Annotated in this window: 55 protein-coding genes and 1 riboswitch (1 of these 56 cut by a window edge); of the genes, 27 read left to right on the forward strand and 28 right to left on the reverse strand. The window is 68.6% G+C overall.

Going from position 1 to position 55,843, the window contains the following annotated elements; translation table 11 throughout:
• Window positions 1-34: 34 nt before the first annotated feature.
• The 3 genes from LRG07_RS09610 to LRG07_RS09620 all read right to left on the reverse strand — a co-directional run bounded on the left by LRG07_RS09610 (window position 35) and on the right by LRG07_RS09620 (window position 4,776).
• On the reverse strand, window positions 35-2,842 hold the full coding sequence (locus tag LRG07_RS09610; protein ID WP_238642242.1) for an EAL domain-containing protein: 2,808 nt from the start codon (window positions 2,840-2,842) through the stop codon (window positions 35-37).
• A 312-nt stretch (window positions 2,843-3,154) separates the two neighbouring features.
• The gene (locus LRG07_RS09615) at window positions 3,155-4,069 is read right to left on the reverse strand and encodes a homocysteine S-methyltransferase family protein (protein WP_238642243.1); all 915 of its coding nucleotides are present in this window, start codon (window positions 4,067-4,069) and stop codon (window positions 3,155-3,157) included.
• Window positions 4,069-4,776 (reverse strand): hypothetical protein, encoded by a 708-nt coding sequence (locus tag LRG07_RS09620; RefSeq protein WP_238642244.1) that lies wholly within the window; start codon window positions 4,774-4,776, stop codon window positions 4,069-4,071. Before LRG07_RS09620 ends, LRG07_RS09615 begins: the two co-directional genes overlap by 1 nt.
• Window positions 4,777-4,910: 134 nt before the next feature.
• Between LRG07_RS09620 and LRG07_RS09625 the strand changes: the two genes are divergently transcribed.
• Window positions 4,911-5,735, forward strand: coding sequence for an alpha/beta hydrolase (locus tag LRG07_RS09625; RefSeq protein ID WP_238642245.1), 825 nt, complete (start codon window positions 4,911-4,913; stop codon window positions 5,733-5,735).
• A 140-nt stretch (window positions 5,736-5,875) separates the two neighbouring features.
• Window positions 5,876-6,640, forward strand: a complete 765-nt coding sequence (locus LRG07_RS09630; RefSeq protein ID WP_238642246.1) for an SDR family NAD(P)-dependent oxidoreductase — start codon at window positions 5,876-5,878, stop codon at window positions 6,638-6,640.
• 41 nt (window positions 6,641-6,681) lie between these two features.
• Here LRG07_RS09630 and LRG07_RS09635 read toward each other — a convergent pair whose 3' ends face one another.
• A complete protein-coding gene (locus tag LRG07_RS09635; protein WP_238642247.1) occupies window positions 6,682-7,341 on the reverse strand; it encodes a cytochrome b/b6 domain-containing protein in 660 nt (219 codons plus the stop codon).
• Window positions 7,342-7,560: 219 nt separating this feature from the next.
• Here LRG07_RS09635 and LRG07_RS09640 point away from each other — a divergent pair, with 219 nt between their 5' ends.
• Window positions 7,561-8,019, forward strand: coding sequence for a cytochrome c (locus LRG07_RS09640; RefSeq protein ID WP_201170356.1), 459 nt, complete (start codon window positions 7,561-7,563; stop codon window positions 8,017-8,019).
• 162 nt (window positions 8,020-8,181) lie between these two features.
• On the opposite strand, the gene LRG07_RS09645 is transcribed toward LRG07_RS09640, so the two are convergent.
• Together LRG07_RS09645 and LRG07_RS09650 are read right to left on the reverse strand one after the other, a co-directional pair.
• Window positions 8,182-8,577 carry a DUF2141 domain-containing protein gene (locus LRG07_RS09645; protein ID WP_201242374.1) on the reverse strand — a complete coding sequence of 132 codons (396 nt, stop codon included), beginning with the start codon at window positions 8,575-8,577 and terminating at the stop codon, window positions 8,182-8,184.
• 98 nt (window positions 8,578-8,675) lie between these two features.
• Window positions 8,676-9,641, reverse strand: coding sequence for an NAD-dependent epimerase/dehydratase family protein (locus tag LRG07_RS09650; RefSeq protein WP_201170362.1), 966 nt, complete (start codon window positions 9,639-9,641; stop codon window positions 8,676-8,678).
• A 91-nt stretch (window positions 9,642-9,732) separates the two neighbouring features.
• On the opposite strand from LRG07_RS09650, the gene LRG07_RS09655 reads away from it, so the two are divergent.
• The 5 genes from LRG07_RS09655 (at window position 9,733) to LRG07_RS09675 (ending at window position 14,320) form a co-directional block, all read left to right on the forward strand.
• Window positions 9,733-10,053, forward strand: a complete 321-nt coding sequence (locus tag LRG07_RS09655) for a c-type cytochrome (RefSeq protein ID WP_201170364.1) — start codon at window positions 9,733-9,735, stop codon at window positions 10,051-10,053.
• Window positions 10,054-10,064: 11 nt separating this feature from the next.
• Window positions 10,065-11,369: an NAD(P)/FAD-dependent oxidoreductase gene (locus tag LRG07_RS09660; protein WP_201241915.1), complete on the forward strand. Its 1,305-nt coding sequence runs from the start codon at window positions 10,065-10,067 to the stop codon at window positions 11,367-11,369.
• A gap of 85 nt (window positions 11,370-11,454) precedes the next feature.
• Window positions 11,455-13,542, forward strand: a complete 2,088-nt coding sequence (locus tag LRG07_RS09665) for an AsmA family protein (RefSeq protein ID WP_238642248.1) — start codon at window positions 11,455-11,457, stop codon at window positions 13,540-13,542.
• A gap of 14 nt (window positions 13,543-13,556) precedes the next feature.
• Window positions 13,557-13,949, forward strand: a complete 393-nt coding sequence (pyp, locus tag LRG07_RS09670) for a photoactive yellow protein (protein ID WP_201241917.1) — start codon at window positions 13,557-13,559, stop codon at window positions 13,947-13,949.
• 125 nt (window positions 13,950-14,074) lie between these two features.
• Window positions 14,075-14,320, forward strand: coding sequence for a hypothetical protein (locus LRG07_RS09675; protein ID WP_201170372.1), 246 nt, complete (start codon window positions 14,075-14,077; stop codon window positions 14,318-14,320).
• Between the two features lie 48 nt (window positions 14,321-14,368).
• Here LRG07_RS09675 and LRG07_RS09680 read toward each other — a convergent pair whose 3' ends face one another.
• Together LRG07_RS09680 and LRG07_RS09685 are read right to left on the reverse strand one after the other, a co-directional pair.
• Entirely contained in the window at window positions 14,369-14,854 is a 486-nt protein-coding gene (locus tag LRG07_RS09680) for a thioredoxin fold domain-containing protein (protein WP_238636467.1), read from the reverse strand.
• Window positions 14,855-14,930: 76 nt separating this feature from the next.
• Window positions 14,931-15,314 carry a sel1 repeat family protein gene (locus LRG07_RS09685; protein WP_201241918.1) on the reverse strand — a complete coding sequence of 128 codons (384 nt, stop codon included), beginning with the start codon at window positions 15,312-15,314 and terminating at the stop codon, window positions 14,931-14,933.
• A 177-nt stretch (window positions 15,315-15,491) separates the two neighbouring features.
• Between LRG07_RS09685 and LRG07_RS09690 the strand changes: the two genes are divergently transcribed.
• Genes LRG07_RS09690 through LRG07_RS09700 form a run of 3 tightly spaced genes read left to right on the forward strand, consistent with a single transcriptional unit; the run spans window position 15,492 to window position 21,045 of the window.
• A complete protein-coding gene (locus tag LRG07_RS09690; RefSeq protein ID WP_238642249.1) occupies window positions 15,492-18,191 on the forward strand; it encodes a PAS domain-containing protein in 2,700 nt (899 codons plus the stop codon).
• Window positions 18,188-19,675: a HAMP domain-containing sensor histidine kinase gene (locus LRG07_RS09695; RefSeq protein ID WP_238633938.1), complete on the forward strand. Its 1,488-nt coding sequence runs from the start codon at window positions 18,188-18,190 to the stop codon at window positions 19,673-19,675. The genes LRG07_RS09690 and LRG07_RS09695 overlap by 4 nt, the downstream gene beginning before the upstream one ends.
• Window positions 19,672-21,045, forward strand: coding sequence for a sigma 54-interacting transcriptional regulator (locus LRG07_RS09700; RefSeq protein WP_238642250.1), 1,374 nt, complete (start codon window positions 19,672-19,674; stop codon window positions 21,043-21,045). Before LRG07_RS09695 ends, LRG07_RS09700 begins: the two co-directional genes overlap by 4 nt.
• Here LRG07_RS09700 and LRG07_RS09705 read toward each other — a convergent pair.
• The 14 genes from LRG07_RS09705 to LRG07_RS09770 are packed head-to-tail and all read right to left on the reverse strand — an operon-like array spanning window position 21,042 to window position 35,864.
• Window positions 21,042-22,223 (reverse strand): NAD(P)/FAD-dependent oxidoreductase, encoded by a 1,182-nt coding sequence (locus LRG07_RS09705; RefSeq protein ID WP_201241922.1) that lies wholly within the window; start codon window positions 22,221-22,223, stop codon window positions 21,042-21,044. The two genes, LRG07_RS09700 and LRG07_RS09705, sit on opposite strands and share 4 nt — an antisense overlap.
• A gap of 5 nt (window positions 22,224-22,228) precedes the next feature.
• Window positions 22,229-24,622: a helicase-related protein gene (locus LRG07_RS09710; protein ID WP_238642251.1), complete on the reverse strand. Its 2,394-nt coding sequence runs from the start codon at window positions 24,620-24,622 to the stop codon at window positions 22,229-22,231.
• Window positions 24,623-24,637: 15 nt separating this feature from the next.
• On the reverse strand, window positions 24,638-26,092 hold the full coding sequence (gene cysG / locus LRG07_RS09715; RefSeq protein ID WP_238642252.1) for a siroheme synthase CysG: 1,455 nt from the start codon (window positions 26,090-26,092) through the stop codon (window positions 24,638-24,640).
• 4 nt (window positions 26,093-26,096) lie between these two features.
• Window positions 26,097-27,410, reverse strand: coding sequence for a precorrin-3B C(17)-methyltransferase (gene cobJ / locus LRG07_RS09720; RefSeq protein ID WP_201170393.1), 1,314 nt, complete (start codon window positions 27,408-27,410; stop codon window positions 26,097-26,099).
• On the reverse strand, window positions 27,407-27,805 hold the full coding sequence (locus tag LRG07_RS09725) for a cobalamin biosynthesis protein (RefSeq protein WP_201170394.1): 399 nt from the start codon (window positions 27,803-27,805) through the stop codon (window positions 27,407-27,409). Before LRG07_RS09725 ends, cobJ begins: the two co-directional genes overlap by 4 nt.
• Window positions 27,805-28,545 (reverse strand): cobalamin biosynthesis central domain-containing protein, encoded by a 741-nt coding sequence (locus LRG07_RS09730; RefSeq protein WP_238642253.1) that lies wholly within the window; start codon window positions 28,543-28,545, stop codon window positions 27,805-27,807. Before LRG07_RS09730 ends, LRG07_RS09725 begins: the two co-directional genes overlap by 1 nt.
• Window positions 28,542-29,294: a precorrin-2 C(20)-methyltransferase gene (gene cobI, locus LRG07_RS09735; RefSeq protein WP_201241925.1), complete on the reverse strand. Its 753-nt coding sequence runs from the start codon at window positions 29,292-29,294 to the stop codon at window positions 28,542-28,544. The genes LRG07_RS09730 and cobI overlap by 4 nt, the downstream gene beginning before the upstream one ends.
• Complete coding sequence (gene cbiE, locus LRG07_RS09740) at window positions 29,291-30,589, reverse strand: precorrin-6y C5,15-methyltransferase (decarboxylating) subunit CbiE (protein WP_201170397.1); 1,299 nt, start codon at window positions 30,587-30,589, stop codon at window positions 29,291-29,293. The genes cobI and cbiE overlap by 4 nt, the downstream gene beginning before the upstream one ends.
• Entirely contained in the window at window positions 30,586-31,254 is a 669-nt protein-coding gene (locus tag LRG07_RS09745) for a precorrin-8X methylmutase (protein ID WP_238634890.1), read from the reverse strand. The genes cbiE and LRG07_RS09745 overlap by 4 nt, the downstream gene beginning before the upstream one ends.
• A 10-nt stretch (window positions 31,255-31,264) precedes the next feature.
• A complete protein-coding gene (locus LRG07_RS09750; RefSeq protein ID WP_238642254.1) occupies window positions 31,265-32,089 on the reverse strand; it encodes a sirohydrochlorin chelatase in 825 nt (274 codons plus the stop codon).
• 12 nt (window positions 32,090-32,101) lie between these two features.
• Window positions 32,102-32,881 (reverse strand): precorrin-4 C(11)-methyltransferase, encoded by a 780-nt coding sequence (cobM, locus tag LRG07_RS09755; RefSeq protein WP_201170400.1) that lies wholly within the window; start codon window positions 32,879-32,881, stop codon window positions 32,102-32,104.
• Window positions 32,871-33,668, reverse strand: a complete 798-nt coding sequence (locus LRG07_RS09760) for an ABC transporter ATP-binding protein (protein WP_201170402.1) — start codon at window positions 33,666-33,668, stop codon at window positions 32,871-32,873. The genes cobM and LRG07_RS09760 overlap by 11 nt, the downstream gene beginning before the upstream one ends.
• Window positions 33,665-34,756: an iron ABC transporter permease gene (locus LRG07_RS09765; RefSeq protein ID WP_238642255.1), complete on the reverse strand. Its 1,092-nt coding sequence runs from the start codon at window positions 34,754-34,756 to the stop codon at window positions 33,665-33,667. Before LRG07_RS09765 ends, LRG07_RS09760 begins: the two co-directional genes overlap by 4 nt.
• A complete protein-coding gene (locus tag LRG07_RS09770; RefSeq protein WP_238642256.1) occupies window positions 34,749-35,864 on the reverse strand; it encodes an ABC transporter substrate-binding protein in 1,116 nt (371 codons plus the stop codon). Before LRG07_RS09770 ends, LRG07_RS09765 begins: the two co-directional genes overlap by 8 nt.
• Window positions 35,865-36,005: 141 nt before the next feature.
• Window positions 36,006-36,179: riboswitch (cobalamin riboswitch) on the reverse strand.
• Between the two features lie 239 nt (window positions 36,180-36,418).
• Here LRG07_RS09770 and LRG07_RS09775 point away from each other — a divergent pair.
• Complete coding sequence (locus tag LRG07_RS09775; RefSeq protein ID WP_201241929.1) at window positions 36,419-37,594, forward strand: HD-GYP domain-containing protein; 1,176 nt, start codon at window positions 36,419-36,421, stop codon at window positions 37,592-37,594.
• A 1-nt stretch (window position 37,595) separates the two neighbouring features.
• Here LRG07_RS09775 and LRG07_RS09780 read toward each other — a convergent pair whose 3' ends face one another.
• Window positions 37,596-38,153: a trans-aconitate 2-methyltransferase gene (locus LRG07_RS09780; protein ID WP_201241930.1), complete on the reverse strand. Its 558-nt coding sequence runs from the start codon at window positions 38,151-38,153 to the stop codon at window positions 37,596-37,598.
• Window positions 38,154-38,270: 117 nt separating this feature from the next.
• On the opposite strand from LRG07_RS09780, the gene LRG07_RS09785 reads away from it, so the two are divergent.
• The 3 genes from LRG07_RS09785 to LRG07_RS09795 are packed head-to-tail and all read left to right on the forward strand — an operon-like array spanning window position 38,271 to window position 41,512.
• Window positions 38,271-39,440, forward strand: coding sequence for an HD-GYP domain-containing protein (locus tag LRG07_RS09785; RefSeq protein WP_238642257.1), 1,170 nt, complete (start codon window positions 38,271-38,273; stop codon window positions 39,438-39,440).
• A gap of 40 nt (window positions 39,441-39,480) precedes the next feature.
• Window positions 39,481-40,716, forward strand: a complete 1,236-nt coding sequence (locus tag LRG07_RS09790; protein WP_238642258.1) for a diguanylate cyclase — start codon at window positions 39,481-39,483, stop codon at window positions 40,714-40,716.
• A gap of 58 nt (window positions 40,717-40,774) precedes the next feature.
• Window positions 40,775-41,512: a glutamine amidotransferase gene (locus tag LRG07_RS09795; protein WP_201241932.1), complete on the forward strand. Its 738-nt coding sequence runs from the start codon at window positions 40,775-40,777 to the stop codon at window positions 41,510-41,512.
• A 24-nt stretch (window positions 41,513-41,536) separates the two neighbouring features.
• On the opposite strand, the gene apbC is transcribed toward LRG07_RS09795, so the two are convergent.
• Genes apbC through LRG07_RS09810 form a run of 3 tightly spaced genes read right to left on the reverse strand, consistent with a single transcriptional unit; the run spans window position 41,537 to window position 44,899 of the window.
• Window positions 41,537-42,634 (reverse strand): iron-sulfur cluster carrier protein ApbC, encoded by a 1,098-nt coding sequence (apbC, locus tag LRG07_RS09800; RefSeq protein WP_201241933.1) that lies wholly within the window; start codon window positions 42,632-42,634, stop codon window positions 41,537-41,539.
• The gene (locus LRG07_RS09805; RefSeq protein WP_201241934.1) at window positions 42,631-43,095 is read right to left on the reverse strand and encodes a molybdenum cofactor biosynthesis protein MoaE; all 465 of its coding nucleotides are present in this window, start codon (window positions 43,093-43,095) and stop codon (window positions 42,631-42,633) included. Before LRG07_RS09805 ends, apbC begins: the two co-directional genes overlap by 4 nt.
• Before the next feature lie 25 nt (window positions 43,096-43,120).
• Window positions 43,121-44,899: an ABC transporter transmembrane domain-containing protein gene (locus LRG07_RS09810; RefSeq protein ID WP_370641531.1), complete on the reverse strand. Its 1,779-nt coding sequence runs from the start codon at window positions 44,897-44,899 to the stop codon at window positions 43,121-43,123.
• A gap of 178 nt (window positions 44,900-45,077) precedes the next feature.
• Between LRG07_RS09810 and LRG07_RS09815 the strand changes: the two genes are divergently transcribed.
• From LRG07_RS09815 to ccmI, 10 genes are all read left to right on the forward strand, one after another.
• Complete coding sequence (locus LRG07_RS09815; RefSeq protein ID WP_201241936.1) at window positions 45,078-45,419, forward strand: high-potential iron-sulfur protein; 342 nt, start codon at window positions 45,078-45,080, stop codon at window positions 45,417-45,419.
• 127 nt (window positions 45,420-45,546) lie between these two features.
• Window positions 45,547-46,227, forward strand: a complete 681-nt coding sequence (gene ccmA / locus LRG07_RS09820) for a cytochrome c biogenesis heme-transporting ATPase CcmA (protein WP_238633923.1) — start codon at window positions 45,547-45,549, stop codon at window positions 46,225-46,227.
• Window positions 46,228-46,236: 9 nt separating this feature from the next.
• The gene (gene ccmB / locus LRG07_RS09825; RefSeq protein ID WP_201170415.1) at window positions 46,237-46,905 is read left to right on the forward strand and encodes a heme exporter protein CcmB; all 669 of its coding nucleotides are present in this window, start codon (window positions 46,237-46,239) and stop codon (window positions 46,903-46,905) included.
• Between the two features lie 95 nt (window positions 46,906-47,000).
• A complete protein-coding gene (locus LRG07_RS09830) occupies window positions 47,001-47,825 on the forward strand; it encodes a heme ABC transporter permease (protein WP_201241938.1) in 825 nt (274 codons plus the stop codon).
• Window positions 47,825-48,013, forward strand: coding sequence for a heme exporter protein CcmD (gene ccmD / locus LRG07_RS09835; protein WP_201170419.1), 189 nt, complete (start codon window positions 47,825-47,827; stop codon window positions 48,011-48,013). Before LRG07_RS09830 ends, ccmD begins: the two co-directional genes overlap by 1 nt.
• A 3-nt stretch (window positions 48,014-48,016) precedes the next feature.
• Entirely contained in the window at window positions 48,017-48,466 is a 450-nt protein-coding gene (ccmE, locus tag LRG07_RS09840) for a cytochrome c maturation protein CcmE (protein WP_238642260.1), read from the forward strand.
• 2 nt (window positions 48,467-48,468) lie between these two features.
• Window positions 48,469-50,496, forward strand: a complete 2,028-nt coding sequence (locus tag LRG07_RS09845; protein WP_238642261.1) for a heme lyase CcmF/NrfE family subunit — start codon at window positions 48,469-48,471, stop codon at window positions 50,494-50,496.
• Entirely contained in the window at window positions 50,493-51,026 is a 534-nt protein-coding gene (locus LRG07_RS09850; protein WP_201170425.1) for a DsbE family thiol:disulfide interchange protein, read from the forward strand. The genes LRG07_RS09845 and LRG07_RS09850 overlap by 4 nt, the downstream gene beginning before the upstream one ends.
• Window positions 51,023-51,553 carry a cytochrome c-type biogenesis protein gene (locus tag LRG07_RS09855; RefSeq protein WP_201170428.1) on the forward strand — a complete coding sequence of 177 codons (531 nt, stop codon included), beginning with the start codon at window positions 51,023-51,025 and terminating at the stop codon, window positions 51,551-51,553. Before LRG07_RS09850 ends, LRG07_RS09855 begins: the two co-directional genes overlap by 4 nt.
• Before the next feature lie 15 nt (window positions 51,554-51,568).
• Complete coding sequence (gene ccmI / locus LRG07_RS09860; RefSeq protein ID WP_238642262.1) at window positions 51,569-52,465, forward strand: c-type cytochrome biogenesis protein CcmI; 897 nt, start codon at window positions 51,569-51,571, stop codon at window positions 52,463-52,465.
• A gap of 77 nt (window positions 52,466-52,542) precedes the next feature.
• On the opposite strand, the gene LRG07_RS09865 is transcribed toward ccmI, so the two are convergent.
• Window positions 52,543-52,995, reverse strand: coding sequence for a hypothetical protein (locus LRG07_RS09865; RefSeq protein WP_201241941.1), 453 nt, complete (start codon window positions 52,993-52,995; stop codon window positions 52,543-52,545).
• Window positions 52,996-53,150: 155 nt separating this feature from the next.
• Here LRG07_RS09865 and LRG07_RS09870 point away from each other — a divergent pair, with 155 nt between their 5' ends.
• A complete protein-coding gene (locus LRG07_RS09870; RefSeq protein ID WP_238642263.1) occupies window positions 53,151-54,752 on the forward strand; it encodes an ammonia-forming cytochrome c nitrite reductase subunit c552 in 1,602 nt (533 codons plus the stop codon).
• A gap of 21 nt (window positions 54,753-54,773) precedes the next feature.
• On the forward strand, window positions 54,774-55,229 hold the full coding sequence (locus tag LRG07_RS09875; protein WP_238642264.1) for a NapC/NirT family cytochrome c: 456 nt from the start codon (window positions 54,774-54,776) through the stop codon (window positions 55,227-55,229).
• A gap of 52 nt (window positions 55,230-55,281) precedes the next feature.
• Here the strand turns inward: LRG07_RS09875 and LRG07_RS09880 are convergent, their stop codons facing one another.
• Window positions 55,282-55,843 carry the end of a S9 family peptidase gene (locus LRG07_RS09880; protein WP_238636483.1) on the reverse strand. 1,529 nt of this gene lie beyond the right edge of the window, so the window shows 562 of its 2,091 coding nt (coding positions 1,530-2,091); its start codon lies beyond the right edge, outside the window; the stop codon is at window positions 55,282-55,284.

Raw genomic sequence — 55,843 nt, forward strand, 5'->3', positions numbered from 1 at the left:
TCGTTGCCGGACTCAACCAGTGCCTGCCATTGACTTATTTATTCAGTTTGCTAATGCCCGTTAGTAGGGGTGCCACGTGCTGCGGTAACAAAGGAGGACTGAAGAAGTAGCCTTGACCTTCGAGGCACCCGTTATCGACCAGGAAGTCCCGCTGCACCCGGTTCTCGATGCCCTCGGCGATCACTTGCTTGTCCAGGTTTTCACCCATCGCGATGATAGCGCGGATGATAGCGGCATCCTCGGGATGGTGAGCCGGGTTCGCCTCCATCTCGGCTATGAAGGAACGGTCGATCTTGATCGCATGGACAGGTAGGCGCTTGAGATAATTTAGGGATGAGTAGGCGGTCCCGAAGTCATCGATAGCGATCCGCAGGCCCAACTCACTGAGTTCAGACAGTTTGTGCGCCGTCTCGGCTACGTGGTGCATGGCAGCGCTTTCGGTAATCTCCAGCTCGAGGTCGCCAGCATCCACACCGGTTTCGTGGAGCACCGTGCGGATCCGTGAAATGACTGCCGGGTCTCGCAGTTCGCACGCCGAGAGATTGACGGCGACCGGTACGGTCGGGACACCCTGATCTTTCCAGGTGCGGATTTGGATGCAGGTCTGTCGCAAGATCTCGGGGCCCAGAGACAAGATGAACCCCGTTTCCTCCGCCCGCGGTATGAAACGATCTGGCGCGAGCTGTCCCCGGATCGGATGCTGCCAGCGCACCAAGGCTTCGAGGCTGAGCACGGCTCCCGTTGAGAGGTTGACGCGTGGTTGATAGATGACGTGGAACTGCCCCTCGTCCAGCGCGACGCGCATTGCCTGATCCAGTTCCATGCGCTCTTGTAGCGCGGCATCCATCTCCGGGGTATAAAACTGATAGCACCGTCTTCCTTCGGCCTTGGCTCGGTACATGGCGGTATCAGCGTGTCGAACTAGTTCCTCGGCTGCGTCGCTGTCTTCCGGAGACATGGCGATGCCCATGCTCACCGTCACTCGAACCTCTTTGCCGTCAAGCCACACCGGCTCGCCGATGGCCGCCTGGATCCGCTCGATTACCGCGATAACGCTCTCCTCATGATCGAGACGCGGCAAAAGCAGGACGAACTCATCTCCGCCGAAACGCGCGATGGTGTCTTGCGCCCGGAGTATGCCCCGTACCCTTCTGGAGATTTCGACCAGCAGCTCGTCACCAAGTGTGTGACCGAGCGAATCGTTCACGACCTTGAAATCGTCCAGATCGATGAACACAACCGCGAGGACACCTTGCTCCCTCTGTGATTGCGCCACGGCCTGGCTGATCCGGTCCAACAGGAGGTTGCGATTGGGGAGGCCTGTCAGCGGGTCGTGAAAAGCGAGATACTCCAGGCGCTCCATCAAGGCGCGCTTGTCGGTGATGTCCTCCGCCAGTTTGATGTAGTGGGTGATTTCACCCGAGGCATCGCGCACCGGTGCAATCCTGGCTCGCTCTAGGTAAGACCCGCCGGAACGCTTGCGATTCGTTAACTCGCCTTCCCAGATGCCCGTGGTGCGGATCGCCTGCCAGATTTCGCCGTGTTTCTGAAACTCTTCTTGCTCATGGCTCAGAAACCCGGTCGCTTGCCCCACGATCTCGTCTCGAGAGAACCCGGTTACGTCGCAGAAAGTCTGATTGACGTAATCGATCACGCCCTCGGTATCAGAGATAACGACCAGGCCGGGGCTCTGCTCAACGGCGTAGGCCAGCCACTCGTTGCGTTCCTCCGCGCGTTTACGCTCGGTGATATCCAAGCTAGACCCAAGGATCTTCTCGAGTCGGCCATGCGCGCCGTACACGGCGGTGGCCTGGTAGAGGATCCAGCGCCAGCTACCGTCCCGGTGGCGCGCCCGCACCTCGGCGCGGGCGCGTCCGTGCGGCTGCTCGGTGCACGCCTGAAACAAACTCTCCGCTGCACCCTGTTCTTCGTGGTGAATGCGCGACAGCCATGCCTCCAGGGCATCGCTCAGTTCGTGGTCCTGATAGCCGAGCTGCGCCTTGAACTCAGGGGAGAAAAAGACCGTTCTAGACGGTCGCCACTCAAAGAGGCCGAGGTTGCCGCCCTGAACGGCTTCCCAGAGCCGCTCGCGGTCCCGGCTTCGCGCCGTGATATCGACATCCATGCAGTAGAGGCGCAGGTCATCCTCCGTAACGCGAACCATTACATGGCAGGAGAAGACGGTTACCGGATGGCCGTGCCGATGGCGCAGCACCAGGATCTCCGAGGAGGGCAGACTCGCGCCCTCACGCAGCTCCTGCATGCGCCGGATAAACGAGTCGCGCGCCTCTGGGGGGATAATAAGGTCTGCTAGGTTGCCCCCCATAGCCTCCTCGGCTGTATAGCCATAGAGCCGTTCACTGGCACGGTTCCAGTGAACCACTGTGCCGTCGAGCTGATACCCCTGGATCGCGATATCCGGTACGGTATCCAGGACATGCGCCAGCGCGATCTCATTACGGCGGAGGGACTCCTCGGTCTCTCTCCGGGCGGTCACATCGTGGTTAATCGCGCAGTACCCCCGGTACGAACCGGAATCGTCCCAGACCTCTCGGCGTGCCTGCTCAATACAGCGAACTTCCCCCGATCGGGTGAGGATGCGGAAATGTAAAGTTGTTGCAGCAGTATCGTTGTTGGTCTGGCAATGCTCACCGTGGTGGGCGCGGTCGTCGGGGTGGATTAGGCGCTCCAAAAGGTTAGGATCATCCAACAGTTCTTGCGCCGAGTAACCGGTAACCGACTGACAGGCCGACGAGACGTAGAGGAGTCGTCCGTCCTGCCCCACCCAGTAGACCCATTCGGGTAAGGAATCCGCCAGAAGCCGTTCACGTTCCTCACGCAACCGCTCGGGGGCATCCCGGTACCTGGCTGGCGATCTTCGACGCTGCTTCATGGGCTAGCCGCTCGGCAGGGGCTATCTGAGGAGAGCAAATGAGCCGCGGTGGTTCTTTGAACTTGGACCAGGGTTGGAGAAGAAGTCAAGGAGCCCGCTGGGGGTAAGCTGCGCCGGTCCGGGATGTTCTTGCGGCACTGTGCATCGGGCTGCGACAGGCGGTCGCCGCGGCACGTCCGGCACCCCTCAAGGCTCGATCGTCCCTGATCGAGCGCCCCGCGGCCATCAAGGCCCGCGGTCTTTGAAACGGGTAACCGGCCGCTAGGCCGATACCAACTCGTACCCGGCGGCGGCCAGCTCCTTGCTTAGGGTCTCGATGTGGGCCGGGCCCACCTCGCAGCAGCCACCGACGATGCTCGCACCCTGTCGCACCCAGCCCAGCGCATGCTCGGCATAGGCGGCGGGGTCGAGGTCCTTGCGGGCCTCCAGCACATCGACCGTACCCCCCGGCTGCAGTGCCTCGACGGAGGTGAAGGCGTTGGCGTAGGCGCCGAACGGCACGCCAAACTCCGCGATCTCGCTCATGGCCGTGGTGACTGCCTCGGGCACCGCGCAGTTGATCAGCACGCCCTGCGCGCCCACGGCCACCACTTCACGAGCCGCTTCGGCAAGAGACTCGCCGGAGCGCAGGCGTGTGCCATCCCCGTCGTCCACCGTGAACGCCGTCCAGACCGGCAGATTGCTCTCTACCCCGGCGATCGTGGCGGCACGGGCCTCTCGGGTAAGGGACATGGTTTCGCAGAGGAAAAGATCGACCCCCTCGGCCTGGGCATCGACCATCTGGCGGTAGTCGGCGTGACAGGTGGCGTCGTCCGGCGCTACGTCGGGGCGATAGCTCGCCACCAGCGGTGGCAGGCAACCGGCGATGCGCACATCCTGACCCGTTTCCTCACGGGCCGTGCGGGCGGCGTTTAGTGCCGCCTCGTGCAGGGGATGGAACAGATCGGGGTCCCCGTCACGGGCCAGACGGCGCGGGGTGGCACTATAGGTGTTGGCGGTGATCACCCGGGCGCCGGCCTTGATGAAGTCGCGGTGGGCGGCGACCACCAGCTCCGGCTCTTCCAGCATCACCTGGGCGGACCACAGCGGTGACGCCGGGCGGCTGCTGCGCCGGCGCAGCTCCTGCCCCATGCCACCATCCAGTACCACGACCCGATTGCCTTGAGCATTCACCATTAAAGTATCCCCTTGTTTCCGCGAAAGCAGTCGACCCCGGCGGGGCCCGCTCGCCCCGAGGGTGACCGCCTCACCTTACGCACAAGGGGCAGGCCCCGAAAATAGCGCCGCACCCCGAAGCCGACGAAATTGGAGCCGCCGCGGACCCCGTCGAACAGGCCGAAGACGCCGGAGCGGTGGTGGATGCGCACGAATCCACTCCAGGCCCGCCCCGGGGGCTTGCCCTCCAACTCCAGCAGCAGGTAGTTGAGCAATCGGGTGGAGGCTTTCTCGTCGTCCTTATCCCCACGGGGCTCGATGGGGGGCTCCTCGGTCGCCCAGGACAGCCCCTCGCCGAAGGCCGCCCGGGTATCCAGCCAGCGATCCCAGGGGAAGCGGGTCCAGCGCGCGACCAGCACGCCGTTGATCTCCCCATGGCGCTGCAGACCGGTGTGCCGGACCAGCTGCCCCTCCACCTCCAGGTCCAGGCCGCCGCGGCGGGCGAAGCGGGTGCCGTAGGCCACGCTCAGCAGATAGCTCTCCTGCCGGCTGGCGGAGGCCCGGCTGATGATATGAACCAGCCGGTTCTGGGCGCTCTGGCCGACGTAGAGCGCCACATAGGACCGGCTGTCACCGGCTCCCGCCGGCTCTGCCCGCTCCATGGCCCCAGACGACGGGCCCGCCAGGACCAGGATCAGGGTGACAAGAGCGAGCCGGCCTCCCCTCATAACGATCACACCTTTGCGCCCGCACGAATCCCCAGCCCCCAATGTAGCCCAGCGCCCCCCCGCCCTCGCCGCGGCGCGGCACGAGCCGTTACCCTGTCCGCCATGAACCGCCAGCCTGCCTCACGGAGATCCGGATGCGCTTGCTGCTGAGCCTCGCTGCGGCGGCCGGCCTGATCTACATCGGTTTCGGCGCGCTGCTTTTCTTCGGGCAGGAGCGGATGGTCCACCTGCCGCAGATCCCTTCCCGCGAGCTGCAATCCGCCCCGGCGGACCGCGGCTGGGACTATCAGGATCTGGCCATCCCGAGCACCGACGGGGTCACCCTGCACGGCTGGCGCATCCCGGCTGATAGCCCCCGCGGGGTGGTGGTGTTCTTCCACGGCAACGCCGGAAACATCTCCCACCGCCTGGACACGATCGCGATCCTCCGCGATCTGGGGCTGGATGTGATCATCTTCGACTACCGCGGGTACGGGCAAAGCGAAGGCAGCGCCCACGAGGCGGGGCTGCACGAGGATGCCCGTGCGGTGGCCCGCTGGGTGCGCGAGGAACTGGGCGTGCCCAGCGAGCGGATGGTCTTCCATGGCCGCTCGCTGGGCGGTGCCCTGGCGGCCAGCGCGGCGCGCCACACCAGCCCGGCGGCGCTGATCCTGGAATCGAGCTTCACATCGGCCGAGGCGGTGGCCCGCGACCTCTATCCGTTCTACCCCGCCCGCTGGCTAACGCGGCTCGAATACGCCACTGCTGACTATCTCGCCGAGACCCGGGCGCCGGTGCTGATCGTTCACAGCCGTGACGACGAGATCATCCCCTACCACCACGCCCGCTCCCTGCGCGAGGCCGCCCCGGGCGAGGCGCAGCTGCTCACCATCCGCGGTGACCACAACACCGGTTTTCTCACCAGCGGCCGGGCGTATCGCGACGGGCTGCGGCAGTTCCTGGACCAGCACCTGCCGTGACCCGGCCAGGGCGAGGTGCGATCCGCACCCGAGCTGGCCCGCATCAGCACCACCGGGCGGGCCACGTAGAGCGCCAGCATCGAGAGGACTAGAATGATCAGCGAGTAGGCGCCGCCGAATCTGAACGAGGGGAACGAACCATGAAGGGAGTAGACGGCAAGGTCATCGTCATCACCGGGGCCGCTGGGGGCATCGGCGAGGCCACGGCACGCCACCTCCACGCCCAGGGGGCGCGCCTGTTGCTCACCGACCGGGAGCTCGACGGTGTGCAGCGGCTGGCCGAGGAGTTGGGTGAAGGCACCGCCGCCACGGCGGTGGACGTCTCCAGCCAGGCCGACAACGAGGCCATGATCCGCGAGGCCGAGTCGCAATTCGGGGCTGTGCACGGGGTCTTTCTCAACGCCGGCATCGAGGGTCGGGCCGGTCCGCTGGAAGCGGCGGACGACAGCGTCTGGGAGCAGGTGCTGGCGGTCAACGTGCACGGCGTCCGCTACGGCATCCAGGCCGCCCTGCCCGCTCTGCGCCGCGCCGGTGGCGGCAGCCTCCTGATCACCTCGAGTGTCGCTGGCGTGCGTGGCGTCGCCGGGCTGAGCCCCTACGTCAGCAGCAAGCACGCGGTCATGGGCCTGATGCGCACCGCCGCGGCTGAGCTCGGCGCCGAGGGGATCCGGGTCAACTGCGTGAACCCGGGCCCGGTGGACAACCGGATGATGCGCTCGATCGAGGATCAGGTCAGCCCCGGGCACGGCGACGAGGTCAAGCAGGGCTTCACGGCGCGCATCCCGCTCGGGCGCTACGTCAACAACGACGAGGTCGCGTCCGTGGCGGCCTTCCTGCTCTCTGATGCGGCCTCGGGGATCACCGGCTCCAACTACATGGTCGACGGCGGGATGACCGCCCAGTGACCGGCCAAGCGTGGGCCGCCCACCCGGGTGGCCCGCGTGTCTTACGGTGCCGTGGCCAGGAGCAGCCACACCACGCCCACCGCCACCGCGGCGGCGACGGCGGCACGGTAGAGCGGCGCAATCCAGGGCGGTGCGAAACCGTTGCGCTTGTAGCCGCTGATCATGGCCATGAGCAGCCGCTCGCCACGCACCCAGCGATACACCGCGATGGCCACCACGTGGAGGGTGATCAGGATCAGCAGCAGGTCGAAGGTGCGGCTGTGCAGGCGAGTCATGGTGCGCTCCATGTCGGAGCCGATCCAACCGGTCAGCGGTCCGCTACGCAGGATATCGTCGGTGGCGAATAGCCCCGATACCGCCTGCACCAGCACCAACGCCAGAAGGGCAACCACCGCCCAACCACCGAGTGGGTTGTGGCCGCGACTCGGGGTGCGGTCGCGCCACCAGTCCCGGAGGTAGCGGGCAATGGTGCGTGGACCCGCCAGAAAGTCGCCGAATCGCGCCGTCTCGCTGCCGAACCACCCCCATAGCAGCCGGAACAGGATCAGGGTGATGACCGCATAACCGCTCCACTGATGGAGATCCCAGCCCGACAGCCCCTGCTCCGCGCTGTACCACGAGAGCCCGAGGGCAACCACCAGGGCCCAGTGGAAGAGCCGTGTGGGTAAGTCCCAGACCAGAACCCGCTGTTCTCCGCTCATCATCCCCCTTCCATGCACGCGGGCGATCCTTGTGCGTACCGCTGACCCGCTGCTCGCACGGTATCCAGCCTAGCTCCTCACCCGGTGCCTGTCAGGCCCCTTGGGTGCTCCCGCGTTTGATCCAGCCCCAACCACCGACTAGGCTTGAGCAAGTGCTGCCAAGCAACGGATCCATCGGGGTCCACTTCCCCGGACCCGACTAGCGCGAAAGGAGGTGCCATGATGCGCAGACTGCTCTCCACCACCCTGGCCATCACGACCGGATGCCTGTTGGCGACCGGCGCAGTGGCACAATCCGACGAGGATCAGATCGATTACCGGCAGGCCGTGTTCACCCTGGTCGGCGCCAACTTCGGCCCGATGGGCGACATGGCTCAGGGTGAGATCGACTATGACGCCGAGCAGTTCGCCCGCAATGCGGCCCGCGTTGCGGACCTTAGCCGCATGGCCAAGGAGGGTTTTGAGGGCGGCCCTCACGATGGTGACACCGATGCCAAGCCGGCTATCTGGGATGAGTGGGACCGCTTCTCCGAGGGCATGACCCATTTCGAGACCGCCGCCCAGGAGCTTGCCGAGGCCACCGAAGGGGGGGATCGCGAGCTGGCGGATGTTCAGGATCGCTTCATGCAGGTCGCTGAATCCTGCCAGAGCTGCCACGACAACTACCGCGACAACTGATCCCCGGATGATCGATTAGGGGCGCCGCTCCGGGCGCCCCAACCCTTGGCAACCAGGACGGACCCGATCCGCGCACCACGCTCCGGATCGGACGATGCTCCGCGACGAGATCCCATTCCCCCGGGGCCGGTAAACGGCCCGGGCATACGCCGCCCGCCGGCGCTAACGCAGATCCAAGGTGATGCGGGTCCCGCCCTCTTCCACCGTAAACGCGGCATCCTCGAAGTCGGGCGGTCCCATGCGGCCCATGGCGCCGCGGCTAAAACCGGCGGGTTCTCTCGGCACACCCAGGAAGTTGGTGGTCAGATCGCCACTGCCGTCCAGGTCCTGGAAGGCGGCCACGGCGTACTGACCGGGGGTCAGATCGGAGATCGTCAGCGTCACCGCGTCGCCCTCCACCGGACGGGTCTTGCGCGCGCGCGCCCGGTCCGCATCGGGGAAGGCCTCCGCGTCGTCGAAGAGTGCGACGTAGACACTGCCCTGGTCGGCCTTCGGCAACAGGATCTCCACCTCCAGCGTCACGGCCCGCGCCGCGACACCAACGGTCAGACCGAGCATGAGCGCCACCACCCGGACCCCGAGCCTCCCCGCCCCTGGACACAGCCCCGCTTTCCCCGAACGGGGCGTCAACTGCCGCACCCTCACGTTCGTCCTCCTTAGCCGATCGTGTCCGCCAGCGCGCCGCCGCCATCGCGGTACGGTGCCAGCAGGCGGTCGATTAGTTCCAGCAGCTGGCGCCTCTCGGCCAGCGGCTCGCGGGTACCCGGCACCAGGTACGGTGAGACGCTCCGACGATCGAAGTAGAACCCTCCGGATTCCGGTGCGCTCGAGGCCTCAGCCCCACTGGGCCCGCCGGCCCTTGCCGCCAGCCACACCAAGGTGTCCGCCCCCTGCTCGGGACTGCGCAACCGGCCGCGGGTCCAGCGCCAGAACCCCGGGATCGCCTCACGCACCCCGGCGGTATCCACCCAGCCAGGATGCATGGCGCAGCAGTCCACATCGCGGAACAGCGGCATGCGGGCCATCTGCGCATTGACGATCGTCTGTGCGCGCTTGACGTTGGCGTAGGTGGCGACCTTGTCGTAGCGTTCGTTTTCAAAGATATGGCGCAGGTGCAGGCGCTGCAGGTACATCCCCCCGGAACTCATCCAGATCACGCGGGCGCCCTCGCGCAGCCTGCCGGAGCTGGCCAGGTTGTGGACGAGCAGGTAGTGCCCGAAGAGCTGCGAGGCCATCTGCAGCTCAACGCCGTCGGCATTGCGCGTGAACTGCTCCGGCATCCCTCCGGCGTTGAGGGCCACAAAGTCAAGCGGCGGAAGGGTCTCCCCCGCGCGTGCCACGGCCGCCCAGTCCCCCGTATCCAGCGTGCGGTAATCCGGGTCCCCGGTCCCTGCCCCGCGCCCGCAACTCAGCACTCGATGGCCCATGCCGCGCAGGCGCTCAACGGCTGCAGCGCCGATGCCACGACTGCCGCCGGTAATCAGGCCGGTCAGTGCCTCCTGCGGGCCTTCCCGCAGGCGGTCCCGGAACCCCGGCCAGGTGCGCGCGTGGCGCTCGAAGCCGCTACGGTCGAATGAGAAGTAGATGGATGCATCGAGTAGCCACTCGTGGGGTTTTCTCATGGGCAGACCGTTCCGTGCGGCGAAGGGTGTGGCGTATACTCCGCAGCTTAATCGCGCCGCGCTCGACATCAAAGGGAGGAGACTTCGAGCGATGCCCGTCAGGAAACCACCCCTTCGCACCATCCTGATCGCCCTGTGCGGGGCCCTCCTTGTCACCCCCGTCCAGGCCGACGACGACCCGCTCACCCGCGGTGAGCTCATCGCCCAGAGCTGCTTTGCCTGCCACGGCCCCGATGGCCAGGGTGCCGATACCATGCCGCCGATCGCCGGCTGGGACGAGGAGCTGATGGTGGAATATCTGGAAGACTTCCAGAAAGGCAAGCGCAACCCCACCGTGATGGACCGTCACGCAACCGGTTACACCGCGGACGAGATCCGCGAGCTTGCCGCCTACCTGAGTGAACTCGACTGAGGCCCTGGATCATGAGCCGATCATACTCCCGACGCGATTTCCTGCGCCTGGGTGCCACCGGTGGCACCATAGCCGCACTGGGGCTGGCCGGCTTCCCCACCCTGAGCCTGGCCCGCAGCCAGCTCGATGCCCGCATCGCCGTGGTCGGGGGCGGTTCCGCCGGTGCCACCGTGGCCCGGTACCTCAAGGAGCACGCACCCAACCTGCGGATCACTCTGATCGAGCCCAACGAGACCTACTACACCTGCTACGCTGGCAACTGGTACCTCGGCGGTTTCCGGGATCTGGACACGCTGGGCCACGGCTACGACAACCTGCGTGAACGCCATGGCATCGAAGTGATCCATGACCGCGCTGAAGAGCTGGACCTGGCCGGCAGGCGCGTCATGACCCGCAACCATACCCCCATCCAGTACGACCGCTTGGTGGTCGCCCCAGGTATCGACTTCGACTGGGACCGGGTCGAGGGCCTCGACCGAGAAGGTACCGAGCAAATCCCACACGCCTGGCAGGGCGGCCGCCCGTTCCGGATCCTGCGCGAGCAGCTCGAGGCTATGGACGACGGTGGCACCGTCATCGTCTGCCCGCCTGAGTCGCCGTACCGTTGCCCGCCCGGGCCTTACGAGCGCATGGCGCTGATCGCCCACTACCTCAAGTCCCATAAACCGCGGGCGAAAGTGCTGGGACTCGATCCGAAGGACAGCTTCTCGAAGCAGACCCTGTTCAAGCAGGGCTGGGAGGAGCTCTACGGCGACATGATCGAGTGGGTTCCCGCGTCCGCCGGCGGCGCCCCCGAACGGCTCTCGGTGGCAGACCGCAGAGTCTTCACCGACGGGGGGGACCAGATGCACCAGGGTGATGTCATCAACTTTATCCCGCCTCAGCAGGCCGGCGCCATCGCCCATCGGGCCGGCCTGGTCGACGACACCGGCTGGTGCCCGGTGGATCAGGAGACCTTCCGGTCGAAGCGGCACGAAGACGTCTACATCATCGGGGATGCGGCGATCGCAGGCGACATGCCCAAGTCAGCCCACAGCGCCAACAACCAGGGTAAACTGGTGGCCGCAACCATCGTCGGCGAACTCACTGGAGAGCCAAGCCCGGGGTTCCCCACGGTCAACACCTGTTACAGCCTGGTCGCACCCGATTGGGCGTTCACCATCGCGGCGGTCTTCGAGCACCGCGACGGACGAATCCGCGAGGTGGAGGGCTCCGGGGGGCTCAGCCCAGAGGACGAGGGCAAGGAGTTTCGTCAGGTCGAGGCCATTTACGCACCCGGCTGGTACGAATCAATCACCCGGGACATGTTCGGGTAGGGCGCTTCTGCCCGGTTGGCGATCGGGGATACGGCCGCGCTAGAGTGGGTCGCATCACCGGATGCCGGAAAGGACCCGTTCAACCATGCTGCGCCTTCTCAAGTGGCTCCTGCTGGGCCTCCTCGCCCTGATCCTGACCCTGGGCGTCGCCATTGCCGTGGCGGCGCTGGTTATCGACCCGAACGAATACCGCGATGACCTTGCCGCCCTCGCCGAGCGCGAGCTGGGCCGGGAGTTCGAGATCGAGGGCGAGATCGAGTGGTCGTTCTTCCCCTGGCTCGGTATCGAGGTCGGACGCATCACGATGGCCGACGCCGACGGCTACCACGACGAGCCGTTCGTTGAGTTCGACCGGCTCGCCGCCGCCATGAAGGTCTGGCCGCTGCTGCGCGGCGAACTGCACACGCGGGCCGTCGAGATCGAGCGTCCGGTTGTGCGGTTGATGCGTGACGAGGATGGCCAAGACAACTGGACGGACCTGGCAGAGCGATTCGCCGCGGCGGAGTCCGACGCCGGGCAGCAGCCCGCCGGAGCCGATGCCCCGGCGGATGCTGACGCGACCGAGCCCCCTCCGGCCGACCTTGAGGCCCTGGCGGGGATGGTCATCGGCGGAGTTCGTCTCAACGAGGGGGCCGTCTACTGGGAGGACCGCAGCGATGACCGGCGGATCCGGCTGGATCCCGTCAACCTGGAGATCGACACCCTGCGCTTGGACGAACCCGTGGGGATCCGGGCCGACGCCCTGGTCGGTGACGAGGAATACCTCGAGTTCACCAGTGAGGCCCGGCTGCGCCAAGCCGATGCCGGCCCGGAGCTGACGGCCAGCTGGTCGCTGAGCCCCCTCGATCCCAAGGGCCTGCTCGAGGCGCTCGGCGAGGAGCCGCCGGAGACCGAGGATCCCGGGGTGCTGCGCAGCTTTAGCGGCTCCGGGGAGATCGACGCCACGGCAGAGCGCATCGATCTGACCGGGCTCGCCGTCGAGCTGGATGACAGCCGGGTCGAGGGCGAGGCGGCCATCGAGCCCGCGCATCCGACCATCGAGCTGGCGCTGCAGCTCGACCACATCGATCTTGACCGCTACCTGCCGCCCGAAACAGCTGAGGGCGAGCCAAGCGGCCATGGCAACGGCGGGAACACGGACAGCGACGACGGTCCGCAAGAGGGGCTGGGGGATCTGCGCGAAGTGGCCCTGGACTTCCCGCTGGAGCCACTGCGCCCGCTGGTCGTCGAGGGCCGCATCGGCATCGACGAACTCCATGCCGCCGACCTGACGGTCAGCGACTTCGAGGCCCGGCTCACCGGCAGCGAGGGCGAGTTGGGTGCCGAATCCCTGCGCGCCCGCCTTTACGAAGGCGAGCTGGCCGGTCACGCCTGGCTGGATGCCCGCGGCGACGTACCCGCTTTCAACGTGGCCACCTCCCTCGAAGGCGTGGCCTTTGCGCCCCTACTGGAGGATCTGCTGGATCGTGACTGGCTCCACGGGCGCGGCCATTTCCATTTCGAGGGCAGTGGCGGGGGCGCGCACCTGCACGGGCTGATCGAGGATTTCGAGGGGTCGGGCCGGATCGCCGCCGAGGACGGCAACCTGCTCGGGCTGAACATCCCCCACAAGATCCGCGAGGCGGCGGCCCAGCTGCGCCGTGAGGAACCGCCGGAGGCCCCCGGCCATGACGAGCGGACGGACTTCTCGGACCTGACCGCGAGCTTCACCCTGGAAGACGGCATCGCGCACAACGAGGACCTGCTGCTCGAGTCGCCCGTGCTCCAGGCCACCGGCGAAGGGTCGGCAAACATCCTTGCCGAGGAGATCGACTACCGCGTGCGGGCAACCCTGCCCGACGGCCTGAACGAGGAGGATGCCCCGCTGCTGCACCGCCTGGCCGGGGCCACAATCCCCCTGGAGATCACCGGTTTTCTGTTTGAGCCGGACATCCGGCTCGACCTCGCCGAAGCCTTGGGTGAGGAGCGCCTGGAGCGTCTCGGTGCCGCACGCGAAGAGATCGAGGAGCGGGTGGACGAGGAGCGCGAACGCCTGGAACGGGAGGCCGAGCAGGAGCAGGAGCGTCTCGAACAGGAGGCGCGGGAGCAGCGCGAACGCCTCGAGCAGGAGGCGGAAGAGCAGCGCGACGAGGCGGAACGGCGCCTCCGCGACGAGGTGGAGAGCTTCTTCTAAGGAGGGATCATCGGATGGGCACACTCCTGTTCGGTCGCGCAGACTTGGAGAACCGGCTGGCGGCCATGACGCCGGAGGAGATCGACGAGCTTCCCTTCGGCGTCATCCAGATCGACGACAACGGATGCATCCTCCTCTACAACGCCACCGAGGGGACCATCACCGGTCGGGATCCGGCGGAGATGATCGGTCGCGATTTCTTCAACGAGGTCGCCCCATGCGGTCATACGGAGACCTTCTACGGTCGTTTCCGGGAGGGCGTCCGGAGCGGCGATCTCAACGAGATCTTCGACTACACCTTCGACTACCGGATGGCGCCGACGAAGGTCCGGGTGCACATGAAACGGGCCCTGAGCGGGGACAGCTACTGGATCTTCGTCAAGCGGATCAGTGCCCCGGCCGCCTGATGGAAGGGGCCCGTCGGCCGCCTGCACCCCCGGATCCCGCTGGCGTGGCGCGCAGCCGGGTGGCTCGGGGATAATGGGGACCCGCCCAAGCCCACCGGGCGCATGCCCAAGCCAGAGGGAGCCGCATGAGCGAAGACACCCCCAGACTCAACACCGACCTTGCCAGACAGGTTCAGGCCCTGGGCCTGGAGGCCGTCGACGCCCAGGACGACGAGCCAATGGCCACGGTGGAGGCCCTCATGCTCGGGACGCTTTCCTTCGCCCGCAACTACATGAGCGGTGCGGACCTGGCCGACTATCTCCGCTTCGTCGCCGAGCACGTCGAGCGGGCCGACGACGACCTGGAAGACGAACCGGGCGAAGAACCGTGATCGCACCGGCCCCCGGGCGGTAGGTAGCCCCGGGGCCGACCTCGCGACCTATTCGGCGGCCATGCGCTCGAGGGCATCGAGGGCCTGCTGCTCGCCCCCGACAAAGAACCGCACCTCGCCATCGGTGTCCCGGTAGAAGACCGTGGGTACGCTACGCACGCCCAGCTCTTGGGCCAGACGCATGTTGGCCTGGACGGCGTCGTAGCCGTCCACATCCTTCTCGTCCTCGATCATCGCCGCTGCATCTGCCTGCGCGCCCGAGCCGAGGAACCCGACCGGTACCCAGCGCCACTCCACGCTGGGCGTGGCATCGTTATCCACGGCGTTCTTCAGGTTGGTGCAGGCCGGGCAGTGCGGATCCTTGAAGGCGTAGACGCGGAAGTCGCTCTCGCCCTGCGCGATGTAGTGGCTATCGGCAAGGCGATCGAAGACGTCCGCCCGGGCGGACTCCCCCGGCGTGCCGTCAGAGCAGCCCACCATCAAAACCGCACCGCCCACGAGTCCCAAAACCGCCTGACGCATTACTCGACTCATCGATCACTCCCTCATCCATCCACCTGCGTAATGAGCCACCCGGGCGCGCCGCTGCGGCGCGCCCGGGCACCCCGCCTCAGTGCTCCACCCCGGGCAGCACGGCGTTGAGCAGGTGCGCCGCGCGCTCGTGGCCGGCCTCGGCCGCCTGCTCCCAAAGCTCGGCGGTGCGTTCCATGTCCGGCTCCGTCGTATGCCCCTCCAGGTACATCCAGCCTAGCTGAACCTTGGCCTCGGCATCTCCGGCGTCAGCCAGATCCCGGAAGGCCTCGTAGGCACCTTCCAGCTTCCCCTGCTCGTGGAGTTCGAAGGCCTCGTTCAGGGCCTGATCCGCTTCGCTCAGCTCCTCGTCCTGGCCGGACGCCGCTCCCGGCTCCGTGGCCTGGGCACCGCCGACCCAGCCGGTGACCGCCAGCACGAGCACCACAGCGAGCCAGTACGGTCTGTTGCGTTGTGGCCGCATGGATCTCCTCCGAAACGTCATCTGGGTCGGCGCAGCGTAACGCAGGATCGCCCCGCTGTCGCACCGCGACGATGCGCTCGGCCACGGAAAGGTGCATTCGCTCTATCATTGACCGGTTAACATCGATCGATAGCCATTGATCCTCGCAACCCGGCAAGGAAACCCCGCGCGGCAAACATGGTGAACCTCCCCCCGCAGCGCATTCTCCGAGCCCTCGGCGAGGGTGTAATGGGCGTCGACCGCCAGGGACGCTTCACCTTTCTCAACCCGGCCGCCCTGCGACTGCTCGGGTTCCGAGACGAAGCCAGCGTGATTGGCGAATCGGCCCATGCGCTGACCCACCACAGCCACCCCGATGGGCGCCCTTACCCGGAAGAGCATTGCCCCATCTACCGGGTCATCGAGACTGGCGAGGCCCTCGAGGCCTGGCAGGACCTGTTCTGGCGTAGCGACGGTACCGGCCTTCCCGTCCAGGTCTACGCCAGCCCGCTGGCAGCCGACGACGGCGAGATCACCGGTGCGGTGGTCTCCTTCCAGGATCGCAGCCACCAGCAGGCCCTGGAGCGGGAGCTGCGCGAGCAAAAACGGGCCCTCGAGCGCGAGCGGCAGCTGTTTATCGGCGGACCGACTGTCGTCTTCCAGTGGCGCATCACCGCTCAATGGCCGGTGGAGTACGTCTCGCCCAACGTTCAGCAGGTCCTCGGCCATTCACCCGAGGCCTTGCTCAGCGGCACCGTGCGCTATGGCGATCTGATCCACCCGGACGACTTCCGGCGCGTCGCCGAGGAGGTCGCCCACCACCGCGATCTCGGCTCGCGCCATTTCGAGCACCGCCCCTACCGCGTGCGCCACGCCGATGGCAGCTACCGCTGGGTTTACGACTCGACGGTGATCGACCGACGCCACAATGGGCCCGACTACCACTACGGCTACCTGGTGGATATCACCCGCGAGAAGGAGATTGAGCGGGCCCTCGCCGAGAAAGAGCAGCGCTACCGAATGGCGCAGAGCGCCGCCCGCTTCGGCATCTGGGAGTGGGATATCAGCACCGACCGGGTGCACTGGGACGACGACGCCTGGAGTCTGCTCGGCTACCCGCCGGAGCAGCGCATGGACATGGACTACGCCACCCTCCGCGAGCACATCCACCCGGACGATCGCGAGGCCGCGGAGAACGCCATTTACCAGCATCTGATCGCCCGCGACGACGGCAGCTACTCGCTGGAGCTGCGCCTGCGCCGGGCCGACGGCGACTGGCACTGGATCCACGCCCGGGGCCAGGTCGTGGCGCGGGATGCCGAGGGATTCCCCCGGCAGGTGCTGGGCATCCACACGGACATCAGTGAACTCAAGGCAGCCGAGCAGTCACCCCGTGATCAACGCTACCGACGGTTCCTGGAGGACTTCATCGGGATTGCCTACCAGAGGCGACTCGGTGAACCGGCCCCGGTCCTGCTGCGCGGCATGGTCGCTGAGATCACCGGCTACAACCAGGCGGATTTCATGGGCGGCCACTGCGACTGGACCTCCTTGATCCACCCCGAGGACCGCGAGCGGGTCCGGCAGCGGATCAGGGTGCTGATTGCCGAGGGCGGCACCTCGGACCTGAACTACCGCATCGTACACCGCGATGGCTCGGTGCGCTGGGTGCGCGATATCGGCCGTCTGGTGCGACTCAACAGCCAGGAAGACTGGGTCCTGCAGGGCGCGATCTACGACATCACCGAACAGAAGGAGGCGGAACGCGCCCGGGATACCTTCCTGGCTGCGGTCAGCCACGATCTGCGCACCCCCCTGAACACCATCGCCGGCTTCTGCGGGCTGCTGGCCGATACGCCACTCACCCCCCGGCAGGAGGAGTACCTCGGCTACTGCCGGAACGCGGCGGGGCAGCTGGAAGGGCTAATCGACACGCTGTTGGAGCTGTCCCGGCTGCACGCTGGCGGGCTGCGGCTTCAACCTCGGACGCTACGGCTGCGCCAATTCCTCCATGAGCAGCTAGCCCCCCTGGAGCATCAGGCCCGAAACCAAGGGCTCACCCTGCACTGGCACCCGGATGAGCGCCTCCCGGGGATCGTCCGCGGCGATCCGACCCGGCTGGCTCAGGTCCTGAATAACCTCGTGGGCAACGCCATCAAGTTCACCGAGCGCGGGTCGGTGGCGGTCTACGTGACTCCCGAAGGCGACGAGCGCATCAGTTTCCGCGTCAGCGATACCGGCCCCGGGATCCCGGAAGCCCTCCGGGCCTCCGTCTTCGAGCCATTCGCCCGCGGTGACCCAGCGCTGCACCGCGCCCCGGGGAGCGGGCTGGGGCTGGCTATCTGCAAGGAACTCGTTGCCCTGATGGGTGGTCGGATCGAGGTAACGAGCACTGAGGGATGCGGCACCACCTTCTCCTTCACCGTGTCGCTACCCACCTGCGAGGCAACGGATGCACCGACGGAGGCCGACACCGGCGTTCACGCGCCGCGGCGTCCGATCCCGGGCGACACACCACCGCAGGCCGTGGTGGCCGAAGACGAGCCAACCAGCGCCCTATTGCTCAGCAAGCTGTTGCAGCGCGCCGGCTGGGAGGTCACCACGGTCTCTGACGGCGAGGAGGCGATAGCCGCGTGGCAGCAGGCACAACCGGACCTGATGATCCTGGACATGCAGATGTCACACACCAACGGCGACCGGGCCGCAACGCGGATTCGGGAACTCGAACGGAGGCATCGGGTTCCGTATACGCCCATTGTGATACTCACCGCCCACGCCCTGGACGACGTCCGCGAGCGCGCCCTGCAGGCCGGGTGTGACCGCTACCTGACCAAGCCGGTGGCGACGGACGCCCTGCACGCCGTCCTGGACTGGGCCCGGGGTCAGAGTTCGGGATGAGGCTGCGCCCGGTCCGCCCCGCCCGGTTTCGCAACCCGTTCGGCCCTACCAAATCCCTGCTCCGGCTGCTTTTGACCGGCTTCGCGGTAGTGACGGCGCCGCTGATCCTGGCTCTGGCCATCGCCGCATGGTCCGTGGATCGGCTCGCCAGCGACAGTCAGATCGCCATCTATGAAGCCGTCGGCGTCACCGAGAACAGTGCCCACATGGCGCGTGTCGCCATGGATATCGAACGCGCTGCCCGCCGTTATGCCACCCACAACGACCCCGCCGCCCTTCAGGAGTATCGCCACTGGCGCCGCGAGCTGGCCGCAGCCGGCGCCCCGCCCGGTGCCTTCGGACCCGAGGAGGCCACCTGGCTTCACCAGGGGTTGCGGGTCGTAGAGTCCACCCTGGTGACCACGCTGCACCTGCTCGGGCCGGACCGGCCTGAGGCCACCGCCCAGGTGCCGGCACTGAGTCTGGCCCTGCACCGTTCGGTGGCCAGCATCTCCGCAGCCGGCTACCGACGGATCGACGAGGAGGTGGACCAGGTTCAGGCCTTCTCCGATCGGGCCCGCCAGATCTTCGTCTGGCATCTGCTTGCGGCGGTACCGATCACGCTGGCCTTCACCTTCTACTTTGCCGGACGCATCCACCGGCCTATCAAGGCCCTCGGTGACAACATCCGCCGGCTCGGGACGGCGGATTTCGAGCGCCCGGTGGCGGTCCGCGGCCCACAGGACCTGGAAAACCTGGGCCGCGAGCTGGATGACCTGCGCCGGCAACTGGCCGAGCTGCGCAACCAGCGCCAGCGGCTGCTGCGCCACTTCTCCCACGAGCTTAAGACGCCGCTGGCCGCCGTGCTCGAGGGGGCCGAACTCCTCCGCGATCCCACGTTCAACGGCGACCCGACACGACGCGAGGAGATCGCCGGGATCGTCCGCGAGAACGGCCACGAGCTGCGCCGCCAGATCGACAATCTTCTGCGCTTCGCGCGCCACGGCGAGGCCCTTGCCCGCCCGGCCCACTTCAACCGCCTGGACCTGGCCGCGCTGGTCCGCGAAGTCGTCGAGCGCCACGAGCTCACGGCCCGGCGCCGCGGCATCGAGATCCGGACCGACCTGGAACCCGCCGAGATCGAGGCCGATCGTGAACTCATGGCGACCGTGATCGATAACCTCCTCTCCAATGCCCTGCGCTATTCGCCGGAGAACCAGCCCATCGACCTGCTCCTGCGCGGCGACGACCAAGGGGTCACGCTCGAGGTACAGGATCGCGGGCAAGGCATCCCCGAGCACGAGCAATCGCTGATCTTCGAGCCGTTCCGCCAGGGCGAGACCCGGGGCAGCGGCTCGGTCAAGGGCAGCGGGCTGGGGCTGTCCCTGGTCCGCGAATGCCTGAATGCCCACGACGGCACCATCCAGGCGCTGGCACGTCCCGACGGGCCCGGCGCGAACATGCGCGTCTGGCTGCCCAGAGATGCGAAGGAGGCAACGGTATGACGCAACGCCCTCGGATCCTAGTGGTCGACGACGACCCGAGCCTGTGCCGGCTGATGGAGATGCGTCTGGAGGCCTCGGGCTACATGCCCACCACCTGTGAGAGCGGCGAGCGAGCCCTGGCCGAACTGGAACGCCAACCGGCGGACGCCGTGATCACCGACCTGCGCATGGAAGGCATGGACGGGCTGGCGCTATTCGATGCGGTCCGCGAGCGCTGGCCGGCCCTGCCGGTGATCATCCTCACCGCCCACGGCTCCATCCAGGATGCCGTCGAGGCGACTCGCCGCGGCGTCCACGAGTTCCTCACCAAGCCCTTCGACCCGCCCGACCTTCTTGAGCAGTTGGAGAAGGCCCTGTCAGCACGCGGCGGCCAGACCTCCGACACCGCCCGCGAGGCGGGACGGCGTCACGGCCTGGTGACCCGCAGCCCGCGCATGGAGGAAGTCCTTGAGCGCGCCTTGCTGGTCGCCGACTCCGACGCCAACGTCCTGATCCAGGGCGCCAGTGGCTCGGGCAAGGAACTCGTCGCCCGCGCCGTGCACGCCCACAGTCCCCGCGCCGAGGGGCCGTTCGTGCCGGTCAACTGTGGGGCCATCCCGGAGACGCTGCTCGAGTCCGAGCTCTTCGGGCACGTCCGTGGCGCTTTTACCGGCGCCGACCGGGATCGTGCTGGGCTGTTCCGCGATGCCGACGGCGGCACCCTGTTCCTCGATGAAATCGGCGACATGCCCGCGCAGCTGCAGGTCAAACTCCTGCGTGCCCTCCAGGAGCAGGTCATCCGCCCGGTGGGCGGACGCGACCCGATCCCGATCAACGTGCGCGTGCTCTCCGCTACCCACCGAGACCTGGAGGCCGCCCGTGCCGACGGCTCGTTTCGCGAGGACCTCTACTTCCGCCTGGCCGTCGTCACCCTGGCCCTGCCCGCGCTGACCGAGCGGCGCGAGGACATCCCCCTGCTCGCCCGCCACTTCCTGACCGAGGCCACCCGCCGCCACGGTCGTCCCGTCGAGGACCTCTCGCCGGAGGCCATCGAGGTGCTGGTCCAGGCCGACTGGCCAGGCAACGTGCGCCAGCTGCAGAATGTCATCGAGCAGTGCGTGGCCCTGAGCACCAGCGAGATCCTCCCCGAGCGCCTGATCCGCCAAGCCCTCAACCAAGATCAGGAACCGGCCATTCCCACCCTGGCCGAGGCCCGCGAGGCGTTCGAGCGTGACTACCTGATCCGGCTGCTCAAGCTCACTGAGGGGAACGTCAGTCAGGCCGCCCGGATCGCCGGGCGCAACCGCACCGAGTTCTACCGCCTGCTCGGTCGCCACCACCTCCAGGTGGCCGACTTCAAGGGCACCGGCGAGCCCCGCCACGACGTCTAGACGGCCTGGCCGGCTGCCACGCCGGAGGACCACGCCCACTGGAAGTTGTGGCCGCCCAGCTGCCCGGTCACATCGACGACCTCGCCGATGAAGTGAAGCCCGGGCACCTGACGGGCCGCCAGGGTGCGCGAAGAGAGCGCGTCGGTGTCGACGCCGCCGGCGGTCACCTCGGCCTTGGCGTAGCCGGCCGTACCGGCCGGGGTCAATCGCCAATCCTCAAGCCGCCGCGCCACCTCATCCAGGGCCTGATTGCTGTAGCCCTGCAACGGTCCCGACCAGCCCTCGAGTTCGCACAACGCCCGCGCCAAGCGTCGTGGCAGGTGGCGCTCCAAGCAACGATGCAGGGCCCGCCGGCCGCGTCCGCTGCGCACCCGGGCCAGCTCCTCGCGCAGGGCCGTATCCGGTAGCCAGTCCACGCTCAAGGGGGCCTCTGGCTGCCAGTAGCTGGAAACCTGCAGCGCGGCGGGTCCGCTCAACCCGTGGTGGGTGATGAGCAGGTCATCCCTGAACTCAGCCCCAGCACAGCGCATACGGACGGGCAGGCTGATCCCCGCCAGAGATCCGATCGGCCGGTGGAGGTAGTCCGGCAGGGTCAGCGGCACCAGCGCCGGGCGCGTCGGCTGCACCGGCAGGCCGAACTGCCGGGCGATGGCGTATCCCAGGCCGCTGGCGCCCATCCGGGGAATCGACAGGCCACCAGTGGCCACCACCAATGCCTCGGCGTGCACCGTACCGGTCGGGGTTGCCACGGCGAAGCCCGCCGCCGTCGAGCCGACGCTACGAACCCCCGTCGCCATGCGCAGCTCCACCCCCGCCCGCGCGCACTCATCGAGCAATAGGTCGAGGATCGGGCGGGCCGAGTCACGGCAAAACAGTCGCCCCGGCTCACGCTCCTCATAGGCAACGCGGTGGCGCTCCACCAACTCCAGGAAGGCGGCCGGCGGGTAGCGCCGCAGCGCCGAGATGCAGAAACGCGGGTTGGCCGACAAGAAGTGCTCCGGCCCGCTATCAAGGTGGGTGAAGTTGCAACGCCCGCCCCCCGACATGAGGATCTTGCGTCCCGGTTTGCGAGCGTGATCGAGCACCACCACCCGCCGGCCCCTCCCGGCGGCGGTGGCGGCACACATCAGCCCGGCGGCACCGGCACCGATCACGATCACATCGGTCTGTTCCGTCATCACTCCTACCGAATGTCGACGACCCGACTGGCCCGCTGGAAGCGGACCCGCCAGCCCGGCCAGGCCGGTAGTTCCCAGCGCTTCGGATCGGTGCGGCGGATGCCGCCGACCTTCTCAGCGACCACCTCCCGGCGCCGGACGTGGTAGTGGATACGCAATTCGAGATCGGGGAGTTGGAGCCGGCGCGGATAGCGCTCATCGAAGTCGGATCGCTGCCACTCCGGAATCCCCGGGAAACGCAGGTCCCCGGGCTCGAGCAGCGCGAGATCCTCACCCCGCTCCACGCCCAGGCGCTCGAGCTGCTCCAGCAGCCACGGCCGCGGCTCTGGAACAGCGCCCTCGGCATACCCCAGAGCGACGTACAGGGCCCACGCCTCCAGATCGTCACGAAGCCGACCACCGGCCGGCGCCAGCAGCGCGTCCTCCAGGATCAGGTCGGCCGCTGCCTCGCGCGCCGCGGCTCCCTCCGGCTCCACTTCCTCGCACCCGATGCAGCGCCCGGCAAAAAGCCACTCGCGGCGGGCAGTCAGTCGCTCCCCAGTCCATGCCGGCTCGCTGATCCCCTCGCTGCAGGCGCCACTGGCAATGACGCATGGCAGCGGCAACGGCGCCAGCGCCGTGGCCACGCTGATGGTCTGCCGCGTGCCGCGACCGGGGACACTGTGCGCACTGAGGACCAGCGCCGCCTCGGCCTCCTCCGGGAACCAAGAGTACTCGCCGAGCACCACCTCGTCGCCGGCGCCATTGCCGAGCGCCTGCCGCCTTCGCTGCCGACGCACATAGAGCCAGGTCGGCATCGCCCGGGCGGCGGCGGTCAGGGCCCGCTCGACCCGTGCGCGGTCGACGCCCGGTACGCCCACCTCCCTCGGCCTCGCCTCAGGCCGCGGCAGTATCGGTAGATCGAGCAATTCGCGCAGCTGACCTGCCAGCCGTCGCGCTTCCTCCCACGCCCGCGCATCGACCTGCACACCGGGGAGACGCTCACAGCGCAGCGCCGCCACGCGTAACCGGGCATCGCAGCGCTGCCCAAGCAACCCGGCCAGCTGCTCGCGTTCGTCGGGATCGCCGCGGACCTGCAGCCAGCGATCCCCCACCGCCAGCCCGGCAATCCAGTCGGCCATCAAGCCACCGATCTCGGCGTCGGGCATGGCAAGCACGAGATGGGCCAGCTCCGGATCGACGGGCATGCGGAACAGCCGTTGCCCCCGCGGGGTGATGCCCCCAGAGGCATCCAGAGCCCCCATCGCCTGGAGCAGCCCCTCAGCCTGCTCCAGGCTCTCGGCCCGGGGCGTGTCCACGAAGGGCAGATCGGGGATCCGATAACCGGCACAGGCTCCCGCAAGCACCAGTTCGGTGAGATCCTCGCGCAACACCTCCGGCGGAGCATGCTCGGGCAGCGGTGCGGCATGCCCCCACAGTCGATAGCAGGTGCCCGGCTGCAGACGGCCGGCGCGCCCCGCGCGCTGCGCCGCGCTCGCCCGCGAGATCGGTTGCAGCGAGAGAACCGTCCGGCCGTTGCGGCGCAAGGTCCGCCGTTCCAGGCCGCTGTCCACCACCGCGGTAATCCCAGGTACGGTCAGCGAGGTCTCGGCGATATTGGTGGCCAGTACCACGCGACGCGTCGTTCCCGGCTCCAGCGCCCGGCGCTGCTCGGACAGCCGGACCCCGCCGTGGAGCCGGATCACCTCGGCTTCCACCCCGGAGAGCGCCCGGCGCGCCTCCTCGATCTCACCCTGTCCGGGCAGGAAGGCGAGCACGTCCCCGGCCGTCTCGTCCAGCGCCCGCCGGATCGCCTCGGCCAGGCGCTTGCCGAGATCTCTGCGCTGCGGCATGGTCCGGGGCTGCTCGCCCAGGTGGCATTCACCCACCGGATACCCCCGGCCCGGCGTCTCCAGGTACGTGCCACCCAGCTCCTTGGCCAGTCGCTCCCCGTCCACGGTTGCGGAGGTGATCACCAGGTGCTGAGCGGCATCGGCGCGCAGCAACGCCAGGAGCAGGTCGGTGTCCCAGCGCCGCTCGTGGAACTCGTCGAGGATCACCGTCGTGAACTCGGCCAGCCGCCCCTCGGCCCGCCAGCGCAGGGCCACGCCGGGGGTAACGAACAGGATGCGCGTCCGCTGCGAGTAGCGGCGCTCCAGGCGGACGGCATAGCCCACGCGCTCTCCCGATTCCGTCGCCATTTGTGCGGCCACAAAATCGGCCAGGCTGGTCGCCGCCACGCGGCGGGGCTGGACGACCAGCACCGGACCGCCGGCCTCCGCCGCCCAGACCGGCAGCCGAGTGGACTTGCCGGAGCCGGTTGCGGCCGCCACCACGCAGTGGCCCTGCTCCAGCGCCCGGGTGAACGAAGGACGCAGCGGGTCGATGGGCAGAGCCGGATCTTGCTCCTCCTCGCTCATGAGGTCCTCACCGGATTAGCCGTTCAGCCCGCCCGTCCAGCAGGGGTCGATACTCGCCGCCGCATCGCGCTCCTCGGCCTCGCCGCGGTACCAGCCCAGGCGCGGATGCAGCTGCACCGTCGGCCCGACCACCACCAACGCTGGACTCTCTAGCCGCTCGAAGCGGACCCGCTGTGCCAGCGTCCGGAGATTGCCCAGAACCACCCGCTGCTGCGGTGTCGTCGCCTGGGCGACCACAGCGGCCGGATGCTCGGGCGGGAGCCCACATTCGCGTAGTTGTTCGCAAACCGCCTCGAGGTTGACCAGGCCCATGTAGATGATCAGCGTTTCGTCCTCGCGATAGGGCGCGTGGGCCCTCATCTGCGGGTGCCCGGCACGCCGGTGGCCGGTGAGCAGGCGGCAGGTCTGGGCGTAGTCCCGATGGGTCAGTGGGATGCCGGCGTAACTCGCCGCCCCCTGGGCAGCACTGATGCCCGGCACCACCTGGAAGGGGATGTCGTGCTCGATCAGGCCCTCGATCTCCTCACCGCCGCGGCCGAAGAGGAACGGATCACCGCCCTTGAGCCGGAGCACCCGCTTGCCGGAGCGGGCCAGATCGATCAGCCGTTCGTTGATCCGCTCCTGTGGCAGCGTATGCCGCCCCCGTCGTTTGCCCACCGGGATCCGCTCGGCCTCCTTGCGCACGAGATCCAGCAGGGCCGGCGCCGCCAGGCGGTCGTAGAGCACCACGTCCGCCCGCTGCATGAGCCGCAGCGCGCGGAAGGTCAGCAGATCGGGATCCCCGGGGCCAGCCCCAACCAGAAAGACCTCCCCACGCGGGGCCGGCCGCGCCCGCTCCTCCTCGAGCAGCCGCAACAGCTCGGCCTCCCCCTCGGCCTCGCGACCGGCAAGCACCGATTCCGCGGCGGCACCATCAAAGATCTGCTCCCAGAACCGCAACCGCCAGTCCTTGTCCGGCAAGGCCACACGCACCCGCTCGCGCATCCGGCCAGCCAGGCGCGCCAGCCGACCGTAGGCCGCCGGCAGCAGGGTCTCCAGCCGGCTGGCGATCTGTCGAGCCAGCACGGGGGCGGCGCCGCCGCTAGAGACCGCCAGTTGCAGGGGCGAACGATCGACCTGCACAGGTGTTATGTAGGTGCTCAATGAAGGGCGTCCGGCTACATTGACCGGGATCCCCCGGACGCGGCAGGCGTGATAGATGGTGCGGTCGGTGGCCTCGTCCCCGGTGGCCCCCACCACCAGTGCTGCGCCTTCTTCCATGCCCGGGGCGAACCCCTCGGCGCGGTGGTGGAGTTCGCCGGTAGCGTTCTCCAGCAGGCGCTCACACGGCGCACCCAGCTCCGGCGCGATCAGCTCCACGCGGGCGCCGGCCCGCAGCAGATCACCGGCGCGTCGGGCCGCGGCTTCGCCGCCGCCGACCACCAGGCAGCGACACCCGTCAAGCTTGAGGAAGATCGGATAGTGGTGCATAGACTCAGCCCGCACGCCCCGATGCGTCCCCGGCCGGGTTCCTGCCGGTAACACGCTGCAGCGAAAGCAGGCCCCGACCGCGTTCATCCACCAGCTCCAGGCTGCAGTGCTGGCAGGTACCGGCTAGCGCCCAGGCCGCGGCCACGCGCTGCCAGTCGAGTTCGACCCGGCCGCCTCCGGCACCGAGGACCAGCGTCTCACCGTCGTAGTAGAGCCCCGCACCAGCCACCGAACAAACCATGCGCGTTCCGGCCGGCCCGCGCACGACGGCCCGGATCCGCGGCCACTCGCGGCACTCCTCCAGGTGACGCGGCAGGTCCGTCACCTCGATCCGGCTGGTCATGAACGGCGTATCCGGCTCCGCCACGTCGTCCGCAACGGCGGCCAACGCCTCGGCCCAATCGACGTCGAAATGCGCCGCCGCGGCCTCCAGGCTTGGCGTCTGCTGCTCGCGCAACCACTGACGCAGGACCACCGGCCAGCCCTCCAGCCCCAGACTCAGCGATTGCCCGCGCTGCTCACCGGGCACGGGCGTGCCAGCCTCGGCGTACTTGGCGGTGTAGCCCCGCGGGGTCACCATCCGGCCGTGCTCGAACCGGGTCGAGCGGTTGCCGATGATCACCGTGCTGAGCATACTCGGCTCGGCCTGGTGGAGCTGCTCTAGGGGCAGGTGCTGGACCTGCTGGCGCTCGCGGTAGGCCGAGCGGACCACCGCCACCGGAGTCTTCGGATCGCGATAGCGCAGCAGGATCTCCTGCGCCCGGGCGATGTGCGCCTGGCGGCGTTTGCTCGCCGGATTGTAGAGGACGGTGACGAAGTCACCGCGCCCGGCGGCCTCCAGCCTGCGCGCGATCACCGGCCAGGGCGTGAGCAGGTCCGAGAGCGAAATGGTGCAGAAATCGTGGGTCAGGGGGGCACCGACCAGGGCAGCGCAGGAGGACAGCGCCGAGGTCCCCGGCACCACCTCCACCTGAACCTCCCCGGCGCCCCCCTGCCAGCCCTGTTGAAGCAGGAACTCGTAGGTCGGCCCTGCCATGCCGTAGACCCCGGGATCGCCGGAAGAGACCAGGGCCACCACCTGCCCGGCCCGGGCCGCTTGCCAGGCTGCCTCGACCCGGTCAAGCTCCTCGGTCATGGCCTTGCCGATCACTGTCTTACCTTCCAGCAGCTCCGGGATCAGCTTGAGGTACGTCTGGTAACCGATGACCACCTCGGCCTCGGCGATCGCCTCTCGGGCCCGCGCAGTCATGTGCGCCGGGTCACCCGGGCCGATCCCCACCAGAAGGATCTGCCCCGGAGGGGGAACATCGCCTGTCATGCGTTCAGCCTCGCTATCGATACCGTGGCGTTGCGTCCGTCGCCGCCCCGCCAGCGGCGTTTCTCGATGATCAGATCGGCGCTGTCGGCATCGGCCCGGCACAGCGCCGCCGCTTCGGCGACCGCCGGCGTCCCGGTGTGCCGGCGCACCACCTCAGAGGGGTGCGGCACCGGGATCGCGGCCAGTTGCGTCGCCGGATAGAAAACCAGGGGCCAGCCGTGGGCCCGCGCCAGGGCGTGCAGCGCCGGTTCATCGCGCTTGAGGTCGATACTCGCCACCGCAACCACGTCCGCGTTGCACAGCCCAGCCTCGGCCAGTGCCGCGGCCACCGCCGCGGCCACCGTCTCCTCCGCCGCACCGCGGTCACAGCCAATCCCCAACACCACACGCGGCATTACGGACCCCGGCGCGCGGTTCGGTAGCGTACCAGCCGATCGCCCAGGCGTGCCTGCCAATCGGCGGACGGCGCCTCGTCGCGGACCCAGAGCACGGCACTGTAGGCCCCCGGGTCCAGGGCATGGGACTTGGTGAAGCGGTACAGGTTCGCCGGTGGTGGGGTTGCCGGGCGCCAGGTGTCGGCCTCCTCGATCAGCGCGACCGGCTCACCGTGAAGCAGCGCCGCCGCGGCCCGACGTAGGGCTGCAGTGGACGCCACCACCCGCCAGCCCTGCTCCCGGCCGAGCAGGTCCACCGCAGGCAACCCGCGTCGGTCCGAGGCCGTGGTCACCACGGGAGTGGCGCCGAGTTCCCGGGCGACGCGCTGCGCCCAGGCATTGGCCCCGCCCAGGTGGCCGCCGAGCACCGCCACGGCGAAATGCGCCGAATCATCCACGCTGACCACCCCGGGGTCACGGGTCTTATCGACCAGATACGGGGCGAGCAGGCGCACACAGGCACCCACCGAGGCGAAGCAGATAACCTGTTCGAGGGGGGAGCGGAGACGCTCCCCCAAGGCCTCCGCGAGTGCCCCGGATGCCACCGGCGTGCAGCGCTCGCCGTGGTCGGCCAGCAGTGGCGCGACCCGCTCGGTGACCAGGATTTCCGCCCCGGGCCAGAGCACCGCCAGGCGCGCCGCACCGGCGGCACCGCCACGGCTGACCACCACCAGCAACAGCCCTGCACCCGCCTCGCTCAAACGCCCTCGCCTCCTCCGCGGGGCGCGCCGGAGCGGCCCTTGCAGACCATCAGCAGCGAGAGGTAATGAACCGTCTCGCCGCGCAGCCCGGTGATCTCCGTAACCACCCGCTCCTGAGGGGTGCCGACGCGCTCGACGAAGACGCTGGCGTCGCTCAACCCGCGCCGCTCGAGCAGCTCGATCAGCGGGTCGAGCAAGGGCTTGACCTTGAGCAGCACCAGCGTATCCACCTCCGGCAACAGTCGTTCCACGGTCTCCATCCCGTACCCCCCCGGGAGCACCGCCAGCGCGTCGCCCTGGCTGGCCAACGGCCAGCCGACGCGCGCCGGGGCCGCCAGGAAGGAGGCCACCCCCGGGATGGTCTCCACTCCGGCACCGGGCTCCTCGGCGAGCACGGTACGGGCCAGGTGCCCGAAGGTGGCGTAGGTCGAGGCATCGCCCTCGACCAGGAAGGCCACATCCCGCCCCTGCGCCAGGGTCGTGGCCACGGTCGTCGCCGCCCGCCCCCAGTGCAGCGCCAGCGTCCCCGGGTCGTGGGTCATCGGGAAGACCAGGGGCATGGCATCGTCCGGTGCCACCAGCCCGCCGCGCTCGACGATATCCAGCGCGTAGCTGCGCTGCCCTTGGGCCCGCACCGGATACGCCCAGCGCGCATCTCCCTGCAGGACCTGCCAGGCCCGGCGCGTGATCCATCCAGGATCCCCGGGGCCCAGCGAAACCCCGATCAACCTTCCCGAGGCTGTCGTCATGCTGTCTCCGTCTTGTTCGCCGTGAGTACCCAGACCGGGTTCTCCGCGCGGAAAGTGCGCATCCCGGCCAGCTCACCACTGCGGCTGGCCTGCAGCTGCACCGCCTCCCACTGCACGGTCCCCTGGGCCGCGGCGGCATCGAGCCGGGCCATGGCCTGTTGGAGATTCTCCAGGGTCACCACGTTGATCACCAGCCGCCCGCCCGGACGCAGTCGCTCCAGGCAGTGGTCGATCAACGTGCCCAGTGCTCCGCCGGAGCCACCGATGAACACCGCGTCCGGATCCGGCCATTGTTCCAGCCCCTGCGGAGCCCGGCCGTGATGGAGCGTGACATTCCCCGCCCGACGCCGGCGCCGATTCTCCTCGGCGATGGCGAGATCCTCGAGGCGGCGCTCCATGGCCCAGACATGCCCCCGCGGGCAGAGCCTCGCGGCCTCGAGGGCCACCGCCCCGGAACCGGTCCCGATATCCCAGACCCGGCTCTCGGCGGTCAGCGCCAGACTGGCCAGGGCAACCGCCCGGACCTCCCGCTTGGTGATCAGGCCGCGCTGCGGGCGACGCTGGGCAAACGATGCATCGGCCCCGGCGAATGGCCAGGCCAGTGCCGCCGTACGGCGCCGCACCAGCGCCACATGGGGCTGCGCATACCGGTGCGCCGCAGCGCTGCCGAGCGGCGCCGGCGGATGGAGCTGTTCATCCTCCCGCCCGATGCGCGCCACTACGGCCACCTCCAGTTCTTCATCGCTGTAGCCGACCGCCTGCAGCTGCCGGGCCAGCCAGTCGGCGCCATTCTCACCGGTGGTGTAGACCGCCACGCGCTCGTGATCATCCAGGGCACGCAGCACCCCGCTCATCGGGTGCTCGGGCGACGCCGCCTGCGCCGACCAGTCATCGGCCGCGCGGCCGTGCACCGAGGCGATGGCGGTCTGCGCCACCGGCCAACCGAGCCGGGCACAGGCCAGCTGAACCAGCGACGGGGCCGGCAGTACCCGGCAGCGCGCGGCACCGAGGCTCGCGGTGACGCGCTCGCCAATGCCGTGGCAGAGCGGGTCGCCACTGGCAAGAACCACCACGTGCCGCCGCTGCGCCGCCGCGGCCTCGATCCAGGCCGGAACTTGCGCCACGCTGCCGGTCAGATCCCGGCGCTCCGCCCCGGGGGCCAGGGGCGCACAGGTTTCGAGAACGCGCCGCCCGCCGATGAGCAGATCCGCCCCGGCGATCGCCTCGCGGGCAGCAGGCGCCAGCGCTTCGGGGCCGTCATCCAGCACGCCGACGATGGTGCACACGGGGCTCACGCGCCGGCCTCCCCGGCCAGGCCAAGCAGGGCGTGGAGGCAGGCCACCACCGCCGGCGTCCCGCCCTTGCGCCCGGCCGTGGCAATCCACGGCACCCGCTGTTGCGCCATAGCCTCGTCGCTGGACTCGGCGGCGGCGACAAATCCCACCGGCATGGCGATCAGAAGTCGCGGCGCCACCTCGCCACGCTCGATGCGCGCGAGGATCGCCCGCAGGGCGGTCGGGGCGTTGCCCACGGCGACCATGGCGCCGTCGAGCCGCCCCTGCTCGGCGGCCAGGGCGACGGCCTGCTCGGCCCGTGTCGTCCCGGCGCGCTCGGCACGCTCCGCCGCTTGCGGGTCGTTCATCAAGCAGTGGGCCTCGACCCCGAAATAGCGCAGGCGTGCCGCCGAGAGGCCGACCCGGATCATCTCGACATCGACGAACACCGGCGCCCCGGAGCGGATCGCCGCCACCCCGGCTGCCACCGCCTGGGGATGGAAGCGGGTCACACCGTTGAAATCAAAATCCGCCGTGGCGTGGATCATGCGCCGGACTACCGGCCACTGTGCGGTGTCGTAGGCGCTGCGATCTCCGGCCTCGGCATCAACACGGGCGAAGGAGCACTCCTCGATACGCCGCCCGGAGGCGGTCTGCTGCTCGGTCACGGACGGCTCACGGGACATTGCGGCACCCTCAGTGGTGGTGATGATGGTGGTGATGACCGGCCGCGGCCCGGTGCGGACAGCCGTCGCACTCGAGCATGGCCTGCCCGGTCCGCGCCTCCTCCACCCGGTGGGCGATCAGATCGAAGACTTCCGGCTCGAAACCGAGATAATCCGCCACGGCGAAGACCGTCCGGGGATACTGGATGCGCAGCCGCTCCACCTGTTGCTCGATGCGCTCGATCAACCGTCCGGTGAACAGGTAGTACGGCAGGATCACCTGTTGCGTCGCGCCCAGCAGGTGGTGGCGCTGCACCACCGCCTCCAGGCGCGGGTGCGTCACGCCAGTGAAGGCGATATCGACCAGGTCATGCTCGCCACCCTCGTAGAGCCACCGCCCCAACCGCGCGAGCTCCCCGTTGGCGGTGCGGTCCGAGGACCCCCGACCGAGCAGGATGACGCCGGTGGTCCGCGGATCGGGGACGTGCAGGGCCTGCATGGCATCGCGCAGACGCCGCTCGACCAGACCCAGCGACGATTCACTGACTCCCAGGTGGCGTGCCAGGCGGAAATCGACGCCGGGGTGCCGCTCTCGAGCCGCATCGACCTGCTCGGGCACCTCGAGTTTCACGTGCCCGGCGGCATTGAGGATCAGCGGCACGGCAATGACGCGCTCGGCACGGGCCGCGGCGCGATCCAGGCCCTCGCTAAGCAGCGGATCGGCGAACTCGATGAAGCAGGTCTCCAGTCGCCAGTCCGGATAGCGCTCGGCCAGCATCCCGGCGAACCGGCGGATCTCCTCATTGCCGTCCTCTTGGCGTGATCCATGCCCGATCAGAAGGATACAATCACTCATTCAGAAACGTCCTCAGCTTTCAGGGCGGCGGAAACGGTGCGCGAAGTCCGGATCGTAGAGCCGCGAGCGCGCCGCCGGCGCCGCCTGCCGCGCCCCCAGCGCCGGTCCAACCAGGATCATCGTCTGGCTGTTGAGCCCGGCGGCGCGGCAGTCTTCGGCGAGATCGCGGATGCAGGTGCGCAGCACCTGCTCCACCCCGGGCCAGGAGGCGCGGTGGACCACCACCACCGGGGCATCCTCTTCCCAACCACCCCGGCAGAGGGCGTCCGCCAGGCGCTCCAGCAGGGTGATCGAGAGATAGATGCACAGGGTGCTGCCGTGGCGGGCTAGGTCGGCGAGCTGCTCGCCGGCCGGCATGGGGGTACGCCCCTCCACCCGGGTGAAGATCACGGTCTGAGTCCCCTCGGGCAGGGTCAGGCTCTCGCCGGCGGCCGCCGCGGCAGCCATCGCCGAGGTCACCCCCGGGACCAGGTGGACCGGGATGCCAGCCGCATCCAGCGGACGCACGATCTCCACGAAAGCGCCGTAGAGCCCCGGATCGCCGGGCTGCAACCGCACCACGCGGCGTCCGGCCCGGGCGCGCTCGAGCAGCCAGCCCTGGATCTCCTCCAGGGTCATGCCCTTGGAGTCGGCGACCTCACAGTGGGGCGGCGCCCATTCCAGCACCCCGGCGGGTACCAGCGAGCCGGCGTAGAGCACGGCGTCCGCCGCCGCGACACGATCCCGCCCGCGGACCGTGATCAGATCGGCCGCCCCGGGCCCCGCCCCCACGAACCAGACCTCACCCGTCATGCACACCCCCTCTCTGCTGCAATCGGTAGCCGACCACGAAGGGCGCCTGCTGGTGCTCGACAACGCGGACATCCACGTCATAGGCGGCACGGATGGTCGGCGTGTCGATCACCGCCTGCGGCGGTCCGTCGGCCATGACCCGGCCATCGCGCAGCAGCACGATGCGGTCAGCCAGTTGCACGGCGATGTTGATATCGTGGAGCACGACCAGCACGCCCTGCCCCTGTTCCCGGGCGCACGCGGTCAGGATCTCGATGGCATCGCGCTTGTGCTTCATGTCCAGATGGTTGGTTGGCTCGTCGAGCAGCAGGAACGGCGTCTGCCGGACCAGCGCCCGGGCGATGGCCGCTTTTTGCCGCTGCCCGCCGCTGATCTCGGTCAGCGGCGCCTGCGCCAAATCCGCCATACCCAGACGCTCGAGCACAGCCTCGGCGCGGGCGAGGTCCGCCGGATCGTGCCGCCAGCTCGCCCGACGCAGACCGAGCAGTACACTCTCGAGCACGGTCAGCGGGTAGACGGCATCGGCGGTCTGCGCCACGTAGGAGAGCCGGCGGGCGATGCGCGCCTGCCGCTGCCCCTGCACCGGCTCACCGGCGATGGTGAGGGTCCCGTGGCGCGGACGCAGGATGCCGGTGATGCACTTGAGCAGCGTGCTCTTGCCAGAGCCGTTGGGCCCGATCAGGGCGACCACCTCGCCGGCTTCCACGCGGGCGTCGACACCGCGAAGCACCTCGGTGCGCCGATAGGCGTAGCGCACGCCGCGCAGTTCGATCCCGGTCGCCGTCACGCCCCCCCTCCCGTCTCGCGGCGACGCAGGATCAGGTAGATGAAAAGCGGCGAACCGATGAACGCCGTGACCACCCCCACGGGCAACACCACCGATTCGAAGGCGTGCAGCGATACCAGATCCGCCAGCGTCAGCAGCAGGGCGCCAATCAGGGCAGTGGCCGGGATCAGGAAGCGGTGATCCGAGCCGATCAAAAGCCGCGCTAGGTGCGGCGCCACCAGACCGAGGAAGCCGATCCCGCCGGTGAACGCCACGGTGACCGCAACCAACAGGGCGACCAGGAACATCAGGCCGATGCGCAGCGGACCGACCGCGATCCCCAAGCTGGTGGCGGTCTCGTCACCGAGCAGCAACCGGTTCAGATCGCCGCTTTTCCAGAGGAAGACCGGCAGGGTCGCCACCAGCGCCGCACTGATGAATACGAAGCTCTCCCAGTCGGCGCGGCTGAGGCTGCCCACGCTCCAGAACATGACCTCTCGGGTGGCGTCGGCATCAGCGAAGTAGATCAGCAGCGTCGTGGTCGCCCCGAAGAAGTACATCAGGGCGATGCCGGCGAGGATCAGGCTCATCGGCGTCGCCCCCTTCCACTGCCCGATGAGCAGGATGAGCAGGGACACCGCCATGGCGAAGAGGAAGGCGTTGCCGACGATGCCGTAAACACCGAAGGCCGAGAAGCCGAAAATGATCGCCAGCGCCGCCCCCAGCGAGGCTCCCGAGGCGATCCCCAGGGTGAACGGCGAGGCCATGGGATTGCGCAGCAGGCTCTGCAGGATGACGCCGCCGAGCGCCAGCCCCATGCCGGCCACCATCGCGGTGGCCAGGCGCGGCAGGCGGATGTTCCAGACCACGTTCTCGGTCTGCGCGCTGACCCACGACGCCCCGAGCGGGCGAGCCACCAGCGCCTGCACCACCTCGCTCAGCGGGATGCCCATCGGGCCCAGCGCCAAGCCAAAGCCCGCCGTAGCCACCAGGGCTGCCGCCAGGCCGAGCAGCACCAGCGTCTTGGCCCGGTTCGCGCGCGTGTAGTCGTCAATGAGGCCCCGCGGTGGCGCCGGCCGGACGGGGGTGCCGACGGTCAACTCAGCCATCCTCGAGGCTGCTGAGCTCCATGAGCCGGTCGTAGAGACCGGGGTCGCCGTAGAAGACCTCCAGAATCTCCTCGCCGCGGTCGCGGAGATCGACGCCTGCCATGGCCTCCGGGTAGAGGACGCGAGCCATGTGCACCAGATCGATCAACCCCGTCGCCAGGTCCCAGCCCATGTAGGTGCCCTTGAAGCGGTGGATACGCTCCGCCTCGATGGCTGCTACACCGGACAAGCGCTCATCGTCGAGCACCTCGGCGCGTTCCACGCGACTCGCTCGGGACGGTGTGTGGAGGAGGATATGCTGGGGATCCCAGCTCAGCAGCTCCTCGGCACTGACCTCGCCATCGTCGCCGGCACGGCCGGCAGTGACCATCTCGGCACCGAGCAGCTCGACGGGGAAGTAGAAGGAGACGTGGTTGTAGAGATTGCGCCGGTGGGCCAGATAGACCCGAGGCGGCTGCTCGCCAGCGACCCGCTGCTGCACGGCGGAGACCGTGGCGTGGTAGAAATCGAGCAGCTCTTCGGCCCGCTCCTCGCGACCGGACACTTCGCCGAGGAGCCGGTAGGCCTGTTCGATCTGCTCCTCGACGGCCTCCTGCGACGCCCGCTCCCGGCCCAGGGTGTTCAGCGCCACCACCGGTACGCCCAGCTGTTGCTCGTAGCGTTCTGCCTGTTCGGCCATCGCCTGATCGTCATCACCGCGGCTGAAGGCCCAGTAGATAAACAGATCCGGCTCCGTGGCGAGCACCCGCTCGGCACTGAACTCCGAACCGGGCTGGCCGCCGCCGACCATGGCCACCTCGTCAAGGCGCCCGAAGGCCTCGACCTCGATGGGCTTCGCCTCGGAGAAACGCGAGCCGTACATATCGCTCGGGATGCCCACCAGGCGCTCCTCAACCCCCAGGTGGAGCGCCATGCGGAAGGCGTCGACATTGACCGTGGCGATCCGCTTGGCCGATTCCGGGACCTCCACGCTGCGGCCGAGCATATCCTCAACCTCACGGGTTTCCCGGGCACCCCCTCCATCCGGATCATCGTCGAGGGCATCCCCACACCCGCCGAGGATAAGGCCGACCCCGGCCACGAGGGCGATGCATGGATTGCGGTGCATGGCTCCTCCAGTCACTGGATCCAGTACGCCATGCGGGGAGCGGGTCGGAAACGGGCACGCCGTGGCGCTGGGACAGGGCGCGGCTGAAGCTACCGTCACCGCCACGCACGGTTCCCCGCCGTGTGGCTGCGACCCCCAGACCGGTCTCCGGGCTCGCGAGCGGGGTCGAACCCCGGGCGCCGCGCCTTCCCGCACCGGGTGCCAGGGACACCGTGGATGCAGTGGCGATGCAGCGCCCACTCTCGCCTACCGTTGCGGGGACAGCGTCGGCCTTGCCTGCGCCCGCCCGGGCCGCAGTGCGCACCGACTTCCCGACCGTCCCCGGCGCTGTCGGGCGGACCACGCGGCGGGGAACGGCCCCGGCAGCGATGGTAACTGCCAGGTCACCTGGGGAGGCTGGACTCTACGGCCGGCTCGGGGCAGCTGTCAACGCGGCCCGATCGGGCGCCCAGCCGGGCCGATGGCCACAACCTCGAACTTTATGGCACAATTGCGCCGTATCAAAGAAGGGTATGGACGCCCGCGACCCCTCCCGACCCCCCGACGGAGATGTCATGGGCACAGACGCGAATTCACCCTGCCCCCAGGCGGGTGACATAGTCACCGACGCGCTGGATACCCTGCCGCTGAGCGACCAGGAACCGCACCTGCGCCTTAGCGAGCGCTTTGAACGCCTGCGCTGCCATATCAACCAAGCGCTGCCCGGCGGCGCGATCCACCGCATCGCCGTCGCCATCTACGAACCGGACGCCAACCGTCTCAAGACCTACGGCGCCGGCGGCGATGCTCCCAGCCCCCTGGATCACTACGAGACCCGGCTGGGCGAGGCCCCCACCCTGCGCGCCCTGGCCGAGGCGCCGCAGGTGCGCATCATCGACGACTACCGGGAACACCCCAGCCCGAAACCGCACACCGTCAGCATCCGCGAGAGCGGGTTGCGCGCCGGGATGATCCTGCCGCTGCAGCACGACGAGAATTTCTTCGGCTTCCTGTTCCTCAACTCCCGGCGGCCGGGCTACTTCTCGGAGGCCGTCGTCGAGCGGCTGGCGCCTTACATCGACCTGGCCCGCTTGCTCGCCATCACCTCCATCCGCACCACGCAGACCCTGCGCGGCGCGGCGCGCACGGCCATGGCCTTCGGCCGTGCGCGGGACGACGAGACCGGTGGCCACCTCGCCCGGATGGCGGAGTACAGCCGACTGATCGCTCTCGAGCTGGCCGCAGCTCACGGTCTCGGCGACGAATACATCGAGATGGTCTATCAGTTCGCCCCGGTGCATGACGTGGGCAAGATTGCCGTCCCCGACGGCATCCTGCTCAAGCCCGGCCGGCTCACCGACGAGGAGTTCGCGCAGATGCGCGAGCACGTCAGCCGCGGCGTGGCCATGGTGCTGGCGATGACCGAGGAGCTGGGGCTGAGCGAGGACCGGCGGGCGGCCATCATGCGCAACATCGTCGCCTACCACCACGAGCGCCTTGACGGCAGCGGGTATCCGACCGGTGCACGCGGCGAGCAGATCCCGCTGGAGGGGCGCATTGTGGCCGTCGCCGACGTCTTCGACGCCCTGACCAGCGAGCGCCCCTACAAACGGCCTTGGGGTTTCGCCGAGGCTGCCGAGACCCTGCGCGCCGAGGCAAAGGCGGGCAAGCTGTGCGGGGAGTGCGTGGAGGCTTTCCTGCGCCGGGGCGCCGAGATCGAGGCGATCAGACAGCGCCACGGCCACCGCTGAGCTAGCCGCACACGTCCAAACGAGCGCGACAGGCCCGCGGAATCCGGTAGAGATAGACCGGGGCGTCCAGGCGCACGGGCGGCCGGTGCACGGCGCACGGTTGCCAGCCCGGGATGCGGAACGTGTTGCTCACCACCAGCGCCCCGGCGGGCAACTCCCGGCGCCATCGCGGCTCGAGCTCGCGAATCGCCTCAAGGTGCAGATAGCAAACCACCGCACGGGCATCACGGAAGGACACCTGGCGCAGGTCGCGGCGCCGGAATTCGACATTGGGCACCGGCCGGATCCACTGCAGCAGGCAGGCGAACAACCACGGCAGCGGCGAGAGCTCGTACCCGATCACCCGGGCCCGCGGGCACCGTCGCCCCACCGCTCGGGCAAGCCCGCCCCATCCAGAGCCAGCCTCGATCACCGTTCCCTCGAGCTCGGCCGGTAGCGCAGCAATCACCAGCTCCTGCCCCAGACGTGTGGAGGGCAGCGGCGAGATGCCCGTGACCACCGTGTAGCCGACGATCAGCAGCATGCCCCCCAGCATGACGACAAGAATCAACGCCTCCAAAAACACCGTTCCTCCATGGAGTCTCGCACAGCCCCGCCCAGGGCCGGTTCGTTCCGCGGGCGTATACCCACGCATAGGCTGGTAGAATGGTCGGAGCCGGACAACGAGCCTGAGACCATGAACCAGCGGGCCATCCCCACCAAGCGGGCCACCGTTCAAGCCGACGACCTGGCGCTCGGAAAGCCCGTGCCCTACGACATCGAGGACGCCTACGGGCACCTACTGCTGCGGCGCGGCTCGATTCTGCGCTCCCGCGAGCAGCTGGAGCGGCTCCTGCAGATCGGCCGGACGCCCTACCACGTGGCCGCCCGGCGTCAAGAGACCGGCGGGGTCTCGCGGTGGCGCGAGCTCGCCTTGGCCGCTTTCCGCAACCCCTTCGACCTGATCTATCAGATCTCCCGCGCGCTGCAGGAGACCTTCAAGTGGCTGGGCGAGGATAACGACCGCTTCCTGCGTCGCCTCGACCACCTCGCCAGCCGTATCGGCGACCTGGTCGAGCGCGACGCCGATGCGGCCATCGGGGCTGCCCACCTCGATGAGGCGTTCGCCTACTCGATCCGCCACCCGATCCGCCAGGCGATCCTTTGCGATGTCGTTGGCAGCCAGTTGGACATCCCGGACAGCGAGCGGCGTTCCATCGTCCTCGCCGCCCTCTCGGCGAACATCGGTATGCTCGAGACGCAGGATGGCCTTGATCGCCAGAGTGCACCACTCGACGACGCCCAGCGCAGGGACCTGGAAGAGCACCCGTTGCGCTCGGTGGAACGCCTGTCGGCAGCCGGGGTCGAGGACCCGATCTGGCTCCGGGTCGTCGCCGAGCACCACGAACGGCTCGACGGCAGCGGCTACCCGGCTGGCCTGCACGGTACTCAAATCTGCCGCGGGGCACGGCTCCTAACCATCGCCGACACCTATCTGGCGATGATCAGCAACCGTGTCTACCGGCCTGCCACGGCGGTCCGCGAGACCCTGCTCGAGCTGATGAATCAGAGTGGCCGGATCTACGACCGCGACATCCTCTCCGGGTTGATCCAGACCATCGGGATCTATCCGGCAGGCAGTTTCGTCGCCCTGGACAGCGGCGAGCGCGGCGTCGTCATCCAGCGCGGCAACCGCGGCGCCAACCCGGTCGTGGCCGTCCTGATCAAGGCCAACGGCCAGCCCACGGCACGACCGCTCTATCGCGACACCAGCCAGCCGGACATGCCCAACGTCGACTCACTGGAGCCCACCCATCAGCTGGCGCAGCGCTTCCAGCTCGCCTCGCTGTGGGGCTACGATTCCTGAGCTGCGCGCGCCGGTGCCGCGCGCCCCGGATGGAGACGCAATGGCCGCCGTGCAACGCCTGCTCAGCTCGACCTGGCTGCTTCACCTGCTGTTCCTGGCCGCCCTGGCGGCCTGGATCGTCCTGCTTGACGCCCCCTTCCCGCGCCCGGCGATCGCGTTGCTGGAGGCCCACTCGTTCGAGTTCCTCGCCATCGCCGGCGGCATGGTGGCGGTGTTGGCCCTGCTCTACCGGCGCGCCAACCTGGCCTTGCAGGCCGCCGCCATCAGCCTGGCCATCAGCGGGATCGGCGTTGCGCCGTCACCGGCCCACGGGGTCACGGCGGCCGCCATCCTGCTGCCGATCAACCTCCTGATCCTGACCCTGCTCGATGACCGGGGCCTGCTCAGCCGAGCCGGGCTGTGGCGCTGCGCCGCCCTGGCGCTGCAAGCCCTGCTCGTCCTCGGCCTGTTCCGCTACCAGCCCGACTGGCTGGAAGCACTGGCCGCCACCACCTTCCTGCCGCTTGGCTTGGCCGACTGGAGCAGCCTGCCCGAACAGGGCCTGCTGCTCGCCGCGCTGGCCGCCGCGAGCCTGCTCCTGTGGGCCCTGCTCGACCCCACCCCGGCCCACGTGGGCGCTTTCAGCGCGCTGCTGACCACCACCCTCGGCCTGGAACTGGCCCTTGCAAGGGGCGGCGAGCTGGTGCTGCCCACCCTGCTGGGCGCGGTTGCCCTCTTCCTCCTGCTTGTCGCCGTTTTACAGGAAGCCCACCGCATGGCGTTCCGCGACGGACTCACCGGCCTACCGAACCGGCGCGCCATGGACAGCCTGACGCAGGGACTGAGCGGAAGCTACGCCATCGCCATGACCGACGTCGACCACTTCAAGTCCTTCAACGACACCCACGGACACGAAGTCGGGGACCAGGTGCTGCGTCGGGTGGCGGCAAACATCGGCCGGGTCGGCGCGGGCGGGCACCCCTTCCGCTACGGTGGCGAGGAGTTCGCGGTCGTCTTCCCGGGGCGCACCGCGGAGCAGGTCGTCGAGGCGCTGGAAACGGTGCGCGAGACGATCGCCAGCACCCCGTTCCGCCTCCGGGGTAACGACCGGCCGGCCGATGACCGGCACGGCAGCCGCAAACGGGGCATCAAGCGCGGGCGGCAGCAGACGCAAATCACCATCAGCATCGGCGTCGCCGACAGCAGTACCGCGACAGACGCCGACGCCGTCGTACAGGCCGCCGATCAAGCCCTTTACCGGGCCAAGAAGGGCGGACGCAACCGGCTGGCCCAGTAGCACAATCCTCCGCAACCCCACGCCGGGATTGGAGAGGACCGATAAGGAGCTTTCGGGCATGACGAATGAGCACACCACCGACGGAACCATTTGGGTGGTCAAGACCGGACGCACCCTCCCTGCACTGCGCCGGCAGGGTGACTTCGAGGACTGGATCGGCGCCGGCCTGGGGCGTGCTCCCTGGCGCACCGTGGACGCCACCGCCGGACCCGCATCCCTGCCGAAACCGGCTCACCCGGCCGGTATCGTGGTCACTGGTTCACCGGCGATGGTCTCGCATCGTGAACCGTGGAGCGAAGCCGCCGCCGACTGGCTCGCGCAAGCCGCCGGCAAAGATATCCCGATCCTCGGTATCTGCTACGGCCACCAGTTGCTGGCCCACGGCCTCGGCGGCCGCGCCGGCCCCAACCCACGCGGCCGCGAGATCGGCACCGTCGGCGTCGAGCGCTTGGCACCGTGCGCCGACGACCCCCTGTTCGCCCCCGTGCCGGAGCGCTTCGCAGCCCACGTCACCCACGAGGAGTCGGTGCTGGAACTGCCCGAGGGCGCCGTCGTTCTCGCCGCCAACGAGCACGACGCCCACCAGGCGTTCCGTTGGGGGCGTCACGCCTGGGGCGTCCAGTTCCACCCGGAGTTCGACACCGCCATCACCCGCGGCTACATCTTCCATCGCCGCCCGGATCTGCGCCGGGAGGGCTTCGACCCGCGCGCGCTCTATCGCCAGGTCGCGGCCACGCCGGAGGCGACGGCGCTGCTCGATCGCTTCGCCGCCTACGTCACCAGCCGGGCGCGCTAGACAACGCGCCCGGCTGGCCGCTGGCTACTCGGAGGAATCACCGACGACGATGTTGGGGAAGGCGCTGCCGGAACTGCGCTCGCGCAACGACAACTGGGCCGCGACGCTGCGCGCCATGTGCCGGTAATCGGTAGCGATCCGCCCGTCGGGGTCGGCGGCCACGGTGGGGTGGCCGCTGTCCGACTGCTCGCGGATGGTGATATCCAGCGGCAGCGATCCGAGCAGGTGCACCCCGTACTGGCTGGCCATGGCGGCGCCGCCACCGCTGCCGAAGATGTGCTCCTCATGGCCACAGTTCGAGCAGATGTGCGTGCTCATGTTCTCGACGATACCGAGCACGGCCACATCCACCTTCTCGAACATGCGCAACCCCTTGCGTGCGTCGAGCAGCGCGATGTCCTGGGGCGTGGTGACGATCACGCCGCCACTGACCGGCACTTTCTGGGCCAAAGTGAGTTGAATGTCCCCGGTCCCCGGCGGCATGTCCACGATGAGGTAGTCAAGCCCCTCCCAGGCCGTCTCGGTGAGCAGCTGCTCCAGGGCCTGGGTCACCATGGGCCCTCGCCAGATCATCGGGGTCTCTTCATCGACCAGGAAGCCGGCCGACATCACCTGGATGCCGTGGCCGAGCATCGGCTGCATGTGCTTGCCGTCCCGGGACTCCGGCTGGCCACGCACACCGAGCATGCGCGGCTGGCTCGGCCCGTAGATGTCGGCGTCGAGCACCCCGACCCGGGCGCCATCGGCCTGCAGCGCGAGGGCCAGATTGGCCGTGACCGTCGACTTGCCCACACCGCCCTTTCCGGAGGCGACGGCGATGATGTTCTTGATCTCGTCCTGCGCCTTGACGCCCGGCTGAACCGCATGGGCGTGGATGCGCGTCTGCACCGAGATCTGCACCTGCTGCGCCCCGGTCCCCTGCTCGATGGCGGCACGCAGCTCCTCGCCCAGCGTCTGGCGATAGCCCCCGGCCGGGTAGCCGAGCTGCACCACCACCCGAACGCTCTCGTCGTCGATCGCGATCTCGTCAACGCAGCCGGCCGAGACCGGATCGGTGCCCAGATAGTGATCCCGGACCTGGCGCAGAGCCTGCTCCACGGCCTCACGGGTGAGATTCGTCATACCTTTCCCCCGGCAGTCGTTTTCCCATCCGCGCCGGTCAGGGGGGTCAGCGGCACCCCCTGCTGATACGCGCGGGTTCCGTCCTCATAATGCTCGTCCTTCCAGAATGGCGCCCGCACCTTGAGCGTGTCGATGGCGTAACGGGCCGCCTCGAAAGCTTCACCCCGGTGGGCAGCTCGAACCACGACGACGACGCTCTCCTCACCGATGGCCAACTCGCCGACGCGATGAACGATGCGACAAGCCCCGACACCAAAGCGCTCGATCACCTCGGCCTCCAGCTCGGCCAGCACGCGCTCGGCCATGGGGCGGTACGCCGAGTAGGCAATCGCCGCCACGCGCCGCCCCTCGTGGTGATCGCGGACCGTCCCGCCGAAAACCACCAGGGCGCCGGCCGCGGGGTCGGCGGTATCGGCGAGCAGCGGCTCGAGTGCGATGGGCTCGTCGGTCACCCGGTTCATACCACCTCCTGGCCAGTCTGCGTCATTATGACACGCTGGCTCCGCTGTCGGCCTTCGCCGGCTCGGCCCCGCCCAGCTGCAGGGCGCAGAAGCGCCGGTACAGGGGACTATGCTGCTGCAGCTCGCTGTGGGTCCCCTGGGCTTCCACCCGCCCCTGGTCCAGGACCACGATGCGGTCGGCGGCCACGACCGTGGCCAGCCGGTGCGCGATGACCAGGGTCGTCCGCCCGGCCATGAGGCGCTCAAGCGCCTGCTGCACGGCCTGCTCACTCTCCGCATCCAGTGCGCTGGTGGCCTCGTCGAGCAATAGCACCGCCGGGTCGCGCAGGATGGCGCGGGCGATGGCGACGCGCTGGCGCTGACCGCCGGAGAGCTGGACCCCACTGGGGCCGAGTTCGGTATCCAGCCCCTGCGGCAGCCGCTCGAGGAACCCGAGGGCGTTGGCGTCGTGCGCTGCTGCACGCACCTCGGCATCGCCGGCCTCCGGGCGGCCATAGCGGATGTTCTCGGCGGCAGTCCCGGTGAAAAGCACCGGCTCCTGGGCAACCAGCCCGGTGCAGCGGCGCAGCTCCCCCGGATCCAGGTCGCGCAGGTCCACCCCGTCGAGCTGCACGCAACCGGCATCCGGATCGTAAAAGCGCAGCAGCAGCTGCAGCAGCGTGCTCTTACCCGCCCCCGACGGTCCCACCAGGGCCAGTCGCTCGCCGGGGTGCGCACAAAGGGTCACCCCACGCAGTGCCGGCTGATGCGCCCGCGCCGGGTAGGCGAAGGTCACGCCATCGAAACGCACCTCGCCACGCACCGGGTGCGGCAGCGCTCGCGGGCGGTCCGGAGCCCGGATCCGCGGCTCCGCATCGATCAGCTCGAAGATGCGGTCGGTGGCCCCCATGGCACGCAGGATCTCTCCGGCCACCTCGGCCATGGCGGCCACCGACCCGGCGGCCAGCACCGCATAGAAGACAAACGCCGACAGCTCCCCGGGCGTCATGCGCCCGGCGAGCACATCGTGACCGCCCTGCCAGAGCACGGCACCGACCGCGCCGAAGACGAAGAGCAGGGCTACGCCGGTCAGCCACGCCCGCTGCCAGGTCCGACGGATGGCGGTCGCGAAGGCCTCTTCCACCCGCTCGGCATAGCGCTTGCGGTCCTCGGCCTCATGGCCGAAGGCCTGGACCGTGCCGATGGCGTGCAGCGATTCACCGGCGAAACGGCCCACGTCGGCCACCCGGTCCTGGCTGTCCCGAGAGAGGCTGCGCACCCGCCGCCCGAACCAGAGGATGGGGATCAGGATCAGCGGAATGCCCACCACCACCAGGGTGGCCAGGCGCGGGCTGGTGACGAACAGCAGCAACAGGGCGCCGACGAAGGTCAGGGCGTTGCGCAGGGCGATCGACAGCGCCGAGCCGAAGAGATTCTGCAGGACCGTGGTGTCGGCGGTCAGCCGGGACTGGACCTCGCCCGCCCCGGTGCGCTCGAAAAAGGCCGGCTCCAGGCGGAGCAGGCGGCGGAAGAGCTGCTCGCGCAGATCCGCGGCCAGCCGTTCGCCGATCCAGGTGATCAGGTAGTAGCGGGTTGCCGAGGCCAGCGCCAGGATGAGGATCATCGCCAGGGTCGCCAGCAGCGCACGATCGAGCATCGCCGCATCGCCATCGGCGAACCCGTGATCGATGACCAGCCGAAGCCCCTGGCCGATGGCCAGCACGCCTCCGGCGGCGACGAGCAGCGCTGCGGCCGCAGCGGCCAGGCGCCAGCGGTACGGCTCGAGCATGCGCACCAGGCGCAGCAGTGTCGATCGACGTCTCAGGGTCTGACTCCGTTTGCCTTGGCGGTGGATGGACCAGTAAGGTTACAGCTTGCGTGGCGCGGACATGAATCGCGACCCCCCCCCGCTTGGAACGGCGCCCCGGGGGGCGGCGCGGAACCAATTGATAAAGTCCGTGTCCCACCGTGACACCCAAGAGAAAACCGACAGGAGGGTGAGCATGAGCAACCCGATCGACGGTGACCGCCGCAAGTTCCTTAAGAACGGCGCCATGGCCGTGGCCGCCATTCCGCTGGCCACGCTGGTGACCAAGGGCACCGCCGTTGCCGGCCTGCCCGATGACGTGGAAGACCTGCCCAAGGCGGAGGATGACCACGATCACGACTACGTGAACGACGCCGCCGACACCGACCACGCCCGCTTCCAGGAAGGGCAGCTGTGCGAGAACTGCCAGTTCTGGGTCGACTACGTGGACGGCGACTGGGGCTACTGCGAGCATCCGAGCTTCACCGACGTGCTGGTGCACGGCGAGGGCTGGTGCTCGGTCTACGCACCGGCGTAAGCTGCTCGCACTTCGGCGAGCGGCTCCGCCTGCCAGGCGGAGCGACGAGGGGGCGCCGGCTGGCGCTCCCTTTTTTATACCCTGAGCGCGATCGCCACAGGGCATCGGAGGCAACCCGGGACCGACGATGGACGCCCTACGCAGCGATACACCGAACAACCAGTACACTCGCGGCGAGACCGACGCTGCGGCCAGCCGCCTGCGCGTCGAGCACCTGGCCTGCCGCCGCGGCGAGGAGTTCCTCTTCGAGGAGGTCTCCTTCGCCCTCGGCCCCGGCGAGCTACTTTTCGTACGCGGGCGCAACGGCAGCGGCAAGACGACGTTGCTGCGCACCCTCTGCGGCCTGACCGAACCGGCCCGTGGCCGCATCCACTGGCTCGATCAGGAGGTCCGCCGGCTCGATGACCGGGCCCGCCGGCAAATGCTTTACGTTGGCCACCGCGACGCCGTCAAGGACGAGCTGACCCCACTGGAGAACCTGCAGGTCCACCAGGGGCTGCGCGGTGAGTCGAGCTCTCTGGACGAACGCCTCGACGCCCTCGAGCAGGCCGGCCTCGCCGGACGCGAGGACATCCCAGTCCGGTACCTTTCCCAGGGCCAGCGCCGACGCACGGCCTTGGCCCGCCTGCTGCTCTCGCCGGCGCGACTGTGGATCCTCGACGAGCCGCTGACCGCCTTGGACCGGCGCGCCGTTGCGTGGCTCTTCGAGCGCATCGCCGGCCACCTGCAGCACGGGGGGTTGGTCATCACTACCAGCCATCAATCCATCGACGGCCTGCCCGAGCCGCGCATCCTGGATCTGGACTAGAACGACACCATGGTGAGGTCTCTCTGGACACTCCTGCGGCGCGACGTTTCGCTCATCGTCCTGCGCCGTCAGGACGTACTGACCGTCGTTGCCTTCTTCGTGATCGTCATCACCCTCTTTCCCCTGTCCATCGGCCCCGAGCCGGACAAGCTGCGCACGCTAGCGCCCGGCGGGGTGTGGGTGGCGGCAGCGCTGGCCAGCCTCATCTCGCTGGACCGGCTGTTCGCCGATGACTGGCGCGACGGCACCCTAGAGCAACTGGCCCTGTCGCCACAGCCCCTGGCCCTGGTGGCGCTGGCCAAGGTCGTGGCTCACTGGCTGGCCCTGGGGCTGCCGCTGGTGATTCTCTCCCCGGCCCTGGGTTACTCGCTGGGTCTGGAGGGGGCGGAACTGCTGGTACTCGCGCTATCATTGCTGCTCGGGACCCCGGTGTTGAGCCTGCTTGGCGCGGTGGGGGCCGCCATGACCCTGGGCGTGCGGGCCGGCGGGGCGCTGATGGCACTGCTTATCCTGCCCCTATATGTGCCGGTCCTAGTGCTGGGCGCGGGGGCGGTTTCAGAGGCGATGTTCGACGCCTCTTATCAGGCGCACCTGTCGCTGCTCGGTGCCATGCTGGCCCTGGCGCTGCCGTTGGTGCCCCTGGCGATCGCCGGGGCGCTGCGCATTGCCCTGGACTGAGACGAGAGCATCCGCGTAACGGGAACTTGACACCCGTTTCCGGGATCGAAGGCGTAGTGACGTAGACGCGTTACGGAGAACGACGGGATAACTGCATGACCGCTCGACCCATTCCCTGGCTCAAGTACACGGCACCAGCCAACTTCCACGTGCTGGCCCAGCGCCTGGTGCCCTGGCTCTGGGCGGCCGCTGCCCTGTTCGCCGTGGCAGGCCTTTACGTGGGGTTTTTTGTCGCACCCCCGGATTACCAGCAGGGCAACAGCTACCGGATCATGTTCATCCACGTCCCGGCGGCGTGGATGGGGATGTTCCTCTATCTACTGATGGCCTTATACGGGGCGATCTACCTGATCTGGCGGATCAAGATGGCCGACATCATGGCCCGGGCCATCGCCCCGACCGGAGCGCTGATGACCTTCCTGGGCCTGTGGACCGGCGCCCTGTGGGGCGCGCCCACCTGGGGCACCTACTGGGTCTGGGACGCGCGGCTGACCTCGACGCTGATCCTGCTCTTCCTCTTTCTCGGCTACATCGCGTTGCACGCCGCCTCGGACGACCGCGAGAAAGGCGGTCGGGCCGCCTCCTTGCTGGCTATTGTCGGCGCGGTCAACGTACCGATAATCTACTTTTCCGTAGAGTGGTGGTACAACCTGCACCAGGGCGCCTCGGTCATCCGGGCGGACGGGCCGAGCATGGCCGATTCGATGCTCGCTGCGCTGCTGCTGATGACCGCGGCTTTCTGGATCTACTCGGCGGCCATCGTGCTGCGACGCGCCCAGGCCGAGGCCATGAGCCGGGAGTCGCGCAAGGAGTGGGCCCGGGCGGCAGCCGCCGGCACCCTCACCCGCGACCAGCGCGAGCGGGCTGCTGACGAGACCGCGCGTGAACAGCGCATCGCGGAGTCCGGAGGAGAAGCCTGATGTGGGACGGAATCGGTGATTTTCTGGCCATGGGCGGACACGCGCCCTACGTCTGGGGGTCGTTCGGCATGGTGGCCGCGGTACTGCTCGTCGAGTGGCTGCTGGTCAGCCGCCGCCGCCGTCACCTGCAGACCATGCTTCAGCGGCAGTCGCGGCGCACGACCGCCGCACAATCGCAGGGGGAGTGAACGATGAAGAAGCGACACCAGAGGCTGTTCCTGGTACTCGGTGTGGTCGCCGGGGTGAGTGTCGCCACGGCGCTGGTGCTCAATGCCTTCCGTGACAATATGACCTTCTTCATCACGCCGTCCGAGGTGATGGCCAAGTCCGATATGCCGGAACGGCACTTTCGCATCGGCGGACTGGTCGAGGACGGCTCCGTGGAGCGTGACAGCGCCTCCACCCAGGTCCGCTTCCACGTGACCGACACCGAGGCGAGCGTACCCGTCGACTTCGAAGGCATCCTCCCCGACCTCTTCCGCGAAGGTCAGGGCGTCGTGGTCGAGGGCCGGATCACCTCCGACGGGGTGTTCAAGGCCGATAATGTCATGGCACGTCACGACGAGGACTACATGCCGGCCGAGGCGCAGGAGGCCCTGGACCGGGTCGAACACTCCTTCGATGAAGCCGGGGACTATTAACGATGCTTGGTGAGCTCGGCAACTTTGCCCTGATCCTGGCCTTCTGCCTGGCCGTCATCCAGTCGATCCTCCCGCTGGTCGGCACGGCCACCGGGGATGCCCGGCTGATGAACTCGGGCCGCTCGCTGGCCGTCGGGCAATTCGTCTTCCTGCTGGTCGCCTACCTGATCCTGACGGCGGCCTTCGTCACCAACGACTTCTCGATCCGCTACGTGGCCGAGAATTCGGCCGCAGCGCTGCCGCTGGTCTACAAGATCACCGGTGTCTGGGGTGGCCACGAGGGCTCGATGCTCTTCTGGGTCCTGACCCTCAGCGCCTGGACGGTGGCCGTGGCGGTATTCAGCCGCGCCCTGCCGCGGGAGATGCTGGCCCGGGTGCTGGCGGTGCTGGGCATGGTGGCCGTCGCGTTCATCGCCTTCACTGCCCTGACCTCCAACCCGTTCGAGCGCATCTTCCCGGCACCGACCGAGGGCACGGACCTGAATCCGCTGCTCCAGGATCCGGGGATGATCATCCACCCACCGCTGCTGTTCATCGGCTATACGGGCCTGGCGGTCGCCTTTGCCTTCGCCGTCGCCGCGCTCATTGGCGGTCGCCTCGATGCCGCCTGGGCGCGCTGGTCGCGGCCGTGGACCACAGCCGCCTGGGGCTTCCTGACCCTGGGTATCGGGCTCGGCTCCTGGTGGGCGTACTACGAGCTCGGCTGGGGCGGCTGGTGGTTCTGGGACCCGGTGGAGAACGCCTCTCTGCTGCCCTGGCTCACGGCCACCGCCCTGATCCACTCACTGGCGGTGACCGAGAAACGCGGCGGCTTCAAGGTCTGGACCGTGATGCTGGCCATCGTCAGCTTCGCGCTGACCGTCCTCGGCGGCTTCATCGTCCGCTCGGGCGTGATCACCTCGGTCCACGCCTTCGCCACCGACCCCGACCGCGGCGTCTTCCTGCTCGCTATCCTGGCGGTCACCCTGCTGGGGTCCCTGGCCCTCTACGCTTGGCGTGCCCCCAAGGTGGGGCTGGGCGGCGTATTCGGCTGGTACTCGCGGGAATCGCTGCTACTAGCGAACAACGTGCTGTTGGTGGTCGCCTGCGCGGCCATCGCCATCGGCACTCTCTACCCGCTGGCCCTGGACGCCTTTGACCTGGGCAAGATCTCGGTGGGCCCGCCCTACTTCGATGCGGTGTTCATGCCGCTGATGCTACCGCTGCTGTTTTTGATCGGCATCGGGCCGGTGGTCTCCTGGAAACAGTCGGACCCCATGGAGACGGTCCGCCAGCTGCGCTGGGTGCTGCTGGTCAGTGCCCTGATCGGCGGCGTCTGGCCGCTGACCATGGGCGCCTGGAACCCGCTCACCGCCCTCGGCCTCGGCCTGGCGGCGTGGATCCTGCTGACCGCTGCGGTGGACCTGTTCCGGCGCTTCAGCCGGCGGCGTCAACAGGGGGCTGGCAAGGCGCTGCAGGCGGCCTTGCGCCCGAGCTTCTTCGGCATGCACCTGGCCCACGGCGGCCTGGCCCTGGTAGTCATGGCCATCGCCATGGTCAACACCTATGAGGTCGAGCGGGACGTACGCCTGGCCCCGGGTGAGACGGCCACCGCCGGGGCGTACCAGTTCCGCATGCTCGACAGCGAGGTGGTCCGCGGGCCGAACTTCGATGCCCAGCAGGCCACCGTCGAGGTCCTCAATCAGGACGGCGAGGTCATCGACGTCCTCCGCCCGCAGCTGCGTTACTACGACTCGCAGCCGCAGATGCCCATGCACCAGGCCTCGCTGAACCGCGGCATGACCCGCGATGTCTACGTATCGCTGGGTGATGATCTGGGCGAGGGGGCGTGGACCATGCGGCTCTACTACAAGCCGTACATGTTCTGGATGTGGACCGGATGCCTGCTGATGGCCTTCGGCGGCTTCCTGGCGGCCGCGGATCGCCGCTACCGCATGGCCAGCGACCGGCGCACGGTCTCCGAGGCCCACGTCGACAGCAACGACAACCGCGTGGTGGGACCGGCCTCGGCGCAGGAGCCGTCATCATGAACAAGCGACTGCTGCTGCCGCTGCTGCTGACCCTGCCGGTCCTCGGCCTGCTCTACGTGGGCCTGAGCCTGGACTCGCGCAGCCTGCCCTCGCCGCTGGTCGGCCAACCGGCACCAGCCTTCGAGCTGGAGTCGCTGCGCGACTCCGGGGTCACCCTGACCCGGGAGGACTTCGTGGGCGAGATCGCCCTGGTCAACGTCTGGGCGTCCTGGTGCGAGAGCTGCCGCCATGAGCACCCCTACTGGCGCCAGCTGGCTGAGCGGGGCATCGCCATCCACGCCTTCAACTACCGTGACAGCCGGGAGAGTGCCCAGCGCTACCTGGATCTCTTCGGCGACCCGTTCCGCGAGATCGCCTACGATCCGCGGGCGGAGGCGGGCATGGAATGGGGCGTGTACGCCACCCCCGAGACCTATCTGCTGGACGCCCAAGGCGTCATCCGGCACAAGCACATCGGGCCGGTGAACGCCGAGGTACTGCGCAACGACATCCTGCCCTTGATCGAGGAACTGGAGGCGGAGCGGTCATGAGCGTAACTCTGGTTGCAGCGTCGCAGGCGCGCCGCGGCGACACCACCGGGCAGCGTCTTCGAGGGCTGCTCGTGGCGCTTTTCCTGCTCGCCGGGGCGGCGGTGGCCGCGCCGGCCGGCGCGGTCTCCATTGGCGAGCCGCTGGATTTCGAGACCGAAGAGCAGGAAGAGCAGTACTACACCCTGGTCCGGCAGCTGCGCTGCACCGTCTGCCAGACCGAGACCATCTACGAGTCGCCGGCAGAGCTGGCCGGGGACATGCGCCGCCGCGTCTACGAGATGACCGTCGATGGCTACGACAAGGACGAAATCGTCGATTTCATGACGGCGCGCTACGGCGACTACGTCCGCTACAACCCGCCGCTGCAGATGAACACAGCCCTGCTCTGGGTCAGCCCCTTTTTGCTGCTGGTCATCGGCGGCGTGGCGTGGCTGCAGGTCATCCGCCACCGTCAGCAGAAGGCGGCGCAGACTGATCTGACCGAATCCGAGCGGCGGGCGCTGGAACGTTTCCGGCGCGGCGACTAACCCAAGGGGGAATCGATGAGTGGAGCCTTCGTAGGGGCCGTTGTGGTCCTCTGCACCCTCGCCTTGATCTTCGTGCTCTTCCCGCTGCTGCGGGATGCCGCGCGGACGCGGACGCAGTCGCGTCGGCAGGTCAACGCAGCGATCCACCGGGACCGTATCCGCGAGCTGGACCAGGATCTGGAGAACGGCACCCTGAGCCGCACCCAGTACGACGCGGCCATCGCGGATCTCGATCGGGACCTGGTGCAGAGCGGGGCCGTCGACAGCGAGGAGGAGCAAGCCGGCTACCTGCCGCGCGCCCGCCGCGGGGTGGTCATCGCGGCGGCCACCGTCAGTGCCGTGGCCGTGCCGGTGATGGCGCTGTCCATGTACCACTCCCTTGGCGACGAGCGCGCCTTCACCCAGGCTGGCACTCCGACCACGCCGGATCGCCAGCAGCAGTCTGGCGCACCGGGGCAGCCGCAACAGCACGACCCGGACGAGATCGAGGCCATGGCGCAACAGCTGCGTGATCGGCTGGAGCAGAGCCCCGACGACCCCACCGGATGGGTCCTCTACGGCCGCACCATGATCTACCTGGAGAACCTCGACGAGGCCGAGAACGCCTTCCGGCGGGCGCTGGATCTGGGTGCGGACGACGACCCCAACCTTCTCGCCGAGTACGCCGATATCCTGGCGGCGACCACCGGCAACCTGCAGGGTGAACCCATGGAGTATCTCCAGCGCGCCCTGGAGATCGATCCGGAGAACGTCCGCGCGCTGTGGCTGGCTGGTACCGCGGCCTACAACAACGCGGACTACGAGGGGGCCCGATCCTACTGGGAAGAGCTTCTGGACGTCGTACCGCCGAACTCCCAAGAGGCGCAGGCGATCCAGTCGAACCTGCGGCAGCTGCCGGACGGCGAGGGCTGATCCGGCCGTGGGGGGGGGGGGGGGGGGGGGGGGGGGGGCCCCCCCCCCCCCCCCCCCCCCCCCGACGCGGGAATGAATCAGTTGTCCACCACCTCCTGAGCCATATCGCGGATCTCCGACGCATCCCGCGGCGGAGCCAGGGCATCCTGGAACGCGCCCTCGCCGTCGAAGAACATCAACACCCCGGCGGTGCTTACCCCGTACTGCTCGGCGAACGCCTGCCCCTCAGGGGTCCCCAGGTCGGCCACGATGAACGACACGCCGGCCCGCTCCTCTTCGCTGAGCCCATCGAGCTGATCCATGATCCCCATGCTGGTCGGGTTGGCGGTCTCGTGCGTGAGCACGCCGATCGGCTCCCCCTGCCCGATCCGGGTCAGGTCGGTGCTGAAACCGCCCCCCGGCAAGCTCTGCCAGATCAGGCCCGCGGCACCGAAGATGATCCCCAGCGCCAGCAGCCAGCTGGCCCAGCGCGGCAGATTCCTCGGCCGCTGCTTCTTCCCGCCCGGCGGCCCCTGCCTGGTCTCGGCCATGTTGCTCCTCCCCTGCTCTGCAATGGATGGTCGGACTGAACCAGCATCCAAGGCTGCCGCCGGGCGAAGGAACATGCAAGGTTCTGTATTGGACGGCTCCGCTCATCGAGCACTACGATGATCATGATCAATCCGATCGACCACGGAGTGGGACGATGGGCGAGTGGGCAACTCGGTTCACGACAGTGATACTCGGTCTCATCCTGATCGGCGGTATCGTCGGCCTGACCCTGGCCGTTGCCGGCAACGGCGATGGGAGCGCCCCCACCGGGGCCGCAGCGGCGCATCAGGACGGCGACGCCGACACCTCCGCCGAGGAGATCGACGCGTGGGATCTGGGCATCGGCAACAGCGCCTTCCGGCACCTGCCGCAGTATCGCTCGTACCAGAAGAACTGGGACGACACAGTGATGACCGAGTACGGCGGCTCGGTCCCCCACCACAAGCACGACGGCGAGAGCCCGCTGCCCGAGGGCTACCGGCACGCCCAGCCGTACCTGAAGAACCTGTGGCTCGGCTACCCCTTCTCGTGGCACTACGAGCGCGCCCGCGGCCACACCTATGCGGTCATCGACGTGACCACCACCGACCGGATCAACCGCTACAGCGAACAGGCGGACCTGCCGGCCACCTGCTGGAACTGCAAGGGCAACACCATGCCACAGCTGCTCGAGGCCAAGGGCGACGACTTCTGGTCCTCGAACTTCCACGACTACCGCAAGATCCACGATCCGGCGGATCACGCCATTGGCTGCACCAATTGCCACGACCCGAACGAGGACATGCGGCTACGGATCACCAGCGTCCCGCTGAAGGCGTACCTGGAGCGCCAGGGTAAGGACTGGCGCAACAAGTCCACTCAGCAGATGCGCTCGCTGGTCTGTGCCCAATGCCACGTGGAGTACTACTTCGAGGACGGCGATCACGGCGTGGCCGCCAAGCCGCACCTGCCCTGGGACGAGGGCCTCGACCCGGGGGACATGTTCGAGTTCAAGGAGGACGGTGACCCGGAGCGCGACGGGTTCAAGGGGCAGTTCGTCGACTGGGTGCACCCGGTCTCGGAGACACCCATGATCAAGGTCCAGCACCCGGAGTTCGAGATGTACCAGGGCAGCGTGCACGCCGAGGCGGACGTCGCCTGTGCCGACTGCCACATGCCGCGGGTGAGCAAGGGCCGGGCCGATATCACCTCCCACCACCTGACCTCGCCGCTGAGTAGCGAGGAGATGATCAAGAAATCGTGCCAGGGCTGCCACGAGGACAAGTCGCCGAGTTGGCTGCGCGAGCGCACCGAGTCTCACCAGGAGCGGGTTTGGCGGCAGCTGAACGTCGCCCAGGAGAAGTCGGTGCGCGCCCACGAGGCCGTCCGCCTGGCCCGGGAGCTGGACGAGGAACAGCTCGACGCCGACTTGCTGGATGAGGCCCGGCAGATGATCCGCCGCGGGCAGTGGTACTGGGACTACGTCTCGGCGGAGAACAGCGCCGGCGCCCACAATCCGAGCAAGGCGCTCGATACCCTGGCCTCCTCGCAGCAGTACAGCAACCGCGCGGTGGAGCTGGCCCTGCGCGCCAGCGACTACGCGATCGCCTCGGATCTGTTCGCCGCTCCCATCGAGGAGCTGGTGCCACCGATCATGGAGCACAGCCGGGCGCTGCAGATGGATGAGGAGCACCTGGCCTCCCACCCGTGGCTGGAGTACCTGGACCCGCTGCCGGAGGCTGACAAGGTCTGGGACGGCAACGAGCGGCTGCGCTGACGCCACGCGGAGGATCCACGGATGAGACGCCTCGGCCCCCTTGGCATCGTCGCGCTGCTGATCCTGCTGCTCTCGCTCCTGCTCGGCGGCGGCTACGGCGCCCATCAGCTGACCATCAACAACCACTTCTGCGCGGCCTGCCACGCCTACGAGAAGACCTCGTGGGATCAGAGCGAGCACCAGCAGGTGGACTGCATTGCCTGCCACACCAAGGGCTTCGCCTACGACAAGATCCAGGGCACACGCAAGGTCTGGCTGACCGTCACTGGGCAGGTGAATCCCCACAACGACCCCCTGCCCCGCTACCCCGAGGAGACCAGCGAGAACTGTGTGGACTGCCACATCACCGACGCCATCGCCGAGGAGCAGCCCTTTTTCATCGCCCGGCACAACCGCTACATGGAGCATGCCCCCACGTGCATGGCCTGCCACGACTCCGGCCACGACCGGCAGCTGCAGCGGATGAAGCGCCCCTAGGCGGCTCTGCGGCCGACCCAGCCGCAGAGCCGCCGCCCTCCGGGGCCGGCGCTCAGCCGTCGGGGCGACCGAAGACCCAGAGCACGAAGGCGTAGCGCAACGCCACCTCGCGCAGGTAGTCGAAGCGTCCGCCGGGGCCGGCGTGGCCGGCGCTCATGTTGGTGTAGAGCAGCAGCGGATTGTCGTCGGTCTTCAGCGCGCGCAGCCGGGCCACCCACTTGGCCGGCTCCCAGTAGGTCACGCGCGGGTCCGAGACCCCGGCGGTGGCGAGGATCGGTGGATAGGCGCGGGCCTGGACGTTCTCGTAGGGCGAGTAGCCGAGGATCGTACGGAAGGCCTGCTCGTCTTCCAGCGGATTGCCCCACTCCGGCCACTCCGGCGGGGTCAGCGGCAGGCTCGGATCGCTCATGGTGTTGAGCACGTCGACGAAGGGGACATCGGCCACGGCCGCCCCGAAGAGCTCCGGGCGCTGATTGAGCACGGCGCCGACGAGCATGCCGCCGGCCGACCCACCGTGGACGACCACCCGCCCGGCGCCGGTGTAACCGGCCTCGATCAGGTGCTCGGCACAGGCGACGTAGTCGCTGAAGGTGTTCGGCTTGTGCTCGAGCTTG

It is taken from the genome of Halorhodospira sp. 9622 (genome assembly GCF_022228025.1).
Lineage (GTDB): Bacteria > Pseudomonadota > Gammaproteobacteria > Nitrococcales > Halorhodospiraceae > Halorhodospira > Halorhodospira halophila_A.

Coding starts and splice junctions, on each gene's coding strand:
- LRG07_RS09615 (WP_238642243.1), bottom strand. CDS start 4,069: ATGGTGAATGCTCAAGGCAATCGGGTCGTGGTACTGGATGGTGGCATG.
- LRG07_RS09620 (WP_238642244.1), bottom strand. CDS start 4,776: ATGAGGGGAGGCCGGCTCGCTCTTGTCACCCTGATCCTGGTCCTGGCG.
- LRG07_RS09625 (WP_238642245.1), top strand. CDS start 4,911: ATGCGCTTGCTGCTGAGCCTCGCTGCGGCGGCCGGCCTGATCTACATC.
- LRG07_RS09630 (WP_238642246.1), top strand. CDS start 5,876: ATGAAGGGAGTAGACGGCAAGGTCATCGTCATCACCGGGGCCGCTGGG.
- LRG07_RS09635 (WP_238642247.1), bottom strand. CDS start 7,341: ATGAGCGGAGAACAGCGGGTTCTGGTCTGGGACTTACCCACACGGCTC.
- LRG07_RS09640 (WP_201170356.1), top strand. CDS start 7,561: ATGATGCGCAGACTGCTCTCCACCACCCTGGCCATCACGACCGGATGC.
- LRG07_RS09645 (WP_201242374.1), bottom strand. CDS start 8,577: ATGCTCGGTCTGACCGTTGGTGTCGCGGCGCGGGCCGTGACGCTGGAG.
- LRG07_RS09650 (WP_201170362.1), bottom strand. CDS start 9,641: ATGAGAAAACCCCACGAGTGGCTACTCGATGCATCCATCTACTTCTCA.
- LRG07_RS09655 (WP_201170364.1), top strand. CDS start 9,733: ATGCCCGTCAGGAAACCACCCCTTCGCACCATCCTGATCGCCCTGTGC.
- LRG07_RS09660 (WP_201241915.1), top strand. CDS start 10,065: ATGAGCCGATCATACTCCCGACGCGATTTCCTGCGCCTGGGTGCCACC.
- LRG07_RS09665 (WP_238642248.1), top strand. CDS start 11,455: ATGCTGCGCCTTCTCAAGTGGCTCCTGCTGGGCCTCCTCGCCCTGATC.
- pyp (WP_201241917.1), top strand. CDS start 13,557: ATGGGCACACTCCTGTTCGGTCGCGCAGACTTGGAGAACCGGCTGGCG.
- LRG07_RS09675 (WP_201170372.1), top strand. CDS start 14,075: ATGAGCGAAGACACCCCCAGACTCAACACCGACCTTGCCAGACAGGTT.
- LRG07_RS09680 (WP_238636467.1), bottom strand. CDS start 14,854: ATGAGTCGAGTAATGCGTCAGGCGGTTTTGGGACTCGTGGGCGGTGCG.
- LRG07_RS09685 (WP_201241918.1), bottom strand. CDS start 15,314: ATGCGGCCACAACGCAACAGACCGTACTGGCTCGCTGTGGTGCTCGTG.
- LRG07_RS09690 (WP_238642249.1), top strand. CDS start 15,492: ATGGTGAACCTCCCCCCGCAGCGCATTCTCCGAGCCCTCGGCGAGGGT.
- LRG07_RS09695 (WP_238633938.1), top strand. CDS start 18,188: ATGAGGCTGCGCCCGGTCCGCCCCGCCCGGTTTCGCAACCCGTTCGGC.
- LRG07_RS09700 (WP_238642250.1), top strand. CDS start 19,672: ATGACGCAACGCCCTCGGATCCTAGTGGTCGACGACGACCCGAGCCTG.
- LRG07_RS09705 (WP_201241922.1), bottom strand. CDS start 22,223: ATGACGGAACAGACCGATGTGATCGTGATCGGTGCCGGTGCCGCCGGG.
- LRG07_RS09710 (WP_238642251.1), bottom strand. CDS start 24,622: ATGAGCGAGGAGGAGCAAGATCCGGCTCTGCCCATCGACCCGCTGCGT.
- cysG (WP_238642252.1), bottom strand. CDS start 26,092: ATGCACCACTATCCGATCTTCCTCAAGCTTGACGGGTGTCGCTGCCTG.
- cobJ (WP_201170393.1), bottom strand. CDS start 27,410: ATGACAGGCGATGTTCCCCCTCCGGGGCAGATCCTTCTGGTGGGGATC.
- LRG07_RS09725 (WP_201170394.1), bottom strand. CDS start 27,805: ATGCCGCGTGTGGTGTTGGGGATTGGCTGTGACCGCGGTGCGGCGGAG.
- cobI (WP_201241925.1), bottom strand. CDS start 29,294: ATGACGACAGCCTCGGGAAGGTTGATCGGGGTTTCGCTGGGCCCCGGG.
- LRG07_RS09745 (WP_238634890.1), bottom strand. CDS start 31,254: ATGTCCCGTGAGCCGTCCGTGACCGAGCAGCAGACCGCCTCCGGGCGG.
- LRG07_RS09750 (WP_238642254.1), bottom strand. CDS start 32,089: ATGAGTGATTGTATCCTTCTGATCGGGCATGGATCACGCCAAGAGGAC.
- cobM (WP_201170400.1), bottom strand. CDS start 32,881: ATGACGGGTGAGGTCTGGTTCGTGGGGGCGGGGCCCGGGGCGGCCGAT.
- LRG07_RS09765 (WP_238642255.1), bottom strand. CDS start 34,756: ATGGCTGAGTTGACCGTCGGCACCCCCGTCCGGCCGGCGCCACCGCGG.
- LRG07_RS09770 (WP_238642256.1), bottom strand. CDS start 35,864: ATGCACCGCAATCCATGCATCGCCCTCGTGGCCGGGGTCGGCCTTATC.
- LRG07_RS09775 (WP_201241929.1), top strand. CDS start 36,419: ATGGGCACAGACGCGAATTCACCCTGCCCCCAGGCGGGTGACATAGTC.
- LRG07_RS09785 (WP_238642257.1), top strand. CDS start 38,271: ATGAACCAGCGGGCCATCCCCACCAAGCGGGCCACCGTTCAAGCCGAC.
- LRG07_RS09790 (WP_238642258.1), top strand. CDS start 39,481: ATGGCCGCCGTGCAACGCCTGCTCAGCTCGACCTGGCTGCTTCACCTG.
- LRG07_RS09795 (WP_201241932.1), top strand. CDS start 40,775: ATGACGAATGAGCACACCACCGACGGAACCATTTGGGTGGTCAAGACC.
- apbC (WP_201241933.1), bottom strand. CDS start 42,634: ATGACGAATCTCACCCGTGAGGCCGTGGAGCAGGCTCTGCGCCAGGTC.
- LRG07_RS09805 (WP_201241934.1), bottom strand. CDS start 43,095: ATGAACCGGGTGACCGACGAGCCCATCGCACTCGAGCCGCTGCTCGCC.
- LRG07_RS09815 (WP_201241936.1), top strand. CDS start 45,078: ATGAGCAACCCGATCGACGGTGACCGCCGCAAGTTCCTTAAGAACGGC.
- ccmA (WP_238633923.1), top strand. CDS start 45,547: ATGGACGCCCTACGCAGCGATACACCGAACAACCAGTACACTCGCGGC.
- ccmB (WP_201170415.1), top strand. CDS start 46,237: ATGGTGAGGTCTCTCTGGACACTCCTGCGGCGCGACGTTTCGCTCATC.
- LRG07_RS09830 (WP_201241938.1), top strand. CDS start 47,001: ATGACCGCTCGACCCATTCCCTGGCTCAAGTACACGGCACCAGCCAAC.
- ccmD (WP_201170419.1), top strand. CDS start 47,825: ATGTGGGACGGAATCGGTGATTTTCTGGCCATGGGCGGACACGCGCCC.
- ccmE (WP_238642260.1), top strand. CDS start 48,017: ATGAAGAAGCGACACCAGAGGCTGTTCCTGGTACTCGGTGTGGTCGCC.
- LRG07_RS09845 (WP_238642261.1), top strand. CDS start 48,469: ATGCTTGGTGAGCTCGGCAACTTTGCCCTGATCCTGGCCTTCTGCCTG.
- LRG07_RS09850 (WP_201170425.1), top strand. CDS start 50,493: ATGAACAAGCGACTGCTGCTGCCGCTGCTGCTGACCCTGCCGGTCCTC.
- LRG07_RS09855 (WP_201170428.1), top strand. CDS start 51,023: ATGAGCGTAACTCTGGTTGCAGCGTCGCAGGCGCGCCGCGGCGACACC.
- ccmI (WP_238642262.1), top strand. CDS start 51,569: ATGAGTGGAGCCTTCGTAGGGGCCGTTGTGGTCCTCTGCACCCTCGCC.
- LRG07_RS09865 (WP_201241941.1), bottom strand. CDS start 52,995: ATGGCCGAGACCAGGCAGGGGCCGCCGGGCGGGAAGAAGCAGCGGCCG.
- LRG07_RS09870 (WP_238642263.1), top strand. CDS start 53,151: ATGGGCGAGTGGGCAACTCGGTTCACGACAGTGATACTCGGTCTCATC.
- LRG07_RS09875 (WP_238642264.1), top strand. CDS start 54,774: ATGAGACGCCTCGGCCCCCTTGGCATCGTCGCGCTGCTGATCCTGCTG.